At 71.0% G+C, this 56,191-nt stretch carries 57 protein-coding genes and 1 riboswitch (2 of these 58 running past the window's edge); of the genes, 11 read left to right on the forward strand and 46 right to left on the reverse strand.

Annotated features, from left to right (window positions below):
• The 8 genes from AMIS_RS30440 to AMIS_RS30475 form a co-directional block, all read right to left on the reverse strand.
• Positions 1 to 203: the start of a phenylalanine--tRNA ligase subunit alpha gene (locus AMIS_RS30440; RefSeq protein ID WP_014446289.1), read on the reverse strand. 859 nt of this gene lie to the left of the window's left edge; only the first 203 of its 1,062 coding nucleotides appear in the window; the start codon lies at positions 201 to 203; its stop codon lies off the left edge, out of view.
• 159 nt (positions 204 to 362) lie between these two features.
• The gene (locus AMIS_RS30445; RefSeq protein ID WP_014446290.1) at positions 363 to 1,136 is read right to left on the reverse strand and encodes a TrmH family RNA methyltransferase; all 774 of its coding nucleotides are present in this window, start codon (positions 1,134 to 1,136) and stop codon (positions 363 to 365) included.
• Between the two features lie 68 nt (positions 1,137 to 1,204).
• The gene (gene rplT, locus AMIS_RS30450) at positions 1,205 to 1,597 is read right to left on the reverse strand and encodes a 50S ribosomal protein L20 (RefSeq protein ID WP_014446291.1); all 393 of its coding nucleotides are present in this window, start codon (positions 1,595 to 1,597) and stop codon (positions 1,205 to 1,207) included.
• Between the two features lie 36 nt (positions 1,598 to 1,633).
• On the reverse strand, positions 1,634 to 1,828 hold the full coding sequence (gene rpmI / locus AMIS_RS30455) for a 50S ribosomal protein L35 (protein ID WP_014446292.1): 195 nt from the start codon (positions 1,826 to 1,828) through the stop codon (positions 1,634 to 1,636).
• A gap of 55 nt (positions 1,829 to 1,883) precedes the next feature.
• Positions 1,884 to 2,495: a translation initiation factor IF-3 gene (gene infC, locus AMIS_RS30460; RefSeq protein ID WP_014446293.1), complete on the reverse strand. Its 612-nt coding sequence runs from the start codon at positions 2,493 to 2,495 to the stop codon at positions 1,884 to 1,886.
• A 360-nt stretch (positions 2,496 to 2,855) separates the two neighbouring features.
• Positions 2,856 to 3,302 carry a PH domain-containing protein gene (locus AMIS_RS30465; protein ID WP_014446294.1) on the reverse strand — a complete coding sequence of 149 codons (447 nt, stop codon included), beginning with the start codon at positions 3,300 to 3,302 and terminating at the stop codon, positions 2,856 to 2,858.
• The gene (gene hisG, locus AMIS_RS30470) at positions 3,302 to 4,165 is read right to left on the reverse strand and encodes an ATP phosphoribosyltransferase (RefSeq protein WP_014446295.1); all 864 of its coding nucleotides are present in this window, start codon (positions 4,163 to 4,165) and stop codon (positions 3,302 to 3,304) included. The genes AMIS_RS30465 and hisG overlap by 1 nt, the downstream gene beginning before the upstream one ends.
• 44 nt (positions 4,166 to 4,209) lie before the next feature.
• The gene (locus tag AMIS_RS30475; protein ID WP_014446296.1) at positions 4,210 to 4,473 is read right to left on the reverse strand and encodes a phosphoribosyl-ATP diphosphatase; all 264 of its coding nucleotides are present in this window, start codon (positions 4,471 to 4,473) and stop codon (positions 4,210 to 4,212) included.
• Positions 4,474 to 4,551: 78 nt separating this feature from the next.
• On the opposite strand from AMIS_RS30475, the gene AMIS_RS30480 reads away from it, so the two are divergent.
• The 3 genes from AMIS_RS30480 to AMIS_RS30490 are packed head-to-tail and all read left to right on the forward strand — an operon-like array spanning position 4,552 to position 7,002.
• Positions 4,552 to 5,424, forward strand: a complete 873-nt coding sequence (locus tag AMIS_RS30480; protein WP_014446297.1) for an ABC transporter substrate-binding protein — start codon at positions 4,552 to 4,554, stop codon at positions 5,422 to 5,424.
• Entirely contained in the window at positions 5,421 to 6,260 is an 840-nt protein-coding gene (locus tag AMIS_RS30485; protein WP_014446298.1) for an amino acid ABC transporter permease, read from the forward strand. Before AMIS_RS30480 ends, AMIS_RS30485 begins: the two co-directional genes overlap by 4 nt.
• A 1-nt stretch (position 6,261) precedes the next feature.
• Positions 6,262 to 7,002, forward strand: coding sequence for an amino acid ABC transporter ATP-binding protein (locus AMIS_RS30490; protein ID WP_014446299.1), 741 nt, complete (start codon positions 6,262 to 6,264; stop codon positions 7,000 to 7,002).
• On the opposite strand, the gene ribH is transcribed toward AMIS_RS30490, so the two are convergent.
• The 4 genes from ribH to ribD are packed head-to-tail and all read right to left on the reverse strand — an operon-like array spanning position 6,999 to position 10,389.
• Positions 6,999 to 7,475: a 6,7-dimethyl-8-ribityllumazine synthase gene (gene ribH / locus AMIS_RS30495; RefSeq protein WP_014446300.1), complete on the reverse strand. Its 477-nt coding sequence runs from the start codon at positions 7,473 to 7,475 to the stop codon at positions 6,999 to 7,001. The genes AMIS_RS30490 and ribH overlap by 4 nt on opposite strands.
• A gap of 51 nt (positions 7,476 to 7,526) precedes the next feature.
• Positions 7,527 to 8,735 (reverse strand): bifunctional 3,4-dihydroxy-2-butanone-4-phosphate synthase/GTP cyclohydrolase II, encoded by a 1,209-nt coding sequence (locus AMIS_RS30500; RefSeq protein ID WP_014446301.1) that lies wholly within the window; start codon positions 8,733 to 8,735, stop codon positions 7,527 to 7,529.
• Positions 8,728 to 9,327: a riboflavin synthase gene (locus AMIS_RS30505; RefSeq protein WP_014446302.1), complete on the reverse strand. Its 600-nt coding sequence runs from the start codon at positions 9,325 to 9,327 to the stop codon at positions 8,728 to 8,730. Before AMIS_RS30505 ends, AMIS_RS30500 begins: the two co-directional genes overlap by 8 nt.
• On the reverse strand, positions 9,328 to 10,389 hold the full coding sequence (gene ribD, locus AMIS_RS30510; protein WP_014446303.1) for a bifunctional diaminohydroxyphosphoribosylaminopyrimidine deaminase/5-amino-6-(5-phosphoribosylamino)uracil reductase RibD: 1,062 nt from the start codon (positions 10,387 to 10,389) through the stop codon (positions 9,328 to 9,330).
• Between the two features lie 129 nt (positions 10,390 to 10,518).
• Positions 10,519 to 10,691: riboswitch (FMN riboswitch) on the reverse strand.
• Between the two features lie 115 nt (positions 10,692 to 10,806).
• On the opposite strand from ribD, the gene AMIS_RS30515 reads away from it, so the two are divergent.
• The gene (locus AMIS_RS30515) at positions 10,807 to 11,385 is read left to right on the forward strand and encodes a TetR/AcrR family transcriptional regulator (protein ID WP_014446304.1); all 579 of its coding nucleotides are present in this window, start codon (positions 10,807 to 10,809) and stop codon (positions 11,383 to 11,385) included.
• Positions 11,382 to 12,044, forward strand: a complete 663-nt coding sequence (locus tag AMIS_RS30520) for a lysophospholipid acyltransferase family protein (RefSeq protein WP_014446305.1) — start codon at positions 11,382 to 11,384, stop codon at positions 12,042 to 12,044. Before AMIS_RS30515 ends, AMIS_RS30520 begins: the two co-directional genes overlap by 4 nt.
• A gap of 59 nt (positions 12,045 to 12,103) precedes the next feature.
• Here AMIS_RS30520 and AMIS_RS30525 read toward each other — a convergent pair whose 3' ends face one another.
• Both AMIS_RS30525 and rpe read right to left on the reverse strand, forming a co-directional pair.
• A complete protein-coding gene (locus AMIS_RS30525) occupies positions 12,104 to 13,105 on the reverse strand; it encodes a GGDEF domain-containing response regulator (RefSeq protein WP_014446306.1) in 1,002 nt (333 codons plus the stop codon).
• Positions 13,106 to 13,166: 61 nt separating this feature from the next.
• A complete protein-coding gene (gene rpe, locus AMIS_RS30530; RefSeq protein ID WP_014446307.1) occupies positions 13,167 to 13,844 on the reverse strand; it encodes a ribulose-phosphate 3-epimerase in 678 nt (225 codons plus the stop codon).
• A gap of 105 nt (positions 13,845 to 13,949) precedes the next feature.
• Between rpe and AMIS_RS30535 the strand changes: the two genes are divergently transcribed.
• Positions 13,950 to 15,263, forward strand: coding sequence for an acyltransferase family protein (locus AMIS_RS30535; RefSeq protein WP_014446308.1), 1,314 nt, complete (start codon positions 13,950 to 13,952; stop codon positions 15,261 to 15,263).
• 37 nt (positions 15,264 to 15,300) lie between these two features.
• Here AMIS_RS30535 and AMIS_RS30540 read toward each other — a convergent pair whose 3' ends face one another.
• The 17 genes from AMIS_RS30540 to pyrR all read right to left on the reverse strand — a co-directional run bounded on the left by AMIS_RS30540 (position 15,301) and on the right by pyrR (position 35,253).
• The gene (locus AMIS_RS30540) at positions 15,301 to 16,770 is read right to left on the reverse strand and encodes an RsmB/NOP family class I SAM-dependent RNA methyltransferase (protein WP_014446309.1); all 1,470 of its coding nucleotides are present in this window, start codon (positions 16,768 to 16,770) and stop codon (positions 15,301 to 15,303) included.
• Positions 16,771 to 16,816: 46 nt separating this feature from the next.
• On the reverse strand, positions 16,817 to 17,743 hold the full coding sequence (gene fmt, locus AMIS_RS30545) for a methionyl-tRNA formyltransferase (protein ID WP_014446310.1): 927 nt from the start codon (positions 17,741 to 17,743) through the stop codon (positions 16,817 to 16,819).
• Positions 17,744 to 17,748: 5 nt separating this feature from the next.
• Positions 17,749 to 18,306 (reverse strand): peptide deformylase, encoded by a 558-nt coding sequence (gene def, locus AMIS_RS30550; protein ID WP_014446311.1) that lies wholly within the window; start codon positions 18,304 to 18,306, stop codon positions 17,749 to 17,751.
• Between the two features lie 69 nt (positions 18,307 to 18,375).
• Positions 18,376 to 20,661 (reverse strand): primosomal protein N', encoded by a 2,286-nt coding sequence (locus AMIS_RS30555; RefSeq protein ID WP_014446312.1) that lies wholly within the window; start codon positions 20,659 to 20,661, stop codon positions 18,376 to 18,378.
• A 263-nt stretch (positions 20,662 to 20,924) separates the two neighbouring features.
• Entirely contained in the window at positions 20,925 to 22,115 is a 1,191-nt protein-coding gene (gene metK, locus AMIS_RS30560; RefSeq protein WP_014446313.1) for a methionine adenosyltransferase, read from the reverse strand.
• Between the two features lie 45 nt (positions 22,116 to 22,160).
• Positions 22,161 to 23,378, reverse strand: a complete 1,218-nt coding sequence (coaBC, locus tag AMIS_RS30565) for a bifunctional phosphopantothenoylcysteine decarboxylase/phosphopantothenate--cysteine ligase CoaBC (protein ID WP_014446314.1) — start codon at positions 23,376 to 23,378, stop codon at positions 22,161 to 22,163.
• 73 nt (positions 23,379 to 23,451) lie between these two features.
• Positions 23,452 to 23,715 carry a DNA-directed RNA polymerase subunit omega gene (gene rpoZ / locus AMIS_RS30570; RefSeq protein ID WP_014446315.1) on the reverse strand — a complete coding sequence of 88 codons (264 nt, stop codon included), beginning with the start codon at positions 23,713 to 23,715 and terminating at the stop codon, positions 23,452 to 23,454.
• 43 nt (positions 23,716 to 23,758) lie between these two features.
• A complete protein-coding gene (gene gmk / locus AMIS_RS30575) occupies positions 23,759 to 24,358 on the reverse strand; it encodes a guanylate kinase (protein ID WP_014446316.1) in 600 nt (199 codons plus the stop codon).
• 32 nt (positions 24,359 to 24,390) lie between these two features.
• On the reverse strand, positions 24,391 to 24,708 hold the full coding sequence (gene mihF, locus AMIS_RS30580) for an integration host factor, actinobacterial type (RefSeq protein ID WP_014446317.1): 318 nt from the start codon (positions 24,706 to 24,708) through the stop codon (positions 24,391 to 24,393).
• 184 nt (positions 24,709 to 24,892) lie between these two features.
• Positions 24,893 to 25,723: an orotidine-5'-phosphate decarboxylase gene (pyrF, locus tag AMIS_RS30585; RefSeq protein ID WP_014446318.1), complete on the reverse strand. Its 831-nt coding sequence runs from the start codon at positions 25,721 to 25,723 to the stop codon at positions 24,893 to 24,895.
• 20 nt (positions 25,724 to 25,743) lie between these two features.
• Entirely contained in the window at positions 25,744 to 27,021 is a 1,278-nt protein-coding gene (locus tag AMIS_RS30590; RefSeq protein WP_014446319.1) for an adenosylmethionine--8-amino-7-oxononanoate transaminase, read from the reverse strand.
• The gene (locus AMIS_RS30595; RefSeq protein ID WP_014446320.1) at positions 27,018 to 28,046 is read right to left on the reverse strand and encodes a quinone-dependent dihydroorotate dehydrogenase; all 1,029 of its coding nucleotides are present in this window, start codon (positions 28,044 to 28,046) and stop codon (positions 27,018 to 27,020) included. Before AMIS_RS30595 ends, AMIS_RS30590 begins: the two co-directional genes overlap by 4 nt.
• Positions 28,043 to 31,360, reverse strand: a complete 3,318-nt coding sequence (gene carB, locus AMIS_RS30600; protein WP_014446321.1) for a carbamoyl-phosphate synthase large subunit — start codon at positions 31,358 to 31,360, stop codon at positions 28,043 to 28,045. Before carB ends, AMIS_RS30595 begins: the two co-directional genes overlap by 4 nt.
• A gap of 5 nt (positions 31,361 to 31,365) precedes the next feature.
• Entirely contained in the window at positions 31,366 to 32,517 is a 1,152-nt protein-coding gene (gene carA, locus AMIS_RS30605; protein WP_014446322.1) for a glutamine-hydrolyzing carbamoyl-phosphate synthase small subunit, read from the reverse strand.
• Complete coding sequence (locus AMIS_RS30610; protein ID WP_041830158.1) at positions 32,514 to 33,779, reverse strand: dihydroorotase; 1,266 nt, start codon at positions 33,777 to 33,779, stop codon at positions 32,514 to 32,516. The genes carA and AMIS_RS30610 overlap by 4 nt, the downstream gene beginning before the upstream one ends.
• Positions 33,776 to 34,696, reverse strand: coding sequence for an aspartate carbamoyltransferase catalytic subunit (locus AMIS_RS30615; RefSeq protein ID WP_014446324.1), 921 nt, complete (start codon positions 34,694 to 34,696; stop codon positions 33,776 to 33,778). Before AMIS_RS30615 ends, AMIS_RS30610 begins: the two co-directional genes overlap by 4 nt.
• Positions 34,693 to 35,253, reverse strand: a complete 561-nt coding sequence (gene pyrR, locus AMIS_RS30620; RefSeq protein ID WP_041830159.1) for a bifunctional pyr operon transcriptional regulator/uracil phosphoribosyltransferase PyrR — start codon at positions 35,251 to 35,253, stop codon at positions 34,693 to 34,695. Before pyrR ends, AMIS_RS30615 begins: the two co-directional genes overlap by 4 nt.
• A gap of 312 nt (positions 35,254 to 35,565) precedes the next feature.
• Here pyrR and bldD point away from each other — a divergent pair, with 312 nt between their 5' ends.
• Positions 35,566 to 36,054, forward strand: a complete 489-nt coding sequence (bldD, locus tag AMIS_RS30625) for a transcriptional regulator BldD (RefSeq protein ID WP_014446326.1) — start codon at positions 35,566 to 35,568, stop codon at positions 36,052 to 36,054.
• Between the two features lie 161 nt (positions 36,055 to 36,215).
• On the opposite strand, the gene nusB is transcribed toward bldD, so the two are convergent.
• The 4 genes from nusB to aroB all read right to left on the reverse strand — a co-directional run bounded on the left by nusB (position 36,216) and on the right by aroB (position 38,772).
• The gene (gene nusB, locus AMIS_RS30630) at positions 36,216 to 36,650 is read right to left on the reverse strand and encodes a transcription antitermination factor NusB (protein ID WP_014446327.1); all 435 of its coding nucleotides are present in this window, start codon (positions 36,648 to 36,650) and stop codon (positions 36,216 to 36,218) included.
• Positions 36,650 to 37,207, reverse strand: coding sequence for an elongation factor P (efp, locus tag AMIS_RS30635; protein ID WP_014446328.1), 558 nt, complete (start codon positions 37,205 to 37,207; stop codon positions 36,650 to 36,652). Before efp ends, nusB begins: the two co-directional genes overlap by 1 nt.
• A 75-nt stretch (positions 37,208 to 37,282) precedes the next feature.
• The gene (gene aroQ / locus AMIS_RS30640; protein WP_014446329.1) at positions 37,283 to 37,702 is read right to left on the reverse strand and encodes a type II 3-dehydroquinate dehydratase; all 420 of its coding nucleotides are present in this window, start codon (positions 37,700 to 37,702) and stop codon (positions 37,283 to 37,285) included.
• Positions 37,699 to 38,772 carry a 3-dehydroquinate synthase gene (gene aroB, locus AMIS_RS30645; RefSeq protein WP_014446330.1) on the reverse strand — a complete coding sequence of 358 codons (1,074 nt, stop codon included), beginning with the start codon at positions 38,770 to 38,772 and terminating at the stop codon, positions 37,699 to 37,701. The genes aroQ and aroB overlap by 4 nt, the downstream gene beginning before the upstream one ends.
• A 100-nt stretch (positions 38,773 to 38,872) precedes the next feature.
• Between aroB and AMIS_RS30650 the strand changes: the two genes are divergently transcribed.
• Positions 38,873 to 39,595 (forward strand): Clp protease N-terminal domain-containing protein, encoded by a 723-nt coding sequence (locus tag AMIS_RS30650; RefSeq protein WP_014446331.1) that lies wholly within the window; start codon positions 38,873 to 38,875, stop codon positions 39,593 to 39,595.
• Positions 39,596 to 39,742: 147 nt separating this feature from the next.
• The gene (locus tag AMIS_RS30655) at positions 39,743 to 40,525 is read left to right on the forward strand and encodes a polysaccharide deacetylase family protein (RefSeq protein ID WP_231859123.1); all 783 of its coding nucleotides are present in this window, start codon (positions 39,743 to 39,745) and stop codon (positions 40,523 to 40,525) included.
• Between the two features lie 40 nt (positions 40,526 to 40,565).
• On the opposite strand, the gene AMIS_RS30660 is transcribed toward AMIS_RS30655, so the two are convergent.
• Together AMIS_RS30660 and aroC are read right to left on the reverse strand one after the other, a co-directional pair.
• The gene (locus AMIS_RS30660) at positions 40,566 to 41,063 is read right to left on the reverse strand and encodes a shikimate kinase (RefSeq protein WP_014446333.1); all 498 of its coding nucleotides are present in this window, start codon (positions 41,061 to 41,063) and stop codon (positions 40,566 to 40,568) included.
• Entirely contained in the window at positions 41,063 to 42,241 is a 1,179-nt protein-coding gene (gene aroC, locus AMIS_RS30665; RefSeq protein ID WP_014446334.1) for a chorismate synthase, read from the reverse strand. The genes AMIS_RS30660 and aroC overlap by 1 nt, the downstream gene beginning before the upstream one ends.
• A gap of 120 nt (positions 42,242 to 42,361) precedes the next feature.
• Here aroC and AMIS_RS30670 point away from each other — a divergent pair, with 120 nt between their 5' ends.
• Positions 42,362 to 43,561 (forward strand): multidrug effflux MFS transporter, encoded by a 1,200-nt coding sequence (locus AMIS_RS30670; RefSeq protein ID WP_172666636.1) that lies wholly within the window; start codon positions 42,362 to 42,364, stop codon positions 43,559 to 43,561.
• Positions 43,562 to 43,601: 40 nt separating this feature from the next.
• Here AMIS_RS30670 and AMIS_RS30675 read toward each other — a convergent pair whose 3' ends face one another.
• From AMIS_RS30675 to AMIS_RS44325, 8 genes are all read right to left on the reverse strand, one after another.
• Positions 43,602 to 44,474, reverse strand: coding sequence for a shikimate dehydrogenase (locus tag AMIS_RS30675; protein ID WP_014446336.1), 873 nt, complete (start codon positions 44,472 to 44,474; stop codon positions 43,602 to 43,604).
• Positions 44,475 to 44,502: 28 nt separating this feature from the next.
• Entirely contained in the window at positions 44,503 to 45,681 is a 1,179-nt protein-coding gene (mltG, locus tag AMIS_RS30680; protein WP_014446337.1) for an endolytic transglycosylase MltG, read from the reverse strand.
• Positions 45,682 to 45,956: 275 nt separating this feature from the next.
• Positions 45,957 to 47,138: an endolytic transglycosylase MltG gene (gene mltG, locus AMIS_RS30685; protein WP_014446338.1), complete on the reverse strand. Its 1,182-nt coding sequence runs from the start codon at positions 47,136 to 47,138 to the stop codon at positions 45,957 to 45,959.
• Complete coding sequence (ruvX, locus tag AMIS_RS30690) at positions 47,139 to 47,600, reverse strand: Holliday junction resolvase RuvX (RefSeq protein ID WP_014446339.1); 462 nt, start codon at positions 47,598 to 47,600, stop codon at positions 47,139 to 47,141. It abuts the gene before it with no gap.
• 89 nt (positions 47,601 to 47,689) lie between these two features.
• A complete protein-coding gene (alaS, locus tag AMIS_RS30695; protein ID WP_014446340.1) occupies positions 47,690 to 50,371 on the reverse strand; it encodes an alanine--tRNA ligase in 2,682 nt (893 codons plus the stop codon).
• A complete protein-coding gene (locus tag AMIS_RS30700; RefSeq protein WP_014446341.1) occupies positions 50,368 to 50,658 on the reverse strand; it encodes a hypothetical protein in 291 nt (96 codons plus the stop codon). Before AMIS_RS30700 ends, alaS begins: the two co-directional genes overlap by 4 nt.
• Positions 50,658 to 51,107, reverse strand: a complete 450-nt coding sequence (locus tag AMIS_RS30705) for a DUF948 domain-containing protein (protein WP_014446342.1) — start codon at positions 51,105 to 51,107, stop codon at positions 50,658 to 50,660. Before AMIS_RS30705 ends, AMIS_RS30700 begins: the two co-directional genes overlap by 1 nt.
• Positions 51,108 to 51,186: 79 nt before the next feature.
• Positions 51,187 to 52,137 (reverse strand): hypothetical protein, encoded by a 951-nt coding sequence (locus AMIS_RS44325; protein WP_051042209.1) that lies wholly within the window; start codon positions 52,135 to 52,137, stop codon positions 51,187 to 51,189.
• A gap of 432 nt (positions 52,138 to 52,569) precedes the next feature.
• Between AMIS_RS44325 and AMIS_RS44725 the strand changes: the two genes are divergently transcribed.
• The gene (locus AMIS_RS44725; protein ID WP_041830161.1) at positions 52,570 to 54,888 is read left to right on the forward strand and encodes a hypothetical protein; all 2,319 of its coding nucleotides are present in this window, start codon (positions 52,570 to 52,572) and stop codon (positions 54,886 to 54,888) included.
• On the opposite strand, the gene AMIS_RS30720 is transcribed toward AMIS_RS44725, so the two are convergent.
• Positions 54,789 to 56,191, reverse strand: partial view of a replication-associated recombination protein A gene (locus AMIS_RS30720; RefSeq protein ID WP_014446344.1) — the 3' portion only. The gene runs 202 nt beyond the window's last position; only the last 1,403 of its 1,605 coding nucleotides appear in the window; the start codon falls outside the window, past its right edge — the gene reads right to left on this strand; its stop codon occupies positions 54,789 to 54,791. The genes AMIS_RS44725 and AMIS_RS30720 overlap by 100 nt on opposite strands.

Genomic DNA, 56,191 nt, shown 5'->3' on the forward strand with positions numbered 1-56,191 from the left:
GCCGGGGGCAGCGAGCCGATCTCCCGGCGGGCGAGCGAGATCGGCGAGCGGTCACCGAGGTGCGCGGGCTTGAGCGCGGCGAGCGCGTCGAGGTCGGCGGCGGCGGCGAAGGCCTTCTCCGCCTCGGCGACCGCGCCCTCGAGCGACTCAGGCGCCAGCAGGACGGCCTGCTTCGGATCGTAAGGATCGTTGCGGTAGGACATGGTCTCCCTCACACGGATTTGCCACGGGGCAGTCTACGGAGGCGCGGCGCGGCCGCAGCCCGCCGGTCAGAGGGAGCGCAGAGAAGTCAGATCCGGCGCCCGCGACCAGCGGGCCGGATAAAGGAGATCCACAGACCTGACATGCGCACCACTTTACCCTCAGCGCTGCGCGCGGGCCGAGGCATATAAACAGACGGCGGCGGCCGCGGCGAGGTTGAGGCTCTCCGCTCCGCCGTAGATCGGCACCCGGACCCGCCGATCGGCGGCGTCCAGCACGGACGAGGGCAGCCCGTGCGCCTCCGAGCCGAACAGCCACGCGGTCGGCGCGGCCAGCTGACCGCCGTCCAGCAGCGAGTCCACGTCGTCCTCGCCGGTTCCGCTGGTGGCGAGCACCTGCAGGCCGCTGTCCTGCAGCAGGTCGAGCACGGTCAGCGGGGTCCGGACCACGTCCACGTGGAACAGTGAGCCGGCCGAGGCCCGGACACACTTGCCGTTGTAGGGGTCGACGGCGTCGCCCGCGAAGATCACCGCGCTCGCGCCGGCGGCGTCGGCGGTGCGCAGCACGGTGCCGGCGTTGCCCGGGTCGCGGATCTCGGCGACCACCGCGACCAGCCGCGGCTGTTTCGCCAGCGCCGCGGCGATCGGCACGTCGTTCTGCTCGCAGACCGCGACCAGGCCCTGCGGGTGCACGGTCTCGGTGAGCGCGGCCAGGGCCTCGTCGGTGACCGGGGAGACCTCGAGCGCCATCGCGGCCAGGTCGGCGTACCGGGTCAGCCCGGCCGCGGTGCCGAAGAGCTCCAGCACGGCGCCGGCGGCGAGGGCCTCGCGAACGGCCTGCGGCCCTTCGGCGAGGAATCGGCCGCTCTGGTCGCGGTCCTTGCGCCGCTGCAGGCGCCGGGCCGCGACGATTCTGGGGGTACGAGGTGTGAACATGGGCTCCGACTCACCAAATGGAGAAGGCGCCCCCCGAGGGAGGCGCCTCCTAACGTGCTTCGCGTAAATCAGGCAGCCTGGGCGGCGGCGCCGCCGGTGCCCTCGGCCGCGACGGCCGCGCGGGCGATCTCGACGATGCCGGCGAACGCGGCGGCGTCGTTGACCGCGAGGTCGGCCAGGATCTTGCGGTCGACCTCGATCTCGGCCAGCTTCAGGCCCTGGATCAGGCGGTTGTACGTCATGCCGTTGGCACGAGCGGCCGCGTTGATCCGGGTGATCCACAGCTGGCGGAAGTCGCCCTTGCGGTCACGGCGGTCGCGGTACGAGTACTGCATCGAGTGCAGCACCTGCTCCTTGGCCTTGCGGTACAGACGCGAGCGCTGGCCGCGGTAGCCACTCGCGGTTTCGAGCAGGGTGCGGCGCTTCTTCTGGGCGTTTACCGCCCGCTTGACGCGTGCCATTTCTCGTTACTCCTTAAAGAACCGGTCAGGCTCGCGTCAGCGACCCAGAAGCTTGTTCACTCGCTTGGTGTCGGCCTTGGCCACGGTGACCGTGCCGGTCATCCGGCGGGTGACCCGGGAGGACTTGTGCTCCAGCAGGTGGCGCTTACCGGCCTGCTCGGTGACGAGCTTGCCCTTGCCGGTCACCTTCACCCGCTTGCCCATACCGGTGTGGCTCTTCATCTTCGGCACTGAACGCCTCTTTCTGATCTTTCCCCGCAACCAGGGGGACACGGGGAAAAGCTGATTACTCTACCGAGGTGTCGGCGACCGTGGCCGGTGCGGCCTCAGCCTCGGCCTCACCCTCGCGCGGCTCCCGCGGCGGGCGCGCGCTGGCGGCGGCCGTGGCGGCCGCTGCGACCTTGGTGGCCCGATGCGGGGCCAACACCATGATCATGTTTCGGCCGTCCTGCTTCGGGCTGGCCTCGACGAAGCCGAGCTCCGAGATCTCCTCGCTGAGCCGGCGGAGAAGCCGGAAGCCCAGCTCGGGGCGGCTCTGCTCACGGCCGCGGAACATGATCGTCACCTTGACTTTGTCGCCCGCCTTGAGGAACCGCACCACGTGACCCTTTTTGGTCTCGTAGTCGTGCGGGTCGATCTTCGGCCGCAGCTTCATTTCCTTGATGACAGTCTGCTGCTGGTTGCGCCGCGCTTCGCGAGCCTTGAGTGCGCTCTCGTACTTGAACTTGCCGAAGTCCATGAGCTTGCACACCGGCGGCCGCGCCATCGGAGCAACCTCGACCAGGTCCAGGTCGACATCCGCAGCCAGTTGGAGAGCGCGCTCGAGCGGCACGATGCCGACCTGCTCACCCTCCGGACCGACCAGGCGGACCTCACGAGCCCGGATCTGTTCGTTCACGCGTGGTTCGACGCTGATGGGGCCTCCTCAGAACGTTGTTCTCTCATTCGTAACGCCTGATGCGCTGCGAATGATGCCAATGGCGGTCGGCCCCGAGTGTCCCGCTGGTGGCAGGACGCCGGGAAAGCAGAAGACCCCGTCAGTGCCGTGACAGCACATGGCGGGGCCCGCTCGACCGGTCATCGGCGCCCAGGAGGACGCTCCCCCACGCCGAGGGCAAGCCCTGGCGGGGTGACCGGACCCAGCCACCGGAGTGACTCGGGTGGGAACCTAGCGGGCTCCTCTTTCGCGCCCGGTTTACACAGGGCGTGGTCGACTGCCCGGAAGTCTACCAGGCGCGAAAGGGAAGCCCCAGCCTGGTCAGGCCTGCGTCGCTTCGGCGTGCAGGGACCGCAGGGTACGCACGCCCTCCACCGCGTAGTCCCGGTCGACCGCCTGCAACGCGTGCACGGCCACCTGCTCGTCGTCGTGCAGCTCCAGGTGCGCCCACGCCGAGTTCCGGTCGAAGCGGACCGCGCGCACCACGTTCCAGGGCAGGTCGTACCCGCCGACCACGTTGCGCACGTGCACGCCCTCGGCGTCGGCGGTGACCCGCGGCCGGCAGAACGCCAGGATGCCGAGGCCGAGCAGCACCCCGAGGCCGATCATCGCGGCCTGGTCGCCGCGCTGGAACGTGGCCTTCGAGTTCTCGAACCCGGCGTTGCCGGTCAACCCGAAGCTGAGCACCGTGAAGAGGACCGCCACGGCGATCGCCGCCGGGACGGCCACCAGCCGGATCTTCTTGGGGCGGTAGATCACTGCTGTCATCAGAGCCTGCAATTCGCGATGGCGGTGACCAGGATGGCCCGGGCGCCGAGGTCGTAGAGCTCGTCCATGATCCGGTGGGCGTCGCCGCGCTGGACCATCGCCTGCACGGCGACCCAGCCCTCCCGGTGCAGCGGCGACACGGTCGGCGACTCGATGCCGGGGGTCAGTCCGGTCGCCTGCTCCAGCAGATCCGCCCGGACGTCGTAGGCCAGCATCACGAAGTTGCGGGCGACGAGCACGCCCTGCAGCCGCCGCAGCAGCTGCGCGGCGCCGGCCGGGGTCTCCTCCTCGCGGCCGCTGGGGCCAGCTTCCCTACTGATCAGGATCGCCGACGACTGCATGATCGGGTCGCCGATCGTGACCAGCCCGGCCTGGCGCAGCGTGGCGCCGGTCTCGACGACGTCCGCGATCAGGTCGGCCACACCGAGCCGGACCGCGTTCTCGACCGCGCCGTCCAGGCGTACGACGTCCGCCTTGATCTCGTTGTCGGTGAGGTACCGGCCGACCACGCCGGGGTAGGCCGTGGCGATCCGCCGGCCGTTGATCTCGTCGGCGCTCTGCAGCGTGCCGGCCGGCGCCGCCCAGCGGAACGTGGCCCGCCCGAAGTTCAGGTCGAGCAGCTCGCTCGCCGGAACGCCGGAGTCGACGAGCAGGTCCCGGCCGGTGATGCCGAGATCCAGGTCACCGGAGCCCACGTACGTCGCGATGTCCTTCGGCCGGAGGTAGAAGAACTCGACGTTGTTGGCTTCGTCACGGCAGAGCAGGTCTTTGGGGTCGGTGCGCTGGCGGTAACCGGCGTCGCGCAACATCTGTGACGCGGGTGCGGAGAGGGTTCCCTTGTTCGGAATGGCGATGCGCAGCATCGGACGTGCTCCTTCGATCTCGATCAACGGGTCGGGGACACGCGTCAGAGATGTCGGTAAACGTCCTTGAGCTCCAGCCCGGTGGCGATCATCAGCACCTGTGCCTGGTAGAGCAGCTGGGAGATCTCCTCAGCGGCCCGTTCCTTGCCCTCGTGCTCGGCGGCCATCCAGGACTCGGCCGCCTCCTCGACGACCTTCTTGCCGATGAAGTGGACTCCGCGTTCGAGCGCCTCGACGGTGCCCGAACCGGGTGTCTGTTCCGCCGCCTTGCGTTGCAACTCGGCGAACAGTTCTTCGAACGTCTTCACGGGAAGTGATTGTGGCAGCTCATCACGTCTTGACGACGAACGCCCCCAGCGGTTGGGACGTCTTTTAAGCTGCCCGGCATGGTCAGCCGATACACCCCTGTCGCGGTCGGCGGCGTGGCGCTCCTGTTCGCCGCCGTCACCGCCTGTTCCCCGGTGGAGGACGAGTCCCCCACCGCGACCGCGTCCTCCGCCGCTGCGGACGCCTGCGCTCCCGGCAGTCTCGCCACACTGACGCCGGGCAAGCTGACGATCGGCACCGACAACCCCGCCTACGAGCCATGGTTCAGCGACAACAAGCCGGCCAACGGCAAGGGGTACGAGTCCGCCGTCGCCTACGCGGTCGCCGACCGCCTCGGATACCCGGCGGCGAACGTGGAGTGGACGTCGGTGACGTTCAACAACGCGATCGCGCCGGGCCCGAAGAAGTTCGACATCGACATCAACCAGTTCTCGATCACCGACGAGCGCAAGCAGGCCGTCGACTTCACCTCGCCGTACTACCTGGTGCGGCAGACCGTGATCACCACCAAGGGCTCCAAGATCGCCGGCGCCAAGTCGCTCGCCGACCTGAAGGGCGCCAAGCTGGGCGCCCAGGTCGGCACCACCAGCTACCAGGCTGTCACCGACGTGATCAAGCCGGACGCCCAGCCGTCGGTCTTCAACAACAACGACGACGCGAAGGCGGCGCTGGTCAACGGCACCGTCGACGGCATCGTGGTGGACCTGCCGACCGCCTTCTACATGACCGGTGCCGAGCTGGACAACGGCGTCATCGTCGGCCAGCTGCCCCAGGTCGGCGTGCCCGAGCAGTTCGGCATCGTGCTGGACAAGGGCTCCGCGCTGACCGGCTGCGTGAGCAGTGCGGTCGATCAGCTGCGCCAGGACGGAACACTCGCTGTACTGGAGAAGACCTGGCTGGCCGAGACCGGCGGAGCACCAGAACTCTCGTGACATACGCACCCAGCACCAGGCAATTGGAGCGGATCGCCTACCGCCGCCGGCGGGCGGTCCGCTCTGTGCTGCTCGCGGCCCTTTCCACGGCCGTGGTCGGCACGCTGCTCGCCGTCGCGATCACCGGCGCCCCCGGATGGGACCGGGTCAAGACCTCGTTCTTCGATCCCGAAGCCGCCGCCGAGTACCTTCCGGAGATCCTGACCGGCCTCTGGCTCAACATCCGGCTGCTCGTGGTCTGCGCGGCGCTCGCGCTCACCCTAGGCCTGATCGTGGCGATCCTGCGCACCCTGCGCGGCCCGGTCTTCTTCCCGGTCCGCGCGCTGGCCACCGGCTACACGTACTCGTTCCGCGGCCTGCCGCTGATCATCGTGATCTACCTGTACGCGTTCGGCATCCCCGGCCTGCGCCTGCAGGGCACTCCGGACGTGCTCGTCCTGGGCGCGGCCGCGATCATCGTGACCTACGGCGCGTACCTGGCCGAGGTGTTCCGGGCCGGCATCGAGTCGGTGCATCCGAGCCAGATCGCGGCGGCCCGTTCGCTCGGGCTCAGCTACCGGCAGGCGATGCGTCACGTGGTGCTGCCGCAGGCGGTGCGACGGGTCGCCCCGCCGCTGCTCAACGACACCGTGGCCCTGCAGAAGGACGTCGGGCTGATCTCACTGGCCGGTCCGATCGACGCCATCCGGGCCGCTCAGATCGGGGTCGCCCAGGACGCCAACTTCACCCCGTACATCGTCGCCGGGGTTCTTTTCGTTCTTCTCGCCCTGCCGTTGATCGGCGTCACCGACTGGGTGACGCTGCGGGCGGCCCGACGCCAGAACGCGGGGACCTGACATGGTGCTGTCCTGCACGGACGTCCGTAAGGCGTTCGGCGATCACGTGATCCTCGACGGCCTCAGCCTGGACGTGGCCGAACACGAGGTGGTGGCGCTGATCGGCGCCTCGGGCTCGGGCAAGTCGACGCTGCTGCGCTGCGTGAACCTGCTCGCCGAGATCGACGACGGCGCGATCTTCCTGGACGGTGAGGAGATCACCGATCCGCGGGCCGACCCCGATCGGGTACGGCAGCGGATCGGCCTGGTCTTCCAGTCCTACAACCTGTTCCCGCACATGACCGTGCTGGACAACATCACGCTCGCCCCGACCCGGGTGCACAAGCGTGACAAGGCCGAGGCGAAGGACCAGGCGATGACCTGGCTGGAGCGGGTCGGGCTGGCGGAGAAGGCGGGATCCTACCCGGACCGGCTCTCCGGCGGTCAGCAGCAGCGGGTCGCGATCGTCCGCGCGCTCGTCAACAACCCCCGCCTGCTGCTGCTCGACGAGGTGACCTCGGCCCTCGACCCGGAGCTGGTCGGCGAGGTGCTGACGATGATCCGAGACCTCAAGGGCGAGGGCATGACGATGGTCCTCGCGACCCACGAGATGGGCTTCGCCCGTCAGGTCGCCGACCGGGTGGCGTTCCTGGACGGCGGGAAGGTCCTCGAGGAGGGGCCGCCCGCGCAGGTGCTGGGCGACCCCGTCGAGTCACGCACGCGTCAGTTCCTGGCGCGCATCATCGAGGCAGGCCGGCTTTAACCCTTCTCCACCTCGCGGAGGGTCAGGGCTGCGTCGAGCACGGCCACCGTGCTCTGCCAGCCCTTGTCCTCGATCGAGTCCTCCAGGCCGGCGCGGTCGCGGGCCTGGCCGAGGCTCTGCACGGTGAGCACGCCGTGGGCGACCGGGGTGCCCTCGTCGAGGGCCACCCGGGTCAGCCCGGTGGTGACGGCGTCACAGACGTACTCGAAGTGCTGGGTCTCGCCCTTGATCACCACGCCGAGCGCGACCACGGCGTCGCACTTGCGGGCCAGGGCCTGCGCGATCACCGGCAGCTCCACCGATCCGGCGACCCGGACGGTGATCACGTCGGTGACGCCGCAGGCCTCGGCCGCGGCCTGCGCCCGGTTGATCATGTGGTCGACCAGGTCGTTGTGCCAGCGGGAGCCGACGATGCCGAGCCGCAGCCCGGCGGCGTCGACGGGTTGCGTGTGCGGATCACCGAAGCCGGCCATGTGTTCATCCCCCTCGTTTGCCCAACATTGTCATCCCTGCGGATGAAGAGATCAGCCCAACGCCTCGAAGAGGTGTCCCATCCGGTCCCGCTTGGTCCGCAGGTAGTGCACGTTCTCCGGGTGAAGGCGGACGGGCAGCGACTCCCGCCCGGTGACGCGCAGCCCGTACCCCTCGAGCCCGGCTCGTTTCGCCGGGTTGTTGGTGAGCAGCCGCATCGATCGGATGCCCAGCTCGGCGAGGATCTGCGCGCCGGTCCCGTAGTCCCGGGCGTCGGCCGGCAGCCCCAGCTCCAGGTTCGCGTCGACGGTGTCCAGCCCTCGGTCCTGCAGCTGGTACGCCTGGAGCTTGTGCAGCAGCCCGATGCCCCGGCCCTCGTGACCGCGCATGTAGAGCACCACACCCCGCCCGGCCGCCGCGACCCGTTCCAGAGCCGCGTCCAGCTGAGGGCCGCAGTCGCACCGCTTGGAGCCGAAGACGTCCCCGGTGAGGCACTCGGAGTGCACCCGGACCAGCACGTCCTCGCCGTCGCCGATCTCGCCAAAGACCAGCGCCACGTGCTCGCCGTTGTCCGCCTCGGTGCGGTAGCCGATCGCGGTGAAGTCGCCGTGCTCGGTCGGCAGCCGGGTCTCCACCACCCGCTCGACCTGGCGGCCCTGGCGCAGGCTCAGGTACGCCACCAGCTCGGCGATCGAGATCAGCGTGAGCCCGTGCTCGGCCGCGAACTTCTCCAGGTCGGGCCGGCGCTGCATGGTGCCGTCGTCGTTCACCATCTCGCAGAGCACACCCGCCGGGCGGCACCCGGCCAGCACGGCCAGGTCGATCGAGGCCTCGGTGTGGCCGGGGCGGCGCAGCACGCCACCGGACTTGGCCCGCAGCGGCACGATGTGGCCGGGCCGGGAGAGATCGGCCGGCTGGGTCTCCGCCGAGGCGAGCAGCCGGATCGTGTGGGCGCGGTCGGCGGCGGAGATGCCGGTGGTGACGCCGTGCCGGGCGTCGACGGTCACCGCGTACGCGGTGCCGCGGGCGTCCTGGTTGGTGTGGAACATCGGCGGCAGGTCCAGGCGGTCCGCCTCGTCCTCGGGCAGCGGCACGCAGATGTATCCGGACGTGTAACGGACCATGAACGCCACCAGCTCGGGCGTGGCGTGCTCGGCCGCGAAGATCAGGTCGCCCTCGTTCTCCCGGTCCTCGTCGTCCACGACGATCACCGGCTTGCCGGCGGCGATGTCCTCGATCGCTTGCTCGATACGCTCAAACATTGCGGCTCCCCAGCATCTTCTCGACGTACTTCGCGATCACGTCGACCTCGAGGTTGACCGGATCGCCGATGGCCTTGCTGCCGAGCACGGTCAGTTTCGAGGTGGCCGGGATCATCCCGACCGCGAAGCTGTCCGCGGTGACGTCCATGACGGTGAGCGAGACGCCGTCAACGGTGATCGAACCCTTCTCCACCACGTATTTCGCCAGCTCGGCGGGGAGCGAGAAACGCACCACCTCCCACTGGTCGGCCGGCTCGCGGGCGATGATCCGCGCGACGCCGTCCACGTGTCCCTGCACCAGGTGGCCGCCGAGGCGGCTGTTCAGCGCGGCGGCCCGCTCCAGGTTGACCTGGCTGCCGACCGCCAGCGCGCCGAGCGAGCTGCGGCGCAGCGTCTCGCCCATCACGTCCGCCGTGAAGACGCCGCCCTCGTTGTCGATGACCGTCAGACAGACCCCGTTCACCGCGATCGAGTCGCCGTGCCCCGCGTCCGACGTGACGAGCGGGCCGCGCACGGCGATGACCGCCGAGTCGCCCGCACCCTCGGTGAGGCGGACGATCTCGCCCAGCTCCTCGACGATTCCGGTGAACATTCAGCTCTCCTCTGACTTGGTTCGCAGCAAAGCCGTGAAACGCAGGTCGCCACCGATCTGCGTGATGTCGGTGAAGTCCAGCTCGACGGCGTCGGCGATGGTGCCGACACCGGCGCCGACCAGGGCGGCCCGGCCGTCGCCGAGCAGTTTCGGCGCGATGTACCCGATCACCCGATCGACAAGTCCGGCCGCCAGGAAAGCTCCGGCGAGAGTCGGACCGCCTTCGAGCAGCACGTTGCGCACGCCCCGCGCGTAGAGCTCGGTCAGCATCCCGGTCAGATCCACGCGGCCCTGCGGGTCCGTGCCGGCCGCGGCCGCCGTGACGATCCAGGTGGGTGCCGCGGCGTCCCGCACCCGGGCATTTCCGGGGGTACGGCCGGAGGAGTCCACCACCACACGCAGCGGCTGCTTGATCGCGAGGGTGCCGTCGCGCAGATCCCGGACGGTGAGTTGCGGGTCGTCGGCCAGGACCGTCCCGACGCCGGCCACGATCGCGTCGACGGTGCCGCGCAGCACGTGCACGTCGGACCGCGACGCGGACGACGAGATCCACTGGCTGGTGCCGTCGGCGGCGGCCGAGCGCCCGTCCAGCGTCGCGGCGAACTTCCAGGTCACGTACGGCCGGCCCCGGCGCACCGCGGTCAGCCAGGCGACGTTGCCCGCCTCGGCCTCCTCCCGGCGCACCCCGGTCTCCACCTCGATGCCGGCGGCCCGCAGCGTCGCCGCCCCGCCGGACGCGACCGGGTTGGGGTCGTCCACCCCGATCACCACGCGCCGCACCCCGGCCGCGATCAGGGCCTCCGAGCAGGGACCGGTCCGCCCGGTGTGGTTGCACGGCTCCAGCGACACGACACAGGTGCCGCCCCGGGCACGCTCGCCGGCCTGGGCGAGGGCCACGATCTCGGCGTGCGGGCCACCCGCGTACGCATGGAAGCCCTCGCCGACCACCTCGCCGCCGGGACCGAGAAGCAGGCATCCGACGACCGGGTTGGGACTGGTCGTGCCAAGGCCACGGGCGGCCAGCGCGATCGCGCGGCGCATCGCCTCGTCCTCGGTGACCATCGGGCTGACGTCCTCTCACGCGGCATGGTCACGCGCGACGAGGAGGGAGAACGCCAGGAACCGGACATGAGGGTACGCTTCGCGCACCCTCGCCGAGCCGGTGCCGAGAGGGCACGACTCGCCGATTCCGCGCGCTGTCTCCCATCCGGACTGTCTGACCGGGCTTTCGCCTGATCAACCGTCGGCCCTGGAGTCTCACCAGGTCCACCGTCCGTCATGGTCGACGTCCGGGTCGCGGGCTACCGATGCGTGCGCATCGGATCACCGCCGGTTCGGAATTTCACCGAGTCCCGCCAGCGCGTGGTGGGTCACCCCCGAGTCTTGCACGCAGCAACGATTTTGCCACCTGGGCAGCGAGCTACTTCACATCCGCGTCACCCGTAGACAGTGTCTACGTTGCGGTGGTAGACACTGTCTATGGATCCTGAGCTTGGGCTTCGCGATCGGCTGGTGCGCGTGGGCGTGGAACTGGTTCGCACCGACGGGAGCACCGCCCTCTCGTTGCGCGAGATCGCCCGCCGAGCCGGCGTGTCGCACGGCGCGCCGCGGCGGCATTTCCCCACCCATCGTGAGCTGCTCTCCGCGATCGCGCGGGAGGGATTCCGCGATCTCACCGCGCGGGTGACCGCCACGCTCGCCGGCGCGCCACCCGGCCCCCGGGCCCGGGTGGCGCTGCTGGCCCGCGACTACGCCCGGTTCGCCGCCGAGGAACGCGGCATGTTCGAGCTGATGTTCCGGCACGACCTGCTGGAGAGCGGCAGTCTCGGGCTGCGCGACACCAGCCTGCCACTGTTCCGGCTGCTGGTGGCCCTGGTCGCGGAGGCCCAGCCGGACGGCGCGGGGTCGGCCCAGGTGCGGGCCGGGGCGCTCTGGGCCGGTCTGCACGGGGTGGTGCAGCTGTGGAGCTGGGGCAGCCTGGCGCTCGCCACCGGACTGGAGGACCCGGCGCCGCTGCTGGACGCCACCGTCGCGGCACACCTGGGGAGCGGGCGATGACCCGTACCCCCGCGCTGTATGCCGTGGCCGACGCCACCGCCGGCCGTGCCCTGCGACACATCTGGCGGCCGCGGGTCGCCGGGCTGGAACACCTCCCGGCCGATCGCGGGGCCATCGTCTGCGCCAACCACCTGTCCGTCGGCGATCAGCTCTTCCTCGGCGTCACGGTGCCGCGGCACATCGCGTTCTGGGCGAAGGCTGAGTATTTCCGGGCCACCGGCCTGCGCGGCGCACTGACCCGGCGGGTGGTGACCGGCATGGGCGCCATCGCCGTCGAGCGCGCCGGCGGCCGGGCCGTCCTCGGCGCCTTCGACGCCGCCGTGCCGATCCTGCGCGCCGGCGGTCTCGTCGCGATCTTCCCGGAGGGCACCCGCTCCCCCGACGGCCGCCTCTACCGGGGACGCACCGGAGCCGTGCGGCTGGCCGAGCGGGCCGGTGTCCCGATCGTCCCGGCCGGCATCACCGGCACACGCGGGGCCCGTCCCGCCGACCTGTTCCGCCCGTGGCGGCGTCCCGTCTCGATCACCTTCGGGCCGCCGCTGGAGGTGGCCGGGCGCGCCGGGACGGCAGCCGCGATCCGTGCGCTCACCGACGAGCTGATCGCCGCGATCGGGGAGCTGAGCGGACAGGAATACGTCCCGCACTACGCGCCGCGATAGCGGGCCATCCGCCGGTTACGCTGCGGCGCGGCGCTCCTCCGGCTGCGCTGCCGCGCGGGCTATCCCTCGGCTTCGCTGCGACGCCTGTCGATCGCCACGTAGGAGCCCGGCTGCGACTTGGCGACCTTCTTCATCTCCGAGGCGACCGCGATGACCACCCTCGGATCGGTGAACCGGCGGCCCTCCAGCGTCGCCTGGGCCACCCCGATCGAGAGCGTCACCAGCGCCGCCTTCTGCTTGTTTCCCCGGCGGTCCGGCACCTCGATGAAGCCTCGCTGGGCGTCCGTCGGCTCGTAGAGGCGGTCGGCCACGTTCTCGAAGTCGGTGACCGTGCGTTTGGTCAGCGGCAGGACCTGATCAGGCGTACAGATGAAGACGAAGTCGTCGCCGCCGATGTGGCCCAGGAAGATCGACGGCGGGCCGGTCTGCGCGCTGGCCCGCTGCAGGCTGCGTGCCAGCGCGATGATGAAGTCGTCGCCGCGGTCGAACCCGTAGACGTCGTTGACGCTCTTGAACCGGTCGATGTCGATGTACCCCACGGAGTACTCGCCGCCGTTGCGCATCCGCTCGCCGATCTCCCGGCGGACCCGCGCGTTGCCCGGCAGGCCGGTCAGCGGCGACACCTCACGGGCGTCCTTGTTGCGCCGCAGCGTGGTGGAGACCCGGGCGATCAGCTCGGCCGTGTCGAACGGCTTGACCAGGTAGTCGTCGGCGCCCGCGGTGAGGCCGACCACCTTGTCCACGGTCATGCTCTTCGCGGTCAGCATGATCACCGGAAGCGCCGAGGTGAGCGGCTCGGCGCGCAGCCGGCGGACCAGCTCGACGCCGTCCATCCGGGGCATCATCCAGTCGACCACGGCGAGACCCGGCCGGTGCGTCTCCATCATCTCGAGCGCTTCCTGGCCGTCCCGGGCACGGATCACCTCGAACCCGTTGACCTGCAGGTTGAACTCGACGAAGCTCGCGATGTCCTGATCGTCGTCGACCACCAGGATCAGGTCGGGACCCTCCTCGGGGTCCAGCTCCGGATCGATCTCGGGCCGGGACTCAGCGCCGTCCATCGCACCTTCCTGGGCTAGCACCGGGTGACAGTGGTACCGATGATGGTCCCTGAACGGGCCGTCACGCCACCCCCATCGCCCCGGCGGCGAGACCCCGCAGCTTGCGGATCGCCTCGGCCGGGTCGGCGGCGCCGTAGACGGCGGTGCCCGCCACGAACGCGTCGGCGCCCGCCTCGGCCGCCTGCTCGATGGTGTCCGCCGCGATCCCGCCGTCCACCTCGACCCGGATCTCCAGGTTGTTCACGGTGGCTCGGCGGCGGACGTCACGGACCTTGCCGAGCATCTCCGGCATGAACGCCTGGCCGCCGAAACCCGCCTTGATCGTCATGATCAGGATGGTGTCCAGGTACGGCAGGAGCTCCAGGTACGGCTCGACGGGGGTGTCCCGATCGATCGCCAGCCCGGCCTTGGCGCCGGCCGCCCGCAGCGTCTTGGCGAGCGCGACCGGGTCGTCGCAGGCCTCCGCGTGGAAGGTCACGTTGTAGGCGCCGGCCTCCGCGTAAGCCGGGGCCCAGCGCTGCGGGTCGGTGATCATCAGGTGCACGTCGAACGGGATGCTCGTCGCCTTGCGCAGACTCTGCACCACCGGGAGGCCGATCGTCAGGTTCGGCACGAAGTGGTTGTCCATGACGTCCACGTGCACCCAGTCGGCGGCGCCCTCGATGGCCCGCACCTCCTCCCCGAGCCGGGAGAAGTCGGAGGCGAGAATGCTCGGCGCGATGATCGGCGACTGTTCCACGGCTGAAAGTGTATGACCTCCCGGGTCACGGACGGGCGCGACCGCCCTGTGACCTGGCTGGGTTGGCTCTGTGTACCACCTTTGTTCTATGTATCGTTACGCGCCATGACCGAAGCCGTCGGCCTCCGGCCGTCGAAGACCGATACCCCCGCTGTCCCGGAGCGGGCCGCGACGCGTACCGGTGGCCGCCTGTCCGCCATCGACGGTCTGCGCCTGTTGGCGGCCCTGATGGTGGCGATGTACCACTTCACCGGATACACCCCCGGCGTCCGCCATGCGTGGGGGATCGAGTCCCGCGACGCGTTTCCCTGGCTGCACCAGATCAGTCAGTACGGGTGGCTGGGTGTCGAACTGTTCTTCATGATCAGCGGCTTCGTCGTCTGCATGAGCTGCTGGGGGCGTACCCCCGGTGCGTTCTTCCGCTCCCGGATCGTCCGGCTCTTCCCGGCCTACTGGGCGGCCATCGTGATCACGACGATCGTCGTCACGCTGTGGCCGGTCGTGCGCGAGCGCAAGCCGTGGAACGAAATCCTGATCAACTTCTCGATGCTCCAGGAGGGCCTCGGCGCCCCGAACGTCGACGGCGTGTACTGGACGCTCTGGAACGAAGGGCTCTTCTACCTGCTCTTCGCGTTCCTGGTCTGGCGCGGCCTCACCCTGAAACGGACGATCATCTTCGGGTACGGGTGGCTGATCGCCTCGGCGTTCGCCGCAAGGTCCGGCGTTCCGCTGATCGAGACGTTCCTGCAACCCGGGTACGCGCCGTTCTTCGTGGCCGGCATCGCGCTCTACCTGATCTACCGATTCAAGTCGGACATCGTGCTCTGGGGCATGTTCGGCCTCGCGTTCATCATGGCCCAGTACCGCACGTCCGAGATGCTGCGGTTCTACAACAAGAAGTACAGCCTGGAGATGCTGCAGCCGGCCGGCGCGCTGCTGGTGGGCGGGTTCTTCCTGGTGCTGACGCTTGTCGCGCTCGGCTACACGTCCCGGATCCAGTGGCGCTGGCTGACCACCGCGGGCGCGCTCACCTACCCGTTCTACCTGCTGCACGAGAACATCGGCTGGACGATCATCTACGGTCTCCGGGACACCGGGCCGCGCCTGGTCATCCTGGTGCTGGTCACCGCAATCATGCTGATGGCGGCCTTCCTGCTGCACCGCCTGGTGGAGAAGCCGGTCTCCCGGATCCTGCGGGACCGGCTCGCCGAGGCCAGCGCGATGATCAACCGGCCGGACCGGTTCGGCACTCCGCCGCCGGCGCCTTCATCCTCTGCGCCTTCATCTTCTTCGCCGGCGGCCTCGTCGCCGGTGCCCTCTTCGCCCGTGCCCTCTTCGCCCGCGCCTTCCTTGCCGGCGCAGCGGAACTCCGGGGAGCCGGACACCCTGGTCCTGCAGGTTTACCGATCCGAACAGTGATGAGGGAGGAGCCCTTCCGGCCCCTCCCTCATCCTGCTCAGCTCGTGCGGCGCAGGACGGCGAGGAACATCGCGTCCGTGCCGTGCCGGTGCGGCCACAGCTGCACCGTCGGACCCGCCCCCAGTCCCGGCATGCCCGGCGGCAGCAGCGGCCGGGCGTCCACGAAGTCCACCTCGACACCGCTGCGGCGGGCGCCCTCGCTGACCGTCACCTGCGTCTCCACCATGTGCGGCGAACACGTCACATAGGCCACCACGCCGCCCGGCCGCACCGCGCGCAACGCCGCGACGAGCAGCTCCCGCTGCAGTTTCGTCAGCGGCGGCAGGTCGGCCGGCTGACGGCGCCAGCGCGACTCCGGACGCCGCCGCAACGAGCCGAGACCCGTGCACGGCGCGTCCACCAGCACCCGGTCGAACGACTCCTCCGGCAGGTCCGGGTCACGGCCCACCGACCGGCCGTCCATCGGCAGCACCGTCACCGGCATGCCCTCGGTGGCCTGGTCGACCAGCCGGGCCCGGTGCTCGGCCACCTCGACCGCTGTCACCTCCGCGCCCCGGCCCGCGGCGATCGCCCCGATCAGGCCGGTCTTGCCGCCCGGACCGGCACACAGGTCCAGCCAGCGCGTGTCCCGGCCCTCGATCGGCGCGGCCAGCAGCGCCGCCGCGACCAGCTGCGAACCCTCGTCCTGCACGTGCGCGCGACCCGAACGGATCGCGGCGAGGTCACGCGGCGCGCCACCGTTCAGATAGACCGCGTACGGCGAGAACGCCCCCGGCACCCCGTTGACCTCGTCGGCGAGCTCGATCGCGTCCGCCCGGCCCGGACGCGCGCACAGATGCACGGCCGGCGGCTGGTTGTCCTCGATCAGCAGGCGGGCGGTGTCCTCCAGGTCGCCGCCGAGCGCCTCGGCGAACGCCCGGATGACCCACTGCGGGTGGTGGTGGATCACCGACAGGTTGGCGATCGGGTCGGCCTCGTAGTCCGGGGCGACCTTCGCCAGCCACGCGTCGAGCGGAGTCTCGGAGACCGTCCGCATCACCGCGTTCGCGAATCCGGCCGCGCCCGGCGCCACCGAACGGACCAGGTCGACCGTCTGGTTCACCGCGGCGTGCGACGGCACCCGCGTGTAGAGCAGCTGGTAGACGCCGAGGCGCAGCGCGTCCCGGGCGGGCGGGTCGATCCGGGCGACGTCCCGCCCGGCCGCGTCCGCGATGATCAGGTCGAGGGTGCCGAGCGCCCGCAGCGTCCCGTAGGTCAGCTCCGTCGCGAACGCCGCGTCCCGGCCGCTCAGACCCATCCCGCCGAGGATGTCGGAGAGGACCAGGTTCGCGTACGCGTCGTCGCGGTGCACCGCGGCGATCGCCTCGTACGCCGCCTGCCGTGCCGGGTCGGACGGCGGCCGCCCGCCCCGCGGCGCCCGGCCACTGCGCTCGTCCCGGCCGTACCCCGGCCCGGCCGGCCGGCTCGGCCGTCCACCGTGCGGGCGTGATGCCCGATGTTCCGTCACAGCTGTGCTCCCTTGCCGGCGAGGCCGTAGTCGAATGTGCAGCCGGTCACGCCAGCTTCTCCCCCGCTTGGATCCGCATGCCGCGCGCCCAGTCGGTCGCGGACATCGGTTTCTTGCCGGCGGCCCGGACCTCGCCGAGCATCACCGGAGTCGTCGCGGTGCCGGCCAGCACCTGTGTGCGCTCCACCAGCAGCTCACCCGCCGGCAGCGACGGCCCGTTCGCCACCGGGCGCACCGGGCCCAGCTTCAGCCGGTCGCCGCGCAGCGTCGTCCACGCGCCGGGCGCCGGCGTACACGCCCGGATCCGCCGGTCCACCGCGAACGCCGGGTCGTCCCAGCGGATCCGGGCGTCGTCGGCGGTCAGTTTCGGCGCGAACGAGACACCGTCGGCCGGCTGCGGGTGCGCCCGGGCGGTGCCCGCCTCGATCGCGTCGAGCACCGCGACGAGCAGACCGGCGCCCTCCACCGCGAGCCTCTCCAGCAGGTCGCCGGAGGTGTCGTTGAACCGGATCTGGTCGGTGAGCGTGCCGTAGACCGGGCCGGTGTCCAGCCCCGCCTCCAGCTCGAAGACACTCGCGCCGGTCACCGCGTCACCGTGCAGGACGGCGTGCTGCACCGGCGCCGCGCCACGCCAGGCCGGCAGCAGCGAGAAGTGCAGGTTCAGCCAGCCGCGCTTCGGGATCTCCAGCGCGCTCGGCGGGACCAGCGCGCCGTACGCCACCACCGGCACACAGTCCGGCGCGATCTGACGCAGCCGCTCCTGGAACTCGGGGTCACGCGGTTTCTCCGGGGTGAGCACCTCGATGCCACGCTCGTCGGCCCACGCGCCGACGGGCGAGCGCACCAGGCGGCGGCCCCGGCCGGCCGGCGCATCCGGGCGGGTCAGCACGGCGGCCAGCTCGTGGCCGGAGGCGGCGATCGCCTCCAGGCTCGGCAAGGCCACCTCGGGAGTGCCCGCGAAGACCAGGCGCATGCCCGTCACCTGCCCAGCCCGAAGATGCCCCGGCCGTGCGGGCTCTCCTTGATCGTGGGCGGCTTGCCGGCGTCGTACCACTCGGCGGAACGGATCTGCTTCATCGCGTCCTTGCGGGCCGCCGCGTCCAGCCGGTCCAGGAAGAGGACGCCGTCCAGATGGTCGGTCTCGTGCTGCACGCAGCGGGCCATCAGGCCGGTGCCGACCAGCTGGATCGGGTCGCCGTGCTCGTTGAAACCGTTCGCCACGACGTTCTGCCGGCGTTTCGTGTCGACGTAGACGCCGGGGATGGAGAGGCAGCCCTCCGGGCCGTCCTGCTCCTCGGAGTCGGGGAACGAGAGCACCGGGTTCACGATGTGGCCGACCACGTCGTCGATGTCGAAGGTGAAGACGCGCAGACCGACGCCGAGCTGCGGTGCGGCCAGGCCGGCGCCGCCCTCGTCCTGCATCGTCTCGATCAGATCCTTGACCAGAGTGCGCAGTTCCTTGTCGAAGTCGACGACGGGATCAGCCGGCGTGCGCAGGACCGGATCGCCGAAAAGACGGATTTGCTGGACGGTCACGCGGCGAAACTCCTGACTGTGGTGGCTTGCACCCGACCAGTCTACGGAGTCTCCCGGGCGGGGGTCGGATCAGAACAGGTCGGACGGATCAACCTGGATGCGCACCGGCTGGGCGGCCTTGCGGGCACTGCGCATCGCGGCCGCCTCGTGCAGCGCCCGCGCCAGCTCGCCGGCCCGCGACCGGGACACCCGCAGCAGCATCCGCTCCTGCTCGCCGTCGGCCGGAACCGGGCCGAGCACCTCGGCGCCGTCCGGCAGCTTCGCGTGCGCCAGCAGGTCCGCCACGGCGGGCGCGGTGCCCGTGACACTCGCCATCCGGGCGGCCGGCGGGAAACCCAGCTCGCGGCGTTCGGCCAGCTCACGGGCCGCGAACCAGCCCGGATCCCAGCGCAGCAGCGCCTGCACCGGAGCCAGCGATCCGTCCGCCACCACGACCACCTTGCCACCGGCCGGGGCGGGCCGGGCCAGCGCCGCCGCGTTCAGCCAGCGGCGCATCGTCTCCTCCGCGGCGCGCAGATCGGAACGGCTCAGCAGCGCCCACGTGTCGAGCAGCAGGACCGCGCCGTACCCACCGCCCTCGGCGACCGGCTCGGCCCCCGGCGTCGACACCACCAGCGACGCCTCCGCCGGAACGGTGACCAGCACCTCATCGCGCCCCGATGTGCGCACCGGCACACCCGGAAAAGCACGGCCCAACTCCTCAGCGGTACGCCGGGCGCCGGTCACCGAGGCACGCAGGCGGCGCTCACCGCAGGCCGGGCACTCGTACGCCGCGGACGCCCGCCCGCACCAGTGACAGACCGGCACGTCCCGCGCGCCGGTCAGCCCGAGCGGCCCGGAGCAGTGCGGGCACCGCGCCGGGGTACGGCACTCGGCGCACGCCACCGCCGGGAGGTAACCCCGGCGCGGCACCTGAACCAGCACCGGGGCGTCGTCCTTCAACGCCTGCCGCGCCGTCTGCCAGGCCAGGCTCGGCAGCCGCGCGCTCACCGCTCCGGGGTCCCGGGCCAGCTGCGGGTCGTCCCCGGTCGGCGCGATCGCCGGCGACCGCCGCCGCAACACCACCCGGTCCGCCACGATCTCCTTGGCCCAGCCGGTCTCCAGCAACAACTGCGCTTCCCCGGTACGGGCGAAGCCGCCCACCAGCACCGCACATCCCGCCAGTTGCGCGCGGGTGAGCAGCACCTCCCGCGCGTGCGGATAGGGTGCCCGCGGCTCGGCGAGCACGTCGTCCCCGTCGTCCCAGATCACCACCAGCCCGAGGTCGTGCACCGGCGCCCACATCGCGGCCCGGGTCCCGGCGACCACCGGCACCCGATGCCGGCTGGCCGCGAGGAACCGCCGATAGCGCTCGGCCGGCCCGAGAGCCGCGTTCAGCGCGACGTGCCGCCCGGCGCCGAGAACCGCACCCAATGCGGCGTCGACCCGCTCCAGATCCCGCGCGTCGGCGACCACGATGACCACACCCTTGCCGCCACGCACCGCGGCCCCGGCCGCCTCGGCGATCCGGGCGGCCCAGTCCTCCCCGGGAAGCGCCGACCAGACGGCCCGAGCGGCCCGCCCGTCCGCCAGCGCCCGCAGAAACCCGGTCCCCGCCGCATACGAATCCCACCCGCCCGCAGCCGGCGCCCCGATCCCCTCGACCGCAGCCGGACCAGCCGTCCCGTCCCCCGCAACCCGCACCTCGCCACCGGCCAGGACCTCGTCGCCCGCCAGGACTTCGCCACCGGCCAGGACCTCGTCGCCCGCCCGCGCGCCATCGCCGGAATGCACCTCAGCGCCAGCCCGCACGCCATCGCCCGAATGCACCTCAGCGCCAGCCCGCGACTCGCTCTCGGAGCCGACCTCGCCGTCTCCAAGCGGCTCGCCGCCCCCCTGCGCCTCGCTCCCCGGAGGCGGCTCACCGTGGTCCTGCGCCTCGCGACCGGTCTGCGCCCCTTCATCGGTCGGCGACACAGGAGCCGGCTGGGCGGCGGCCTCCACGCGGGCATGCCGGGGCGGGACCGCCAGCCGCAGCACGTCCGCGAGATTGCCGGCGTAGCGCTTGGCCACCGCCTCCGCGAGCCGGGCGATCTCCGGGTCCAGCACGCGCTCCGGCGACACCACCCGCTCCAGGTAGGCCAGCTTGCCACCGTGCTCGGACGACTCCACCCGCTCCAGCAGGAACCCGCTCACCAGCTGCCCGGCGAACCGCACCTTGACCCGCACACCCGGCTGCGCCGCCTCATCAGAGTCGGCGGGCACCAGATAGTCGAACGGCCGGTCCAGGTGCGGCAGCGACACGTCGACGCAGACCCGGGCGACCGGCAGCCGCTCGGCCGGTTCCCGTTCGCTGCGCGCACCCTTGGTCCCCATCGCCGAACATTCTGCCCGGCCCCTCCGACAGGAATCCCGGCCCGCCTCCAGAAGCGGATCACGCCATACCGCATGGATCACGGCGATGAGTCAGCTGGACGCACACGAACGCCCGTTCGTGTGCGCCTGTCTCCCATAGCGCGGCGGCCGACGCACGCGACCAGCCTCCGCGTGCGCCCATCGCTCCTGCGAACCGGCCCGGCCCGGCCGGAAACAGAACGAGGCCCGGCTTAGCAAAGCCGGGCCTCGAACCAAAAATGCGATCAGGAAGCAGCGTTCTTCAGATCCGCGGCCCGGTCGGTGCTCTCCCAGCGGAGCTCCGCGATCTCCCGGCCGAAGTGGCCGTACGCGGCGGTCTGCTGGTAGATCGGGCGCAGCAGGTCCAGGTCCCGGATGATCGCGGCCGGGCGCAGGTCGAAGACCTCCGTGATGGCCTTCTCGATCTTCTCGACTGCGACGGTCTCGGTGCCGAAGGTCTCGACGAACAGCGAGACCGGGTGGGCCTTGCCGATCGCGTAGGCGACCTGGGTCTCGCAACGCTCGGCGAGACCGGCGGCGACCACGTTCTTGGCGACCCAGCGCATCGCGTACGCCGCGGACCGGTCCACCTTCGACGGGTCCTTGCCGGAGAACGCGCCGCCGCCGTGACGGGAGTAGCCGCCGTACGTGTCAACGATGATCTTGCGGCCGGTGAGGCCGGCGTCGCCCATCGGGCCGCCGATCTCGAAGCGGCCGGTCGGGTTGACCAGGAGGCGGTAGCCCTCGGTGTCGATGCCGAGGTTCTCCAGCTCGGGGGCGATCACGTGCTCGCGGATGTCCGGCGTGAGCAGCGACTCCAGCGAGATGTCGGCGGCGTGCTGCGAGGAGACCACGATCGTGTCGAGGCGGACCGGGCGCAGGCCGTCGTACTCGATGGTGACCTGGGTCTTGCCGTCGGGACGAAGGTACGGAATGGTGCCGTCCTTGCGCGCGGCGGAGAGCCGGCGGGCCAGCCGGTGGGCGAGCGCGATCGGCAGCGGCATCAGCTCGGGCGTCTCCGAGCAGGCGAAGCCGAACATCATGCCCTGGTCGCCGGCGCCCTGCTGGTCGAGGATGTGCTCGGAGTCGCCCTCACGCAGCTCGATGGCGCTGTCCACGCCCTGCGCGATGTCCGGCGACTGGGAGCCGATCGAGACGCTGACGCCGCAGGACGCGCCGTCGAAGCCCTTCTTCGACGAGTCGTAACCGATGCCCAGGATCGTGTCGCGCACGATCTTCGGGATGTCGGCGTAGGCCTGCGTGGTGACCTCGCCCGCCACGTGCACCTGGCCGGTCGTGATCAGGGTTTCCACCGCGACACGGCTGCGAGGGTCCTGGGCGAGCAGGGCGTCGAGAATCCCGTCGCTGATCTGGTCAGCGATCTTGTCCGGGTGGCCTTCCGTGACCGACTCGGAGGTGAACAGGCGGCGTGCCACGGTGCTCCTCAGATTTGTCGAATACAACGTAACGCGGAAGTGTAATCAGCCCTGCCGAGCGTGACCGACCTGGGCATCCAACCGTGCCACGACGTGGTCCAAAATCACATCAGCCACATCGTCTTTGGGGAGTTGACCAAAGGTACCGGTGGATCCGTCGGCGCCCAGCAGGGTGACCGTGTTGTGATCCTGCCCGAACACCAGGTCCGGGCCCACCTCGTTAACGACGATCAGGTCGGCGCGTTTCTTCACCAATTTTGCCCGCGCGTGCTCGAGCGCCGCATGAGTCTCGGCAGCGAAGGCGACGAGAATCTGGTCCGGGCGCTTGGACGCGCCCAGTTCGGCGGCGATGTCCGGATTCGTGGTCAGGACGATCGGCGAAGGCGTACCCGAATCGGTCTTTTTGATCTTTTGGGCCGCGACCGTCTCCGGGCGGAAGTCGGCCGGCGCGGCCGCCATGATCGCCACATCCGCCGCGGCGAACGCTTCGACGGTCGCTTTCCGCAGCTCCTCGGTGGTGCCCACCCGCACGACGTCGGCGCCGGCCGGGTCGGGCAGCGCGACGTTCGCCGCCACCAGCGTCACCCGTGCGCCTCGCGCCACGGCGGCCTTGGCCAGCGCGTACCCCTGCTTGCCGGAACTGCGGTTGCCCAGGTAACGCACCGGATCCAGCGGCTCGCGCGTCCCACCGGCGGTCACCACCACGTGCCGCCCGGCAAGATCAAGATCAAGACCCCGCTTGTGTACGCGTACCGCGTACTCGAAGATCGCGGCCGGATCGGGCAGCCGCCCCTTGCCGGTGTCCCTGCCGGTCAGGCGCCCCACGGCCGGCTCGATGACGAACGCGCCGCGCTCGCGCAGGGTCGCCACGTTCGCCCGGGTCGCCGGGTTCTCCCACATCTCGGTGTGCATGGCCGGCGCGTACACGATCGGGCACGTCGCCGTGAGCAGTGTGTTGGTGAGCAGGTCGTCGGCGATCCCGTGGGCCGCCTTGGCCAGGATGTCCGCGGTGGCCGGCGCGACCACGACCAGCTCGGCGGCCCGGCCGATCCGCACGTGCGGCACCTCGTGCGCGTCGTGGAACACCTCGGTGGCGACCGGCCGCCCGGAGAGCGCCGCCCAGGTCGGCTCGCCGACGAACTTGAGCGCGGACGCGGTCGGCACCACCCGCACGCCGTGCCCCGACTCGGTGAAGAGGCGCAACAGCTCACAGGCCTTGTACGCGGCGATGCCGCCGCACACCCCCAGGACCACCTCGGTCACGTGCGCACCTCACATAACAATCGATCCCGCGCCCATGATCTGGGACGCGGGATCATCATGTCGGATCAAACGATCAGGGATTGTCGGTGGGCTCTGCCGTCAGCAGGCCGGCGTTGATCTCCCGCATCGCGATGGAGAGCGGCTTCTCCTGCGGAGTGGTCTCCACGAGAGGACCGACATACTCCAGGAGACCCTCGCCCAACTGGCTGTAGTAGGCGTTGACCTGGCGGGCGCGCTTGGCCGCGAAGATCACCAGCGAGTACTTCGACGAGGTCTTGTCGAGCAGCTCGTCGATCGGCGGGTTGGTGATGCCTTCGGGGTTCGCGATGGTTCCCACAGTCACTGCTTCCTTAATGCTCGTTTGCTTGAGCGCTGTTGTCTCAAAGCTCGGTGGCTTGAGCGGGCGCTAAGTACGATGAACCGAGCAATCCTACCAGCTCGTCCGCGGCTCGCTCGACGAAGTCGTTCACCACGGTCCGGTCGAACTCGGCCTCGGCGGCCAGCTCCTCGTCGGCGTGGGCGAGACGGCGGCGGATCGTCTCCTCGTCGTCGGTGCCCCGGCCGATCAGGCGGCGCTGGAGCTCCTCGACGCTCGGCGGGGCCAGGAAGACCAGCTGGGCCTCCGGCATCGCCGCGCGGACCTGGCGGGCGCCCTGCAGGTCGATCTTCAGCAAAACGGGCCGGCCCTGCTGGAGCCAGCCCTCGACCTGTGCCCGGGGAGTCCCGTAGAGATTTCCCGCGAACTCCGCCCACTCCAGCAGCTGTCCGCCGTCGATCAGGCGCTGGAACTCGGCGCGGCTCACGAAGTGATAGTGCTCCCCGTCGGTCTCGTAGTCCCGTTTCTTGCGGGTCGTCACCGACACCGACAACCTGATCCAAGGCGAGCGCGCCCGGATCAGCTCGATCACACTGTCCTTGCCGACCCCGGAGGGGCCGGAGAGAACGGTGAGGCGGGCTGCCGGGCGCGCGTCGTCATCCATGCTCACGGCTCATGTCTACACGAGCCCATGAGTCAGTTCGCAGCGAACTCCCCCAGGAGGGCCTTGCGCTGCTGGTCGCCAAGACCACGGAGCCGGCGGCTCTCAGCGATCTTGAGCTTCTCCATGATCTGGGTCGCGCGGATCTTGCCGATGCCCGGCAGCGCCTGAAGCACGGCCGAGACCTTCAGCTTGCCGACGACCTCGTCAGCCTCCGCGCGGTCCAGCACGGCGGCGAGGGTGGTCTTGCCGGACTTGAGCTGTTCCTTCAGCTCAGCCCGAGCCTTGCGAACTTCCGCGGCCTTCTCCAGCGCAGCTTGGCGCTGTTCGGGGCTCAGTGACGGGAGCGGCACCAGTTCTCCTCAGGTCCCTCACGCGGCGGTAGTTCATACCGGCGCTTTGCGTGAAACGTGGTGTGCCAGGGAACCGAAGGGGCATATGGTTCCCGGCGCCGGGAAAACTAGCGGTCAACGGCGCTTTCGGCAACGTCGGGGTACCCCGTGAACCGCTTCCCGACGCACTGGTAAGCAGGCCGTTTCACCCGAGCGCGGCTCGGCAGTCGTCAAGAACACGCTCCGCCGCGACGCGCAGATCGCTACCCTGCGGCCCCGCCGAGAGAACCTCGCGTGAGTACGAGGGCAACACGTTCCGCAGGCTTTCGCCGAAGACCGCGCGCAGGTCGGAGGGCGTCGCGCCCTGCGCTCCGAGGCCCGGAGCGAGCAGCGGCCCGTTCACCGCGGACAGGTCGTGCCCGGTCTCACCGATCGTCGCGCCGACCACCAGCCCGAGACTGCCGAGCGGCTGCGCACCCGCGTTGACCTGCGCAATCTCGTCGATGACGGTTTGCGCGACGGTTTTCCCGGTCGCCGTGACGGCGTGCTGGACGGCCGGCCCCTCCGGGTTCGAGGTGAGCGCGAGGACGAAGACTCCGCCACCGTGAGCGGCCGCCAGGTCGAACGCCGGCTGCAACGAGCCGACCCCGAGATAGGGACTCACAGTAATCGCGTCAGCACACAGAGAACTCGCCGGATCCAGATAGGCGGACGCGTAAGCCGCCATCGTGGACCCGATGTCGCCGCGTTTCACGTCCAGCAGGACGAGCGCGCCGGCCTCTCGGGACTGTCGGATAGTTGACTCAAGAATCGCGACGCCACGTGACCCAAATCTCTCAAAAAACGCGGACTGTGGTTTCAGAACAGCCACCCGATCGGCCAGTGCGTCGACCACCGTACGGGCGAAGCGTTCCAGGCCGGCGATGTCGTCGGAGAGGCCCCAGCGGGCGAGCAGAGAGGCGTGCGGGTCGATGCCGACGCAGAGCGGACCACGCTCCGCTACGGCGGCATGGAGGCGTTCGCCGAACGTTTCCATCGAAAGTTCCTTCTTCCGTGTCAGGTAGCTGCCACCGCGGCGGTGATCCCCGCGGTAATGCGGTCCACGTCCGCGTCGTCCGCCGCATAGGGCGGCATCGTGTAGATCAGGTCCCGGAACGGCCGCAGCCAGACTCCCTCGGCCACCGCCGCCGCGGTCGCGCGCGCCATGTCCACCGGATGATCCAGCTGCACCACGCCGATCGCACCGAGAACGCGGACATCGGCGACGCCGGGCGCTGCGCGGAGCGGCTCCAGGCCGTCCTTCAGACGGCTTTCGATCGCGGGTACGCGTACCGCCCAGTCCCCGCCCCGCAGGAGCCCGAGCGACGCGTTCGCCACGGCACACGCCAGCGGGTTGCCCATGAACGTCGGCCCGTGCGCCAGCCCGCCGCCCTGACCCGCCGAGATCGCCGAGGCCACCTCGGGCGTGCACAGGGTCGCGGCCAGCGTCAAATACCCGCCGGTGAGCGCCTTGCCGAGGCAGAGGATGTCCGGGCTGACCCCGGCGTGCTCGGCGGCGAAGAGCCGGCCGGTCCGCCCGAAGCCGGTGGCGATCTCGTCGAAGATCAGGAAGATGCCGTGCGCCGCGGTCGCCTCCCGCAGCACCCGCAGGTACTCCGGATGGTGGAACCGCATGCCACCGGCGCCCTGCACGACCGGCTCCACGATCACCGCGGCGATCTCGTCCGCGTGCCGCTCGACGGTCTCGCGCAGCGCGTCGGCGTAATCCGGGCGGAGATCGGCCGGCGGCGCCTCCGCGAAGACCTGCGCCGGCAGCACCCCGGTCCAGAGCGAGTGCATCCCGCCGTCGGGGTCGCAGACGCTCATCGGGTGGAACGTGTCGCCGTGATAGCCGCCCCGCCAGGTCGCCAGGCGCCGCCGCCGCGGCCGGCCCAGCGCCCGCTGAGCCTGCAGCGCCATCTTGATCGCCACCTCGACGCCGACCGAGCCGGAGTCGCAGAGGAAGACGTGCTCCAGGCCGGCCGGCGTCATCTCGACGAGCGTGGCGGCCAGCCGGATCGCCGGCTCGTGGGTGAGGCCACCGAACATCACGTGGCTCATCCGGCCGGCCTGCTCGGCGAGCGCGGCGTCCAGCACCGGGTGCCGGTACCCGTGGATCGCCGCCCACCAGGACGACATGCCGTCGACCAGCTCACGCCCGCCGGCCAGCCGCAGCCGCACGCCCGCCGCGCTCTCCACGAGGTACGGGTCGGTGCGGCCGGGCATCGGGCCGTACGGATGCCAGACGTGCGCCCGGTCGAGCGCGAGCAGGTCGTCGCGCTCGATGCCGGTCATCGCGCGCGGTGGGAACGGATCGGCCGGGCGCCCCGGGCGACCGCCCGGACCAGGTCCGGTCCCCGATAGATGAACCCGCTGTAGAGCTGCACCAGCGACGCGCCGGCGTCCAGCAGGCGGGCCGCGTCGTCGACCGACATGACGCCGCCGACGCCGATGATCGGCAGCCGGCCGCCGGTCTCGTCGTGCACGAACTTCACCACCTGGCGGGACCGCTCGGTCAGCGGCCGGCCGGAGAGACCGCCGGCCTCATCCGCGAGGTGCTGGTCGGCCTCGTCGATCCCGTCGCGGGACAGCGTGGTGTTCGTCGCGATCAGCCCGGCCGCGCCGTGCTCCAGGCAGACCTCGAGGAGCTCGGCGATGGCCGGCTCGGTGAGGTCCGGCGCGATCTTCACGAGCACCGGCACCGGGCCGCTGAGTGCCTTGAGCAGGGCCGCGATCGAGTCCCGGTCCTGCAGCGAGCGCAGGCCCGGGGTGTTCGGCGAGGAGACGTTGACCGCGATGTAGTCGGCGTACGGGTGCAGCAGCCGGTACGAGGTGAGGTAGTCCTCGACGGCGTCTTCCAGCGGCGTCACCTTGGACTTGCCGAGCGAGATGCCGAGCGGCACGTCCAGTTTGCCGAGGGCCGCCAGCCGGTCCGCGAGAGCGGCCGCGCCGGCGTTGTTGAACCCCATCCGGTTGATGATCGCCTCGGACTGCTTGAGCCGGAACAGCCGCGGCCTGTCGTTGCCCGGCTGCTCCTTCGCGGTGACCGTGCCCACCTCGACGAACCCGAAACCCAGGGCCGGCCAGGCCGGCAGCGCCACGCCGTTCTTGTCCATCCCGGCGGCCAGGCCGACCCGGTTCGGGAACCGGACGCCGAACACGTCCACCGGGGCGGCGAACGCGTACCTGCGGCGCATCGCGGCCAGGGCCGGGGCAGGCAGCGTGGCGAGCCGGTTCAGCGTCCACTCGTGGGCGTGCTCGGCGTCGCCGCCGCCCAGCCGGAACAGGACCGGCCGGGCGACGTTCGCGAACAGATTCACTTGCTCAGCTCCGGCCGGAGCAGCGCGTGCAGCTCCTGCAGCGGGCGGACGGTCATGTCCCCGCGCATCAGCGCCTCGATGCCCATCACCGCGGCGGCCGCGCCCGGCACCGTGGTCACGCTCGGCACGTCCGCTGTCACGGCGGCGCTGCGGATCTCGTACCCGTCGAGGCGGGCGCTGGCGCCCGAGCCCTGCGGGGTGTTGATGATCAGCGAGATCTCGCCGGCCAGGATCAGCTCGACCGCGTTCGTGCCGGGGCTCTCGTAGTGCTTCGGCACGACCTCGCACTCGATGCCGTAACGGCGCAGCACCTCGCCGGTGCCGGCCGTCGTGACGATCGTGAAGCCCAGGTCGGCGAGCCGCTTCACCGGGAAGACCATCGAGCGCTTGTCCCGGTTAGCCACCGAGACGAAGACCTTGCCGCTGGTCGGGAGCGAGCCGTACGCGGCGGCCTGCGACTTGGCGAACGCCTGGCCGAAGCCGGCGTCGATGCCCATCACCTCGCCGGTCGACTTCATCTCCGGGCTGAGCAGGTTGTCCACGCTCTTGCCGGCCGGGGTGCGGAACCGCTTGAACGGCAGCACCGCCTCCTTCACCGCGATCGGCGCGTTCGGCGGCACGGTGCCGCCGTCGCCCTCGGCCAGCAGCAGGCCCTCCGCGCGCAGGTCGGCGATGGTGGCGCCGAGCGCGATCCGGGCCGCCGCCTTGGCGAGCGGGACAGCCGTCGCCTTGGAGACGAACGGCACGGTCCGGGAGGCGCGCGGGTTGGCCTCCAGCACGTAGAGCGTCTCGTCCTTCAGCGCGTACTGGACGTTGAGCAGGCCGCGCACCCCGACGCCGCGGGCGATCGCCTCGGTGTAACGGCGCACCTCCGCGATGTGCGAGGCGGCCAGGTTGACCGGCGGCAGCGAGCAGGCCGAGTCGCCGGAGTGGATGCCGGCCTCCTCGATGTGCTCCATCACGCCGCCGAGGTAGACCTCGCCCGTCGCGTCGCAGAGCGCGTCCACGTCGATCTCGATGGCGTCGTCCAGGAACCGGTCGACGAGCACCGGGTGGTCCGGCGAGATCTCGGTGGCCCGCTCGATGTAGCCCTGCAGGGTCGGCTCGTCGTAGACGATCTCCATGCCCCGGCCGCCGAGCACGTACGACGGGCGGACCAGCACCGGGTACCCGATCGTGTCGGCGATCGCCTTGGCCTCGGGGAAGGTGGTGGCGGTGCCGTGGTCCGGCGAGCGCAGACCGGCCTCGGCCAGCACCGCGCCGAACAGGCCACGGTCCTCGGCCAGGTCGATCGCCTCGGGCGAGGTGCCGACGATCGGCACGCCGGCCGCCTTGAGCCGGTTCGCCAGGCCGAGCGGGGTCTGCCCGCCGAGCTGCACGATCACGCCGACCACGCCGGGGCCGCCGGCCGCCTTGCCGGAGCTGTCCTCGGCGTGCACGACCTCGAGGACGTCCTCGAAGGTGAGCGGCTCGAAGTAGAGCCGGTCGGCGGTGTCGTAGTCGGTGGAGACCGTCTCCGGGTTGCAGTTGACCATCACGGTCTCGAAATCGACACCCCGGAGCGCCTGTACGGCGTGCACACAGGAGTAGTCGAACTCGATGCCCTGGCCGATCCGGTTCGGCCCCGAACCCAGGATGATCACCTTGGGCCGGTCGCTCGGCGCCACCTCGGTCTCCTCGTCATAGGACGAGTAGTGGTACGGGGTGTTCGCCTGGAACTCGGCGGCGCAGGTGTCCACGGTCTTGTAGACCGGGCGGATGCCGAGCCGGTGCCGCAGCGCGCGGACGCCGTCCTCACCGGCCAGCTCCGGGCGCAGCGTCGCGAGCTGGCGGTCGGAGAGCCCGCTGCGCTTGGCCCGGCGCAGCAGCTCGTCGTCGAGCACCGGCGCGGCCAGGATCTCGGCACGCAGGTCGACCAGGGCCTGGATCTCGTCGAGGAACCACGGGTCGATCCGGCCGCTCGCCGCGTGCACCTGCTCGACCGTGGCGCCGAGCCGCAGCGCGGCCTCGACCGTGTAGAGCCGGCCGTCGTGCGGGACCTTCAGGGCTTCGAGCGCCTCGTCGACGTTCTCGAAGGTCGGCGCGGTCCAGAAGCCGGCCGCCTTGGTCTCCATCGAGCGCATCGCCTTGTTCAGCGCCTCGGCGAAGTTGCGGCCCAGGCTCATCGCCTCGCCGACCGACTTCATCGTGGTGGTGAGCTCCTTGTCGGCGCCCGGGAACTTCTCGAAGGCGAACCGCGGGATCTTCACGACCACGTAGTCGAGGGCCGGCTCGAACGCGGCCGGGGTCTTCAGCGTGATGTCGTTCGGGATCTCGTCCAGGGTGTAGCCGATCGCGAGCTTCGCGGCGATCTTGGCGATCGGGAAGCCGGTGGCCTTCGAGGCGAGCGCGGACGAGCGGGAGACCCGGGGGTTCATCTCGATCACGATCATCCGGCCGTCGTCCGGGTTGATCGCGAACTGGATGTTGCAGCCGCCGGTGTCCACGCCGACCTCGCGCAGCACGGCGATGCCCAGGTCCCGCATCTTCTGGTACTCGCGGTCGGTGAGCGTCATGGCCGGCGCCACGGTGACGCTGTCACCGGTGTGCACGCCCATCGGGTCGATGTTCTCGATCGAACAGACGACCACGACGTTGTCGTGCTTGTCGCGCATCAGCTCGAGCTCGTACTCCTTCCAGCCGAGCACGCTCTCCTCGATCAGCACCTCGGTCACCGGGGAGGCGGCCAGGCCGGCGCCGGCGATCCGCTCCAGGTCCTCGGGCGTGTGCGCCATACCGGAGCCGAGGCCGCCCATCGTGAACGAGGGCCGGATGACGACCGGGAGGCCGATCTCGGCGACCGTCTCGCGGACCTCGTCCATCGAGTGGCAGACCCGCGAGCGCGGCGTCTCGCCGCCGGCGATCGCCACGATGTCCTTGAAGAGCTGGCGGTCCTCGCCCTTGCGGATCGCGTCGACGTTCGCGCCGATCAGCTCGACGCCGTACTTCTCCAGCACGCCGCTCTCGTGCAGGGCGATCGCGGTGTTCAGCGCGGTCTGGCCGCCCAGCGTCGGCAGGATCGCGTCCGGGCGTTCCTTGGCGATGACCAGCTCGACGAACTCCGGGGTGATCGGCTCGACGTAGGTGGCGTCGGCGAACTCCGGGTCGGTCATGATCGTCGCCGGGTTCGAGTTGACCAGCGAGACCCGGATGCCCTCGGCCCGCAGGACCCGGCAGGCCTGGGTGCCGGAGTAGTCGAACTCGCAGGCCTGGCCGATGACGATCGGACCGGAGCCGATCACCATGATGTGCTTGAGATCTTCACGTTTCGGCATGGTGGTCAGCCCTTCTTCTCGACCAGCTCGACGAACCTGTCGAAGAGGTAGTCGGCGTCGTGCGGGCCGGCGGCGGCCTCGGGGTGGTACTGGACGGTGAAGGCGGGCACCTCGATGCCGCGCAGGCCCTCGACCACGTTGTCGTTGAGGCAGACGTGCGAGACCTCGACGCCCCCGAAGTCGGTGTCGATCACGGTGTTCAGCGGGGCGTCCACGGCGAACCCGTGGTTGTGGCTGGTCACCTCCACCTTGCCGGTGGTCTTGTCGAGCACCGGCTGGTTGATGCCGCGGTGGCCGTACCCCAGCTTGTAGGTCCCGAAGCCGAGCGCGCGGCCGAGGATCTGGCTGCCGAAGCAGATGCCGAAGAGCGGCACCTCGCGGCGCATCACCTCACGCGCCAGGCTGACCGGGCCGTCGGCGGTCGCCGGGTCGCCCGGGCCGGGCGAGAAGAAGACCGCGTCCGGGCTGACCGCGAGCAGCTCCTCGATCGACGACGTCGCCGGGAAGATGTGCGTGGTGACGCCGCGGGCGGCGAGCCGGCGGGCCACGTTGCGCTTGATGCCCAGGTCCAGCGCGGCGACCGTGTACCGGTGCTCGCCCTCGGCCTTGACCGTGTACTGCGAAGCGGTGGTGACCTGTGCGGAGAGGTCCGCGCCGATCATCTCCGGCTCGCCCTTGACCCGCTCCAGCAGCGCGGCCGGGTCCAGATCGACCGAGGAGATGCCGACCCGCATCGCGCCGCGCTCGCGCAGGTGGCGGGTGAGCGCGCGGGTGTCGACGCCGCTGATCCCGACGACGCCCTCGGCGGCGAGACGCTCGCCGAGGTCGCCCTGCGAGCGCCAGTTCGACGGGCGGCGGGCCGGGTCGCGGACCACGTAGCCGGCCACCCAGATCCGGTCCGACTCGTCGTCGTCGGCGTTGACGCCGGTGTTGCCGATCTGCGGCGCGGTCTGCACCACGACCTGCCTGTGGTACGACGGGTCGGTCAGCGTCTCCTGGTATCCGGTCATGCCGGTGGTGAACACCGCCTCGCCGAACGTCTCCCCGATCGCGCCGTAAGCCGTGCCGGAGAACGTCCGTCCGTCCTCCAGGACCAGAATCGCTGAGCTACCAGGACGGCTTCGCCGAAGACCCGAAAAATCGTTGGTGAGAGTCACTTGACAGCCTTTCCGTCCAGAACCGTCGCTTCGCCCCGCAGGAAGGTCGCCACGATGCGACCGGGCAGGGTCATACCCGCGTACGGCGTGTTCCTGCTGCGGCTCGCCAGTTCCGACGGGTCGACCACCCCGCGGTACGACGGATCCACCAGCGTGAGGTTGGCCGGCGTGCCGGCCGTCAGGTCGCCGCCGTGACCGGTCAGCCCGGCGATGCGCGCCGGGGCGACCGACATCCGGTCGGCGATCAGGTCCCAGTTCTCCCCGAAGACGCTCAGCACGATCGGCAGCGCGGTCTGCAGACCGAGCATGCCGGGACGTGCGTAGGCCCACTCGCACTCCTTGTCCTGCACGGCGTGCGGCGCGTGATCGGTGGCGACCACGTCGATCACACCGTCCAGCAGCGCCTGGCGCAGGGCTTCGACGTCCTTACGCGTACGTAAGGGGGGGTTGACCTTGAAGACCGGGTCGTAGCCGGCCGCGAGCTCGTCGGTGAGCAGGAGGTGATGGGGGGTGACCTCGGCGGTCACGCGCACGCCGCGCGCCTTGGCCTGCCGCAGCACCTCGACCGAACCGGCGGTGGAGACGTGGCAGACGTGCAGGCGGCTGCCGACGTGCTCGGCCAGCAGCACGTCCCGGGCGATGATCGCCTCCTCGGCGACCGCGGGCCAGCCGGTCAGGCCCAGGCGGGTGCTGACCTCGCCCTCGTGCATCTGCGCGCCCTCGGTGAGCCGCGGCTCCTCGGCGTGCTGGGCGATCACGCCGTCGAAGGCCTTCACGTACTCCAGCGCCCGGCGCATCAGGCGCGGGTCGGCGACGCAGAAGCCGTCATCCGAGAAGATCCGCACGTTCGCCGCCGAGCTCGCCATCGCGCCCAGCTCGGCGAGCTGCTTGCCGGCCAGCCCGATGGTGACCGCGCCGATCGGCTGCACGTCGACCAGACCGGCCTCCCGGCCGAGCCGCCAGACCTGCTCGACCACGCCGGCCGTGTCCGCGACCGGGTCGGTGTTCGCCATCGCGCAGACCGCCGTGTACCCGCCGAGAGCGGCGGCGCGCGAGCCGGTGTCCACCGTCTCGGCGTCCTCCCGGCCAGGTTCGCGCAGGTGGGTGTGGACGTCGACGAGGCCGGGCAGCGCGACCAGGCCGGTCGCGTCGATGACCTGAGCGGTGTTGTCCGGTTCCGCGGCGATCACGCCGTCCTTGATGACCAGGTCGGTCGGCGCGGCGCCGAGGACCGAGACGCCCTTGAGCAGGTACGCCATCACTTGCCTCCCAAAAGCAGGTAGAGGACGGCCATCCGGACGCTGACGCCGTTGGCGACCTGTTCGACGATGGTGGACCGCGGCGAGTCGGCGACCTCCGGCGCGATCTCCATGCCCCGGTTCATCGGACCCGGGTGCATCACGATCGCGTGCTCCGGCAGTTTGCTCATCCGCCGCATGTCGAGCCCGTACCGGCGGCTGTACTCGCGCGCCGACGGGAAGTAGGAGTCCTGCATCCGCTCGGTCTGCACCCGCAGCATCATCACCACGTCGGAGTCCGGCAGAACGCTGTCCAGGTCGTAGCTGACCTGGGTCTTCTCGGCGAGCGCGGCCGCAGTGTCCAGAGGGATCAGAGTGGGGGGGCCGACCACCGTCACCTGCGCGCCGAGCGTGGTCAGCAGCAGCACGTTGGAGCGGGCCACCCGGCTGTGCAGCACGTCGCCGACGATCGCCACCTTCAGGCCGTCGAGACGACCGAGACGCGAGCGCATCGTGTACGCGTCGAGCAGCGCCTGCGTGGGGTGCTCGTGGGTGCCGTCGCCGGCGTTGACCACCGAACCGTCCACCCAGCCGGCCAGCCGGTGCGGCGCGCCGCTGGCCGAGTGCCGGATCACCACGGCGTCGGCGCCCATCGCCTGCAGGGTGAGCGCGGTGTCCTTCAGGCTTTCGCCCTTGGAGACGCTCGACCCTTTCGCCGAGAAGTTGATGACGTCCGCGGAGAGCCGCTTCGCGGCGGCTTCGAACGAGATCCGGGTACGGGTGGAGTCCTCGTAGAAGAGGTTCACCACGGTGCGGCCGCGCAGGGCGGGAAGCTTCTTGACCTCGCGGCCGGAGAGCGCCGCCATCTCCGCGGCGGTGTCCAGGATGAGGGTCGCGGTGGCGGCGTCCAGGTCCGCGGCCGAGCGCAAGTGCTTGATCACTTGAGGCCTCCGATCAGCCGTACCTCGTCGGAGCCGTCGGTCTCGGTGAGCGCGACCTTCACGCTCTCGCTGAGCGCCGTCGGGATGTTCTTGCCGACGTAGTCGGCGCGGATCGGCAGCTGCCGGTGGCCCCGGTCGACCAGGACCGCGAGCTGCACCGAGCTCGGCCGGCCCAGGTCCTGCAGCGCGTCGAGCGCGGCGCGGACCGAGCGACCGGAGAAGAGCACGTCGTCGACGAGGATCACCCGCAGGCCGTCGATGCCGCCGCTGGGCAGCTCGGTCCTGCCGAGCGCGCGGGTGGCCTTGAGGCGCAGGTCGTCGCGGTAGAGCGTGATGTCGAGCGAGCCGACCGGGACCTCGACGCCCTCGAAGGCGTGGATCCGGGCGGCCAGACGGTGCGCGAGCGGCACGCCGCGCGTCGGGATGCCGAGCAGCACGGTGCCGGTGGCGCCGGAGGTCTTCTCGAGAATCTGATGCGCGATGCGGTCCACGACCCGATGCAGGTCGGCACCTTCCAGAATGATCTTGCTAGGCGCGTCTGCGCGTGGCTGCGCCACGGCGGACCTCCTTCCCCGCCTCACGGGACGGGTCGTTAAAGGATGTCGGTTTCGGAACGACCCCGTTACGGGCCGGCCCGAGGGCTGACGCTACGTTACCAGTGGACGCAGCGTTGACCATGGTGACGTGCCTGACTGGAGCAGACCGGACAAATCCTGCAACTGGGGATACAGCCGGTAACTTTGGGGCGGCCCGCGCGACTCATCGGTAACCAACACTTGACCGGCGGTCGCAAACTCCGTACCGTCACGCAGCGTAGCGATCCGCGAGGAAAGAACCCTCCGGGCCAGCACAGTACCGGGAGTGTCCGTATGCCGTCTGAGTACGCCAAGTCGCTGGGCGCTCGCCTGCGCTCCATCCGCCAGCAGCAGGGCCTGTCCCTGCAGGGCGTCGAAGAGAAGTCCAACGGCCGCTGGAAGGCTGTCGTCGTGGGCTCGTACGAGCGTGGCGACCGCGCGGTGACCGTCTCGCGTCTGGCCGAACTGGCCGACTTCTACCGAGTGCCCGTCTCGGAACTGCTGCCCGACGGCAGCGGCATCCGTCTCGAGGCCACCAACAAGATCGTGCTGGACCTGGAGAAGCTCTACGACACCACGGGCGAAGACCTCGCCTACGTGGCGCGTTACGCCCGGGCCATCCAGCAGCAGCGCGGCGACTACAACGGCCGCGTCCTGTCGATCCGCGCCGACGACCTGCGCGCGCTCGCCATCGTCTACGACATCTCGCCGTCGGGCCTCATCGAGCGCCTCACCGAGCAGGGTGTCCTGGTCGCCGACCCGCGCGCGTTCTTCGCCAGCTGACACAGAGCGCCACCAGCACCACCGAAGCCCGCGCCGCTCATTCGGCGCGGGCTTTTCCGTGCGATGTGACGTTCCGCTCCGCAGGGGGAGGGCTCTCCGCCCGTACCCCGGGAAAGCGAAACGGCCCGGACCTGAGGTCCGGGCCGTCACCACGATCGCTCTCAGCGGGTGGCGAACGCCGCGATCCGGTCGAGCAGACCGTTGAGGAAGCGCGGGCTGTCGTCCGTCGACATCTCCTTCGCCAGCTCGACGGCCTCGGTGATGGCCACCGGGTCGTCGACGTCCGGCACGTAGAGGAGCTCGTAGACCGCGATCCGCGCCAGGTTGCGGTCCACCGTCGGCATCCGGTCGATCGTCCAGCCCTCGGCGTAACTGGCGATCAGCTCGTCGATGCGGTCCAGGTTCTTGGCGACACCCTCGATCAGCTCGGTGGCGTAGCCCATGTGTTCCGGGTGGGGCTTGGCGATCCGGTCCAGGTACGTGATGAGCACCTGACCAGGCGGGAGGTCGCGCAGGTCCGCCTCGAACAGGACGTCGAGGGCTCGCTTGCGCGCCTTGCGACGCGCGAGCCGTTCCTTCTTGGGACCTTCGGCCATCAGCTGCGGCCGAGGTAGCGGCCGTCGCGGGTGTCGACCTTGATCTTCTCACCGGTGGTGATGAAGAGCGGAACGTTGACAGTGGCGCCGGTCTCGACGGTGGCCGGCTTGGTGCCGCCGGTGGAGCGGTCGCCCTGCAGGCCGGGCTCGGTGTAGGTGACCTCGAGGAACACGCTGGTCGGCAGCTCGATGTAGAGCGGCACACCCTCGTGCAGGGCCACCGTGGCCTCGGCCTCGGGGAGCAGGTAGTTCGCGTTGTCACCGACCGTGCTGCCGGAGACGTGGATCTGGTCGTAGGTGTCCAGGTCCATGAAGACGAAGTCCTCGCCGTCCTGGTACAGGTACTGCATCGTGCGCTTGTCCACGGTCGCGGTGTCGACCTTGGTGCCCGCGTTGAAGGTCTTGTCGACGACCTTGCCGGACAGCACGTGCTTCAGGGTGGTCCGCACGAACGCCGGCCCCTTGCCCGGCTTGACGTGCTGGAACTCGACGACAGTCCACAACTCCTTGTCGAGGTTGAGCACCAGGCCGTTCTTCAGGTCGTTGGTGGAAGCCATGTCCTGCCTTGATTTCGAAGCGTATCGGTGACCGAACGAGTCTACCGGCGGCGACCCGGTCGCAGCGAATCGGGCTTACCGCGCGATGTGTTCCAGTGCGAGGCGATATCCGTCGAATCCGAGACCGGCGATCACACCGGTCGCCACGGCGGAAATCACCGAATGGTGACGGAACTCCTCGCGGGTGTGGACGTTGGAGATGTGCACCTCGACGAGCTTGCCGCGAAGCATCGCGCAGGCGTCGCGTACCGCGTAGTTGTAGTGCGTCCAGGCGCCCGGGTTGAGCACCACGTCGGCGCCCTCGTCGGCCGCCCGGTAGAGCCATTCGAGCATCTCATGCTCGGCGTTCGTCTGCTTCACGTCGACGGTCAGACCCAGATCGTCGGCCACCGTCTGGCACATCTCGACCAGGTCGGCGTAGGTCGAGGAGCCGTAGATCCCGGGCTCGCGCAGTCCCAGCCGTCCCAGGTTCGGGCCGTTCAGCACATAGATCATCGGGCCACCGCCGCGTAGGCGCGCTCCAGCAGCTCCTCGTCCGGCCCGGCCAGGATGCCGGGTTGCGCCAGGCCGTCCAGGACCACGAACCGCAGGGTCGCCGCCCGCGCCTTCTTGTCGACGCGCATCGCGGGCAGGAGCTCGGTCCAGGCCCCTTGCGGGTACGTCGTGGGCAGCCCCAGCGATTCCAGCACCGCCCGGTGCCGCGCCGCTGTGGCGTCGTCCAGCCGGCCGGTGAGCCGGCCCAGCTCGGCCGCGAACACCAGGCCCACCGCGATCGCGTCCCCGTGCTTCCAGGTGTACTTCTCCCGGCGCTCGATCGCGTGCCCCAGCGTGTGCCCGTAGTTGAGGATCTCCCGCAGCCCGGACTCCTTGAGGTCGACGCTCACCACCTGCGCCTTCACCCGGATCTTGCGCTCGACCAGCTCCCGCAGCACGGCACTGCGCGGGTCGAGCGCCGCCGCCGGGTCCGCCTCGATCAGCTCGAGGATCCGCGGATCGGCGATGAAGCCGCCCTTGACCACCTCGGCCATCCCGGCGGCGATGTCCTCGGCGGGCAGCGTGTCGAGCGCGTCCAGGTCGCAGAGCACGCCGGCGGGCGGGTGGAACGCGCCGACCAGGTTCTTGCCGGCCGCGATGTTCACCGCGGTCTTGCCACCGACGGCGGCGTCGACCATCCCGGCCACCGAGGTGGCGACCGGCACCCAGCGGACCCCGCGCAGCCAGGCCGCCGCGACGTACCCGGCCAGGTCCGTCGTGGCTCCGCCGCCCACACCCACCACCACATCGGTACGGGTGAAGCCGGCCGCCCCGAGTTCGTCCCAGCAGCGGGCCGCCACCTCGATCGACTTCCCGCGCTCGGCGTCCGGCACCTCGATCGGCACCACCGTGGCCGCGCCGGCCGCCTTGGCGACCGCCTCGGCCCGGTCCCGCAGCGTCGGCGGGTGCAGCACCGCGACCCGCGTCGCACCCTCGATCAGCCCGGGCAGCTCACCTTCGAGCCCACGCCCGACGATCACGTCATACGGACGGTCACCCGTCACCGGAATCCGCGTCACCACGGCCGTCACCCTATCCGCGCCGGACCCCCGCGCTGTGCCCCCATCGCGGTCATTCCACTCCTCGGATGGGGTTATATACAGATAACCCTAGAGGGGTTACAACTGAGTCATGCCGAAAATCAACGTCTATCTCCCCGACGAACTCGCCGACGCCGTCCGCGAGACCGGCCTGCCCGTCTCGCCGATCTGCCAGCGCGCTCTGGAGCAGGCGGTCCGCCGGATCACCACGATCCGTCAGGCCGTGCTCACCGACCTCGACCCGGATCGGCTCTCCGAGCGCCTGCCCAGCTTCACCGGCCGCCTCGTGATCGTCCTCACGCTCGCCGCGCGCCGCGCTCAGGAGGCCGGCGCCACGTCCGTGACCAGCGGCGACCTGCTGCACGGCATGCTCGCCGAGAACCACAACCTGGGCCTGCACGTGCTCACCGCGATGGACGTCGCCCCGGACTCACTGACCGCCCCCGCGACCCCGGAGCCGGCCACCAGCGGCGGCGGCCTGCGGTTCAGCGGCCCCGCCGCCGTCGCGCTGGAGCTGGCCGTCGGTGAGGCGATCGGTTTCGGGCACAACTACGTCGGCTGCGAGCACCTGCTCGTCGGGCTGGCGGCCGAGCCGGACGGCGCCGCCGGTGAGCTGCTGCGCTCCCGCGCCGTCGACGGCAAGGCGGCCCGGCGCGCGGTCGCGGCGGCCGTCGCCGGGTACGCGCACCTGCGCTCCACCACGACGGCCGAGCCGTCCGCCGCACCGGCCACCTCCGCGTTGCTCACCGCGGTCCGCGCCGAGCTGGCCCCGCTCGTCGAGCGCATCGAGCGCCTGGAGGAGCGCCTGAACTGACCCCGGCAACCGAGAAACACCAGGTCCTCCCCCGTTCGCTGACCAGATCGCCCGGCGTCGTGCCGAACCTCCGCTTGCCACGCTCCGCTAGCCTCGCGGGCCGAATACGGGGGGATCTTGAAAGTGGGAATGTCACGACGTGCCGCGATGCGCGCGGCTCTGTTCGCCGCGGGAGGCGTGGCCTGCGGCGCAGCGGGTGTGAGCGAGGCGACGCGACTGTTCGGCTGGGACCGGCCGCCGCTCGGCGGGGGGTACGCCGCCGCGGCGGACTCGCCGGAGCGGCTGCGCCACGCCGACGTCCGGGTCCGGTACTACGTGGAGACCGACGAGCCGGTGGTGGCCTTCACCTTCGACGACGGGCCCGGCCCGAACTGGACGCCGATGGTGCTCGACGCCCTGGACGCCGCGGCGGCGCCGGCCACGTTCTTCATGGTGGGCCAGCAGCTGGAGAAGCACGCCGCCCTGGTCCGGGACCGGATGTCCCGGCACGAGATCGGCAACCACTCCTGGTCGCACGACGACCTCGCCACCCTGGACCGTCCACGGGTGGAGGACGAGCTGGGCCGTACCCATGAGATGGTCCGGAAGGTCTTCGGCCGGGAACCCACGGTGATGCGGCCGCCCTACGGGCACCTCGGCGGGTCGACCCTGCTGGCCGCCAACCAGTTCGGGTACGACGTGGTGCTCTGGTCGCACCTGATGCGGGAGCGGCAGTTCGAGGACGACCCGGACGGGCAGGTCCGCGACATCGTGAACAGCGTCCGGCCCGGATCGATCATCCTGGCCCACGACGTCGGCAAGGAGCGCCGCCTGGTCGCGCTGCGCGGACTCGGCGCGATGATCGCCGGGCTGCGGGCGCGCGGGCTCCGGCTCGGCACGGTCTCCGAACTGGCCGCCCTCGGCCGCACCCCGGCCCAGGCCGGGATCTGATCAGCTGAGCCGTGCTCTGATCAGCCGAACCCGGAACTGATCAGAGCAGGGCGGCGATCTCGGCGGCGAGGTCGGCCGGCTCACGGCCGTCGGTGGCGATCACGTGGGTCGCCACCTCCAGGTAGAGCGGCCGGCGCTGCTCCATGAGGTGACGCAGGGTCGCCCGCGGGTTGATCGCGAGCAGCGGGCGGCCCGCGCCGAGCCCGACCCGCTTGATGGCGTCGCCCAGCTCGACGGTCAGGAAGACCACGGTCTGCTCGGTGAGACGCTGACGCGTACCGTCGTCGAGGATGGCGCCGCCACCCAGCGCGAGCACGCCCGGAAAGGTCTCCACGCACTCGGCCACGACCGCGCGCTCCTGCTCGCGGAAGGCCGCCTCGCCGTCGTCGACGAAGATCTCCGGGATGGGCTTCCCGGCCCGCTCCTCGATGATCGTGTCGGTGTCCGCGAACGGCACGCCCAGCCGCTCGGCGAGCGCGGCGCCGACCGTGGTCTTGCCGGCACCCATCACGCCGACCAGGACCACCGCCGGAGCCATCAGCGGATCACCAGGTTCTCGAGGTACGACGCGAGGTTGCGCCGGATCTCGGCCACCGAGTCGCCGCCGAACTTCTCGGTCGCGGCCTCGGCCAGGACCAGCGCGACCATCGCCTCGGCGACCACCGCGCCGGCCGGCACCGCACAGACGTCGGACCGCTGGTTGATCGCGGTGGCCGGCTCGCCGGTGGTGATGTCGATGGTCTGCAGCGCCCGGTTCAGCGAGGAGATCGGCTTGAGCGCGGCGCGGACCCGCAGCGGCTCCCCGTTCGTGATGCCGCCCTCCAGGCCGCCGGCCCGGTCGGTCACCCGCCGCACGCCGCCCTCGGTCGGGATGATCTCGTCGTGCGCCACCGAGCCGCGCGAGCGCGCCTGGGTGAAGCCGTCGCCGATCTCCACGCCCTTGACCGACTGGATCGACATGAGCGCGGTGGCGAGGCGGGCGTCCAGCTTGCGGTCCCACTGCACGTGCGAGCCGAGACCCGGCGGGACGTTGTAGGCCAGCACCTCGACGATGCCGCCGAGCGTGTCGGCGTCCTTCTTCGCGGCGTCGACCTCGGCCACCATCCGCGCGCTCGCCTCCGGGTCGAGGCAGCGCAGCGGGTCCTCGTCGATCCGGTCGAAGTCGTCCGGCGTCGGGACCAGGCCGGGTTTCGCGGCGACCGAGCCCAGCTCGATCACGTGCGACACGATGTCGATGCCGAGCGTCTGCTTGATCAGTTTCTTGGCGACCACGCCGACGGCGACGCGGGCCGCGGTCTCCCGGGCGCTGGCGCGCTCCAGGATCGGGCGGGCGTCGGTGTGCCCGTACTTCTGCATGCCGGCCAGGTCGGCGTGACCGGGACGCGGTCGGGTCAGCGGCTCGTTGCGCGCCTGGGAGGCCAGCAGCTCCGGGTTGACCGGGTCGGCGGCCATCACCGTCTCCCACTTGGGCCACTCGCTGTTGCCCACCCGCAGCGCCACCGGGCTGCCCAGCGTGATCCCGTGCCGGACCCCGCCGATGATCTCCAGCTCGTCCTGCTCGAACTTCATCCGGGCGCCGCGCCCATAACCCAGGCGGCGGCGCACGAGGTCGCGCATGATGTCCGCGCTCGTCACCTCCACCCCGGCGGGAACACCCTCCAGCAGCGCGACGAGCGCCGGTCCGTGCGATTCACCTGCGGTAAGCCAGCGCAACACGGAACTGAGTCTGGCACAGCGTCCCGGCATCCCATCAAGCGGCCGCACCCGTCCCGCTCTCCGGGAGGTTTCGATCACAACGGCCGGGCGCGCGCCGGCCGGCGAAGTATGTTCGCCGCCGTGACAGCCGAGACCACCCGGGCCCCGAACCGCGTCCTGCTCGTCGTGATCCTCGGACTGATCACCGCGATCGGGCCGCTGTCGCTGGACATGTACCTGCCCGCGCTGCCGGACATCGCCCGGGACCTGGACGTCTCGGCGTCGCAGGTCCAGCTGTCGCTGACCTCGTGCCTGATCGGCATGGCGCTGGGCCAGCTGGTGTTCGGCCCGTTGAGCGACAGGTGGGGGCGGCGTCGTCCGGTGGTGATCGGGTTGGCCGCGTACGCGATGCTCTCGTTCCTGATCGCCCTCGCGCCCACCGCGCCGGTCCTGACCGGCCTGCGTCTCCTGCAGGGTCTCGCGGGAGGCGTCGGCGTGGTGGTCGCCCGTGCGGTGGTCCGCGACGTGGCCGCCGGCCGGGACGCCGCGAAGCTCTTCTCCAGCCTCACCCTGATCTTCGGCATCGCGCCGATCGCCGCACCGAGCCTGGGCAGCGCGGTGCTGAGCTTCTCGTCGTGGCACGGGGTGTTCGTGGCGCTCGGCGTCGTCGCGGTGCTGCTCACCGTGCTGGCCGCGGCCGCGCTGCCGGAGACTCTGCCGCCGTCCCGGCGCGCGACCGGCGGCCTCGGCGAGGTGGCGCGGACCGCGCGCTCGCTCTTCACCGACCGGATCTTCCTGGGGTACGCCCTGGCACAGTCCTTCACGTTCGCGGCGCTGTTCGCCTACATCAGCGGATCGAGTTTCGTCCTGCAGGACGGGTACGGCCTCTCGCCCACCGTTTACAGCCTGCTCTTCGGCGCGAACGCGGTCGGTCTGATCCTCGCCAGCCAGGCCAACAACTGGCTGCTCAACCGCCGCTCGCTGACCCAGCTGATGGTCGCCGGGCTGGGCCTGCAGGTGGTGGCCGGCGTGCTGGCGCTGCTCGGCGCCGGCAGTGGCCTGCTGCCGGTTCTCGCGGCCGGCCTGTTCCTGCTGGTCACGGCGATCGGGGTGATCCAGCCGAATTCGACCGCGCTGGCGCTGGACCGGTACCCGGCGCACGCCGGCGCGGCGGCGGCGCTGCTCGGCGGGGTGCAGTCGGTGGTGGCGTCGGTGGCCGCGCCCCTGGCCGGGTTGGGGGATCCCGGCCGGGGCGTGCCGATGAGCGTGGTGATCTTCGGGTTCGCGGTGGCGGCGCTGCTGTCGGCGGCGGTGCTCACCCGGACGCCGAAATCACTCTGACGCCGGAATCACCCTGCCGCGGGTTTCCACGATCGGCGGCTCACCCGCGGGTCGCGGCCGCCTTCTCCAGTGCCGCCCGCATCGCGTCCTCCGGGGCCGGAGTGACCCCGGTGAACTGCTCGAACTGGCTCAGCGCCTGCGCCAGCAGCAGGTCCAGCCCGGAGTGCACGCTCACTCCCGCCGCGGCCGCCGACGCCGCCAGCGGCGTGGGCCACGGGTCGTAGAGCGCGTCGAAGTACACCCCACCGGCGCGCCAGGCCACCCGCCCGGCGAGTTCGTCGGCAGCGCCTTTCGGCACCGTGGCGATCACCGCGTCGGCGTCGAACGCGCCGGGCGCGTCCGCCCAGGAGACCGCCTCGATCCGCAGGCCGAGCGCGACCGCGACCGGGTTCAGCTCCTCGCGGGCCTCCGGACGACGGGTCACCACGGTGATCTCCTCGGCGCCCAGCTCGGAGGCGGCGGCGAGGGCCGCCCGCGCGGTGCCGCCACCACCCAGAACGGTGATCCGCGGCGGCGCCTCCTTACGCGCGTGCCGGCCCCGGCTCACGCCCAGACCGGCCTCGCGCAGCACCCGGACCATGCCGGCGACGTCGGTGTTGTCGCCGTGCCACGAGCCGTCCGGCTGACGGACCAGCGTGTTCGCCACGCCCGCCGCGATCGCGACCGGGGTGGCGACGTCGGCGATCCGCAGCGCGGCCTCCTTGAGCGGCATGGTCAGCGACAGACCGGCCCATTCCGGGCCGAGACCGGCCACCAGGTCGGGCAGCTCCGACTCGGCGCACTCGATCGCCTCGTAGGTCCACCCGGTCAGCCCGGCCGCGGCGAACCCGGCATTGTGGATCACCGGGGAGAGCGAGTGGGCGATCGGCTTGCCGCACACGGCAGCCTTGCGCGTCTCTTCTTGGCTCTGCACCCGGGTCACTTTACGCAAGCGGCGCCTCTCACTTACCGCAGAGGTTGATCCCTGCCGCGCACGCCTTCTGCACGTTCTTGTCGTGTTCGGCGCTGGTCACCGCGAACGCCGATTTACCGCTCTTGTCGACCGCCACGAAGAACAGCCACGGTCCGTCGGCCGGCTTCATCGCGCCGGTCAGAGCAGCCTTGCCCGGGCTGTTGATCGGACCGAGCGGGAGGCCCTTGACGGTCTCCGTGTTGTACGGGTTCTTCGGGTCCTCCATCTCCTTCGCCAGGAGCTCGCCGGAGTGCTTGGGGTCCTTGCCCTGCAGTTCCAGCCAGTAGTTCGTGGTGACGTCGAACTGCAGCGTCATGTCTTCCTTGTAGGCCCGGTTGTAGGCGACCCGGGAGACCTTGGGCAGGTCGTCGGCGATGCCCGCCTCGGCCTGCGACAGCGACGCCACGATGAGCGCCTCGTACGGCGAGACCTTGAGGCTCTTCTGCACGTCGTCGGCGAACCCGAGCTCACCGGTGACGGTCAGGAAGTGGTCGACCATGGTGCTCAGCACCTGACCGGCGTCGGCTTTCGGGTCGAACTCGTAGGTGTCCGGGAAGAGGAAGCCCTCCGCGCCCTTGGCGACCTGCTTGCCGTCGTTGCGCTTGAACCACCAGTCCGGCACGCCCAGCGCCTCGGGGTCCTTCGCGGCCGCCTCGAAGTCCTTCACCGGCAGCCCGGTCGCCTTGGCGAGCAGCTCGAACGTCTGTTTCGCGGTCTTGCCCTCGGGGATGGTGACACCCTTGCTGACCCGGGCGGCCGGGTCCAGCAGCAGCGCGACCGCGTCCTTGGCCGACATCTGCTTGCGCAGGTTGTACGTCCCGGACTGGATGTTCTTGCTGCGCGGCTCGGCCTCGGCCGCGTTGGTGAACGCCTTGGTGCTCTTCACCACGTCCGCCTTGACCAGCTCGTTGCCGATCTCGGTGAGCGACGCGTTCTTCTGGACCTGCACCTCGACCGGCGCCGACCCGGCGCCGCTGTAGTCGGCGGCCACGAAGAGGCCGCGCACCTTGGTGTAGCCGAAGTACACCCCGCCGCCGAGACCGGCCAGGAGCACGAACGTCACCAGCAGAGCGACCGCCGACCGGCCGCCGCCCTTGCGGGCACGATGCCGCCGCGGCTTGCTCCGATCGGCGTCCTCTTCGAACGCCACATCAAGTTCGTCGATCACGTCGTTCGCCTCCGCTGCCCGTCCCAGCCGGCTCGGCCGGGCCCCGCGAACCGGTCACCGGCCACGGCCAGTGACCGCCGTCGAGACCAGGCACTGAGGCGCACCATACCCACATCGATGGCCCATCGCCCACCCCGGCGACTGTCCGCCGATCCGGTGATTGCTGTGCGCGATGATTTCGGAACCGAACACGACTGCCTAACGCGGCCGGCGCGCTCACGAAACGCCGCGACCACCGGGCGGCACGCTCCGGTGGTCGCGGTGAGTGCTCATGATCAGCAGATCGGGATGCCGTTCTTGCAGGCTTCCTGAATGTTCTTCTCGTGATCGGCGAAGGTCTTGCCGTACGCCATGGCACCCTTCTCGTTCACCGTCACGAAGAAGTAGTAATCACTCTTCTTCGGGTTCATCGCGCCCCGCAGCGCCACGTCGCCCGGGTTGCTGATCGGACCGACAGCCATGCCCTTGACGTCGTAGTTGTACGGGTTCTTCGGGTCGTGCAGCTCCGAGGCGAGCAGCTTCTCCGAGGACTTCGCCTCCTTGCCGGTCAGCCGCAGCCAGTAGTTGACCGTGCTGTCCAGCTGCAGGCACTCACAGGGGAAGTTCCCGGTGTACGCCCGGTTGTAGAGCACCCGCGCGACCGGCCCCATGTCCTCGTCCAGCAGCGCCTCGACCTGGGCGATCGACGCGGCGACGAGGGCCTCGTACGGCGAGATGTTGAGCTTCGCGGTAACCGTGTCCGGGAAGTTCAGCTCGGTCATCTCGGCGTTGAAGTTCCCGACGATCTTCTTGAGCACGTCGGTCGCCGTGGCGTCCTTCGCGATCTCGTAGGTCGCCGGGTACAGGAAGCCCTCGATGTTCTTCTTGTCGACCTTCTTGCCGTCGGTCCGCTTGAACCACAGCGACGGCACACCGAGCGCCTCCGGGTCCTTGCCGGCCTTCTTGAAGTCGTCGACCGAGATGCCCGTCGCCTTCGCGAGCCGGTCGTAGACCTGCAGGTAGGTGAGGCCCTCCGGGAGCGTCACCCGGTGCACGTTGAGGTTTTTCAGGTCGAGCAACCAGGTCAGCGCGTCGCTGGCCTTCATCTCCTTCTTCAGGAGATACGATCCGACCTGAATGTTCTTGCTGTCGGGATTGTCCTTCGCGGCGTTGACGAACGCCGCGGCGCTCTTCACCACGCCCTCCTTGTAGAGGGCATCGGCGATCGCCGAGGCGGAGTCACCGGACTTGACCTCGACGACGGCCTCACCGGCGCCGGGCCCCTCGAAATCGGCCGCGGTGAAGTAACCCTTCACCTTGTCGTATCCGAACCACGCGCCACCGCCGAGAGCACCGAAAAGCAGCAACACCAGGACGAAGGCGACCACGTTACGGCCGCCACCCTCCTTGCGCCGATGCCGCCATCGCCCCCGGTCGGCGGTTCCTTCGAACGCGAGATCCAACTGCTCTTCGATCAATTAGCTCTGCCTCCGCCGCGCGTCCAGCCAGCTCTGCAGGATCTCGACAGCGGCCGCCTGGTCCACGACCGCCCGCTGACGCCGGCCTTTCACGCCTCGCTCCGACAGCCTACGACTGGCGACGACGGTTGACATGCGCTCGTCGGTAAGCACGATCGGCACCGGCGCGATGATCGCGCCGAGCCGCTCCGCGTACGCGCGGATGTGGCCGGCCGCCACACCCTCACGCCCGTTCAGAGCGACCGGGAGCCCGACGACGACCTCGATCGCCTCGAACTCCTCGATCAGACCCTTGAGCTCCGTCATGTCCGCCGGAATCCCGTCCGCGCCAGTCACCTGGTCCCGCGGAACGGTCTTCACCGGACTGGCCAGGATGCCGTCGGGGTCGCACCTCGCGACCCCGACGCGCACCTGGCCCACGTCCACGCCCAGGCGTACGCCTCGAGCGAAGCGCTGCGTCACGCCATCACCCTGCACAGCAGCAACACGCGCCTCCAAGTTCGATCAAGCTACGACGCGAAGAGTAGCCATCGATCGCTCGGAGCCCGCAGTCAGCTCGCTTCGATGATCGCCTTCTCGATCGCGCCCAAGAGCTTAGCGGCTTCGCTCGCGGGCACGCCGCCACCCTGAGCAAGGTCGGCGTTGCCCCCGCCACGACCCGACAGAGCGGCCTTGACCAGGTCCGATGCGGAAAGCCCGCGACCCTTCGCGGCACTGTTGATGGCTACGATCAGTGACGCCTTGCCCCCGGAGCGCGCTGTCACCGCGACCACCGCCGGACGCGCCGGGTCGATCTTGCCGCGGATCTCCTGCGCGAGGGTCCGCACGTCGTTGCCGGCCGCGCCCTCCGGCGCCTCGGTGCCGACGTACGCCACGCCGTCCAGGTTCTTGGCCGCCTCGGCGAGACCGCCGGCGCCCGCGAGCACCATCTGGGCCCGCATCTTCTCCAGCTCCTTCTCCGCGTCGCGCAGCGCCGCCACGGTGTGCTCGACCCGGTCGGCGACCTGGTCGTTCGGCACCCGGAACAGCTCGGCGAGACGGGAGACCAGCAGGTGCTCCTTGGCGAGGAAGCCGAACGCGTCGATACCGACGAGCGCCTCCACCCGGCGCACGCCGGAGCCGATCGACGACTCGTTGAGGATCTTCACGAGGCCCAGCTGGCCGGAGCGCGCCACGTGCGTGCCACCGCACAGCTCACGGGCGTAGTCACCGACCTCGACCACGCGCACCTCGTCGCCGTACTTCTCGCCGAAGAGCGCCATCGCGCCGAGCCGGCGCGCCTCCTCCTGGGAGGTGATGAACGCGTGCACCTCGAGGTCGCTCAGCAGCACCTCGTTGATCTGCTGCTCCACGTCGTTCAGCACGGCCGGGGAAACCGCGCCCGGGGTGTTGAAGTCGAACCGCAGACGGCCCGGCGCGTTCAGCGAACCCGCCTGGGTCGCCGACTCGCCGAGGAAGTTCCGCATCGTCTGGTGCACCAGGTGCGTCGCGGTGTGCGAGCGGGAGATGGCCCGGCGGCGGTCGATGTCGATCTCCGCGAAACCGGTCTCGCCGGCCCGCACCTCACCGCTGAGCACCCGCGCCTTGTGCACGATCAGGCCCGGGACGGGCTGCTGCACGTCGACGACCTCCAGCCGGCCGCCACCGACGTTGATCACGCCGGTGTCCGCCTGCTGGCCGCCGCCCTCGGCGTAGAACGGGGTGGTGTCGAGCACCAGCTCGACGAAGTCGCCCTCGCCGGCCACCTCGACCCGGCCCGAGCCGCCGATCAGCGCACGCACCCGCGACTCACGGCTGATCTCCTGGTAGCCGGTGAACTCGACCGCGCCGCCCTCGTCCAGCGCCGACCGGTACGCCGACAGGTCCGCGTGACCCGTCTTGCGCGCCGCCGCGTCCGCCTTCGCCCGGGCCCGCTGGTCGCTCATCAGCCGGCGGAAACCCTCCTCGTCGACCGAGAGGCCCTGCTCGCTGGCGATCTCCAGGGTCAGGTCGATCGGGAATCCGTACGTGTCGTGCAGCTGGAACGCCTTGTCGCCGGCGAGCAGCTTCCCACCGGACTTCTTGGTGTCCGTGATCGCGGTGTCCAGGATCGTGGTGCCCGCCTTCAGCGTGGAGAGGAACGCGTCCTCCTCCGCGTAGGCGTACGTCGAGATCCGGCCGAAGTCCGTCGCCAGCTCCGGGTACGACGGGGACATGCAGTCCCGCGCGATCGGCAGCAGGATCGGCAGCGCCTCCTCCTGCCAGCCGAGCAGGCGGATCGCCCGGATCGCCCGGCGCATGATCCGGCGCAGCACGTAGCCACGGCCCTCGTTGCTCGGGGTCACGCCGTCGCCGATCAGCATCAGCGCGGTCCGGACGTGGTCCGCGATCACCCGCAGGCGCACGTCGTCGGGGTGGCTCTGGTTCGCCGCGTGGCCGGAGTGCGCGCCGTACTTCTTGCCGGTCATCTCGGCGGCCTTGGCCAGGATCGGCCGCACCTCGTCGATCTCGTACAGGTTGTCGACGCCCTGCAGGATCGAGGCGATGCGCTCCAGGCCCATGCCGGTGTCGATGTTCTGCTTCGGCAGGTCACCGACGATCCGGAAGTCCTCCTTCGACTTCACGTCGGTGATCTCGTGCTGCATGAAGACCAGGTTCCAGAACTCCAGGTACCGGTCCTCGTCGACCTCCGGGCCGCCCTCCTGGCCGTACTCCGAACCGCGGTCGTAGTACAGCTCCGAGCACGGGCCCGCCGGACCCGGGATGCCCATCGACCAGAAGTTGTCCTTCCGGCCGCGGCGGACGATCCGCTCCGCCGGCATGCCGGTCTTCTTCCAGATCTCGATGGCCTCGTCGTCGTCCAGGTAGACGGTCGCCCAGATCCGCTCCGGGTCGAGGCCGAAACCGCCCTGCTCGACCGGTTTCGTGGACAGCTCCCAGGCCAGCGGGATCGCCCCGGCCTTGAAGTAGTCGCCGAACGAGAAGTTGCCGTTCATCTGGAAGAACGTGCCGTGCCGGCTGGTCTTGCCGACCTCGTCGATGTCCGGCGTGCGGATGCACTTCTGCACGCTCGCCGCGCGCGAGAACGCCGGCGTCTGCTGCCCCAGGAAGTACGGCACGAACTGCACCATGCCGGCGTTGATGAACAGCAGGTTCGGGTCGTCGATAGCGGGCAGCGGGGCACTCGGGACCACCGTGTGCCCGTTGGCCTCGAAATGCGCCAGAAAGCGCCGCTTGACTTCCGCCGTCTTCATCGATTCCCCTCCTGCGTGCCGTACCCCGCGTCGTCGCGCAGGTCGGCGAATTTATCCTCGTACAGCTCCCCCGCGGCGAACGCCTGGTGAATCTGATCCTCGCGCTCGGCCATGCCGTCGCGGACGTCATCAACGAAGCTACGCAGCGACTCGACGAGCCCGCCAGCGGATTCCGACAGTGACGTCGCGATGCCGGTCGGGGTGAACTCGTTCGCCTTCTGATTGAGCTTGCGGACCACGATGGCGCCGACCGCGAGACCGACACCGAGCCAGAGCAGGCGCCTCATCAGCGGCCTGCCTTACGGCGCTGCTTGATCGCGGCGCGGACCTCGCGGTCCTCCTCGGCGTGCCGTCGCGCGGCGGCTGCCTTGCGCACCCCGTACCCGAAGGAAGCGACCTTGACCAGCGGGTTCGCCGCCGCCGCGGAAACGACGGTGACCAGGTTCGCGACGTTCGCGGTGACGTTCTGGGCGTGCTCGGTCATCGTGTCGACCTTGGCGAGCTGAACGTTGACGCCGTCCAAAGAGACCTGAACCTGGCCGAGGGCGGTGTTCACGTTCTCCACGGTGGTGTTCACGTTCGTCAGCAGCGGACCGGTGCGGTCCACCACGTCGTTGATGGCACGGGTGGCGGCGTCCACCGTGCGGCCCAGCTTCAGGATCGGCACGGTCAGCACGAGCACGAGCATCAGGAAGGCGCCCGCCGCGATCAGACCTGCGATTTCTCCGGCGTCCATGTAGCGCGTCTCCTCTTCGGGTGGTCACGGTTCGGCGGGACAACGCAGGTGACCCTACCGTCCGTGACCACCGCCCGCGTCACGACGCCTCGGGTGTCGGCTCCAAGAGGGGATCATCGGTCGGCAGCACCGGGTCCGGCGTCTCGCCCACCAGTCCCGGGTTGGTCTCCGTCTTGCCCCGCTGATCAGTGATCGTGTTCTGCACCTTGATGCTGACCGTCGATCCGTCGCACTCCCCCGGCGCCGCGTCCTCTTCGGTCGTCCCGGGCGTCACCTGCTCCACCGCACAACCCGGCAGGCTGACGTAGAGGTCCAGAGTCAACTCGTCGCGGCGCCAGCAACTGTAGGAGCCCTCTTCGGTGTTGATCGCCGTCTCTGGGCAGTCGGCCACCTTCCACTGCTTCCAGCCCGCCGCGGTCAGCGCGCTGGTGTACGCCTCGGTGGTCTCCGGGAACGACTTCTCCGACTCGGCGATCCGCTCCCGGAACCGGCAGTCCAGGAAGCACCAGCGACTGCCGTACCCCTGATCCTGGGCCTTCTGGGTCGCCCAGGAGGGCACGTTCAGCGCATCGAGTGACGCGAACACCGGGTCGCTTGTCATCGCCCGGACACCGAACACCGCCGGCAGCACCAGCAGCACGAGCGCCGCCAGCGTCGACAGCACACCCACCCGCAGACGCCGCTGCGTGCGGATCTTGTGCCGCAGACCTTCAATTCCGGGTACGGGGGTGGCCTCGCCCCGGCCGTCGAGGCGCCCTTCCCCGGTGTTGCGGTCCTGACCTGCGGCCGGGTCCTGCCCGGCGCTCGGCGTCGTAGCCGGGACGGCGGCGCCGGCGCGGATCGGTCCGGTGCCCTCCGGGCCGGGCAGGGCACGGGCGGGGACGGCGGCGCCGGCGCGGATCGGTCCCGTGCCGTCGGGGTTCGCGCCGGGTTCCGTGGTGGCCGGGTTGACCGCGGCGCGGCCGGGGACGGCGGCGCCGGCCCGGATCGGGCCCGTGCCGTCGGGGCCTGCGCCGGCGGGTCCGGGCACGGCAGCGCCCCCTCGGACTGCGCCTGTCGTGTCGCGTGCCACAGCGGCCCGGCCGCCCGGAACCGCGGCGCCACCACGCGCGGGACCAGCGTCGGGCCCCGCCTGGACATGCCCGGGAACCGCAGCACCGCCACGAGCCGGACCCGCGTCGGGTCCCGCCGGGGCACGCCCCGGAACCGCGGCGCCACCACGAGCCGGACCAGCGTCGGGCCCCGCCTGGACATGCCCGGGAACCGCAGCGCCACCACGAGCCGGACCCGCGTCGGGCCCCGCCTGGCCGTGTCCGGGCACCGCAGCGCGGCCGGGGCCGCTGACCGGGCGTGCCGAGCCCGCTGAGCCCCTACCGGTAGCCGGGCCCGCCGTCGCGCCCATCGCGCCGCCTGCCAGACCTGCTGCCGCAGCGCCCATCGCGCCGGCTGCACCCGGCTGTCCTTGCGGTGCGACCCCGCTCGCTCCCGGCACGGCGGCGCCGCCCCGGGCCCGGCCGGGACGCTGTCCCCTGCGGCCCGCGTCATCCCGCTGCTGGTCGGGGTCGTCGCCCGCCCAGATCTCGCCGGACATCTCACCGTCCGGCTCGCCGCGGCGCACCGGTCCGGTGTGGCCGGGGACTGCTGCTCCGGCCGTACCCCGGTCTGCTCCGTCCTGCGGCGGCACGCCCGCGGCGCCGCGCCGAGCCCGGCCCGCGCCCGGCCGCTGGATCACGCCGGAGGTGCTGTCGGCCATGGCGCCGGCCCGACCCGGTACAGCCGGGGTGCGAGCACCCTCCGGCCCCGGAACGACCGGCGGAACCACCGCCGCCGCACCTGTCGCACGCACCGGCCGCCCGTCGCCGGGGCCGGTCCGGCGCGGTCCCGGCACAGCGCCGGTACCGCCGGCGCCCGGCCCCTGACCCGCCGCGCCGTCCTCCGGATCAGCGGCCCGATGACCGGGCCGGACGAATCCGTGCGTCCCGGTGTCCGGCTCCGCGCCCGCGGTGTGATGGCCGCCGCGCGCGAACCCCTGCGTCCCGGTGTCCGGCTCCGCGCCCGCCGCGTGATGCCCCGGCCGCGCGAACCCCTGTGTTCCGGTGTCCGGCTCGGCCTCGGTGCCGCGCCGCCGCACGAATCGCTGCGCGCCGGTCTCCGTGCCGACCTGGCTGGCCGCACGCCGGGCACCCCGGCTGCGCGGCTCCCCGCCGGGCCCGACGATGCCGTAGGCGCCGCTGTCGGTGCCGGGATTGACGTACCCGTGAGCGCCGGTGTCCGTGCCCGTCTCGACGTATCCGGGAGCGCCCGCGCTCGGCGGGACTACCCGGCCATGGCGACCGGTCGGCTCCTCGGTGTACTGGTCCTGCTCGGCCCGCGCACGCCGTCCCCGCGTCCGGCCGCCCCGCTCATCACCGGGCTGACCCGGCTGTCCAGGCTGAACCGTTTGTCCAGGATGACCCGACTGGCCCGGCTGGCCCGGCTGGCCCGGCTGGCCCGGCTGGCCCGGCTGTCCAGGATGACCCGGCTGCCCCGGTGCCCGCCGGCCTCCGGCCGACTCGGGCCCGGCGTCGAACCCGCGCGGCATGGCCCCGGACTGATGCACCGCCGGATCCACCGGCCCCACACCACCACGCGGCATCGCCCCGGACTGGTGCACCGCAGGATCCACCGGCGCCACACCGGCACGCCCGGCACCACCACGAGGAATCGGCCCCGACTGATGCACCGCCGGATCCACCGGTCCCGCACCGTGCCCGGCCTCTCCCGGCTCATGCGGCCGGAAACGATCACGAGCGGGCCCGGCCGGCGACATCGGCCGCACTCCGGGCGCAGTACCCCGCATACCCGGCGAAACGGGCCGCGCCGCACCGGCCTGGGCGCCACGCCCGGCCGGCACCTCGGGCGCGTTCCCCGACGCCGGAATCCCACCCGCGACACCACCGGGAGCCGGCGACACAGCACCAGCCGGCATACCCCCTGGCGGCACAGCCCGGGGCGGAACAGCACCCGGCGGCATGGCCCCCGGCGGAACAGCACCCGGCGGGACAGCACCCGGCTGAACAGCACGCTGCCCGGGCATCACCGGCCCGGCGGGACCCCGCGCACCGGGCGGAACCTGCCCGCCAGCACCGGGCCGCTGACCCGCGACACCCGGAGCACCCGGCCGCTGCGCCGGCCCCCCGGGCGCACCCGGACCGGGACGCTGCCCGCCACCGACCGGCCCCGGCGGCATCGATCCGGGCGGCATCGATCCGGGCGGCACCGATCCGGGCGGCATCGCGCCGACACCGGCGGCACCGGGTGCGGCAGGGCCGGGCGGGACCGCTCCGGGGCGTACCCCCGCTTGTTGTTGCGCCGCAGGCGGACCGCCGCCGCCCTGCCAACCGCCGGTGTTCTCGCCCGGGGACTCCTCGTCGTGGCCGGGCAGGAAGATGTCCTCGGCGGGCGCGTCGTCGGGGCCGGGAGCGACCCGGCCGGACTTGCTGGAACGCCCTTCGCCGGGACGCGTGCCGGGGCCGATCGCCCCGCGCTCCTGCTTGGCGGTACGCAGGTCGTCGAGCCAGCCGGTCTCCTCGCGCGGCACCTCGACGGGCACCTCGGGCGCCTCGGCGGGGTTGCGGCCGCGCCCGAATCGCCGGCCCTTCTTGCCGCCGGTCTCGTCGGGCCGATCGGCACCCCGCGCTGTCACGGCTGTTCCTCCCCGGCGGCGTCGCCGCTGTCGTCTACCCGCACATCATCGTTCCCGGAGCCGTCCGCATCCGGTTCGGCGCCGCTCGGACCCTGATCGGAACCCGCCGACGACTGTGACGCATCCTCGGCCCGTTCACCACCCGCCGCACGGTCCGAACCGGTTGTCGGCCTGCTCGCCCCGCTGGTCACGGGTTCACCGGCAGCCGGCCGCGGACCGGGACCGAGACCGAGACCGCGCACGATCCGGCGCAGACGCGGCACCCGCTCCCCCACGGCACGCTCGGCGCCGTGGTCGGTCGGCCGATAGTAGTCGGTGCCCACGAGATCGTCCGGCGCGTACTGCTGGCGCACCACCCCGCGCTGGTCGTCGTGCGGATAGCGGTAGCCACGCCCGTGCCCGAGCCCTTTCGAACCGGGGTAGTGCGCGTCGCGCAGATGCGCCGGAACCGCACCGCCCCGGCCGGCCCGCACGTCCGCCATCGCCTCACCGAGCGCCACCGTCACACTGTTCGACTTCGGCGCGGTCGCGCAGTGCACCACCGCCTGCGCCAGGTTCAACCCCGCCTCCGGCAGACCCACATTCTGTACGGCCTGAGCCGCCGCCGACGCCACCAGGAGCGCCTGCGGATCGGCCATCCCCACGTCCTCGCTTGCGAAGATCACGAGCCGTCGCGCGATGAACCGCGGGTCCTCGCCGGCCACGAGCATCCGGGCCAGCCAGTGCATCGCCGCGTCCGGGTCGCTGCCCCGCATGCTCTTGATGAAGGCGCTGATCACGTCGTAGTGCGCGTCGCCGTCCCGGTCGTAGCGCACCGCCGCCACGTCGACCGCCCGCTCCGCCGTGGCGAGATCGATCTCCTTGACGTCCTGCGCGATCGCCGAGCCGGCCGCGGCCTCGAGGGCGGTGAGTGCTTTGCGGACGTCACCGGACGCCAGCCGTACCAGATGGTCCTCGGCCTCGGCGGAGAGCGTGACCGCGCCGCCCAGCCCGCGCTCGTCGGTGATCGCGCGCCGGATCAGGCCGCGGACGTCGTCGTCACCGAGCGCCTGCAGCGTCAGCAGCACACAGCGGGAGAGCAAGGGCGAGATAACGGAGAAGTACGGGTTTTCGGTCGTCGCCGCGAGCAGCGTGACGGTCCGATCCTCGACCGCGGCGAGCAGCGAGTCCTGCTGGGTCTTGCTGAAGCGGTGCACCTCGTCGATGAAGAGAACCGTGGGGGGCCCGCCGTAGCGACGCTCCCGCCGCGCGGTGTCGATCACCGCCCGCACGTCTTTCACCCCGGCCGTCAGCGCGGACATCGCCACGAACTTACGGTCCGTCGCGTGCGCCACCAGATGGGCGATCGTGGTCTTGCCGGTGCCCGGCGGCCCCCACAGGATCACCGACATCGGACTGG

It is taken from the genome of Actinoplanes missouriensis 431 (assembly GCF_000284295.1).
Taxonomy (GTDB): Bacteria; Actinomycetota; Actinomycetes; order Mycobacteriales; family Micromonosporaceae; genus Actinoplanes; species Actinoplanes missouriensis.

Bases quoted from the DNA above. Each gene is read 5' to 3' on its own strand.
- AMIS_RS30525 (WP_014446306.1), bottom strand. From the start codon at position 13,105: ATGGACGGCGCTGAGTCCCGGCCCGAGATCGATCCGGAGCTGGACCCC.
- rplT (WP_014446291.1), bottom strand. From the start codon at position 1,597: ATGGCACGCGTCAAGCGGGCGGTAAACGCCCAGAAGAAGCGCCGCACC.
- AMIS_RS30500 (WP_014446301.1), bottom strand. From the start codon at position 8,735: ATGTTTGAGCGTATCGAGCAAGCGATCGAGGACATCGCCGCCGGCAAG.
- AMIS_RS30505 (WP_014446302.1), bottom strand. From the start codon at position 9,327: ATGTTCACCGGAATCGTCGAGGAGCTGGGCGAGATCGTCCGCCTCACC.
- ribD (WP_014446303.1), bottom strand. From the start codon at position 10,389: ATGGTCACCGAGGACGAGGCGATGCGCCGCGCGATCGCGCTGGCCGCC.
- aroQ (WP_014446329.1), bottom strand. From the start codon at position 37,702: ATGATCTATGTGCTGAACGGCCCGAACCTGGGACGGCTGGGACTGCGC.
- hisG (WP_014446295.1), bottom strand. From the start codon at position 4,165: ATGCTGCGCATCGCCATTCCGAACAAGGGAACCCTCTCCGCACCCGCG.
- AMIS_RS30445 (WP_014446290.1), bottom strand. From the start codon at position 1,136: ATGTTCACACCTCGTACCCCCAGAATCGTCGCGGCCCGGCGCCTGCAG.
- bldD (WP_014446326.1), top strand. From the start codon at position 35,566: ATGCCGTCTGAGTACGCCAAGTCGCTGGGCGCTCGCCTGCGCTCCATC.
- carB (WP_014446321.1), bottom strand. From the start codon at position 31,360: ATGCCGAAACGTGAAGATCTCAAGCACATCATGGTGATCGGCTCCGGT.
- AMIS_RS30480 (WP_014446297.1), top strand. From the start codon at position 4,552: ATGGTCAGCCGATACACCCCTGTCGCGGTCGGCGGCGTGGCGCTCCTG.
- AMIS_RS30590 (WP_014446319.1), bottom strand. From the start codon at position 27,021: ATGACCGGCATCGAGCGCGACGACCTGCTCGCGCTCGACCGGGCGCAC.
- AMIS_RS30700 (WP_014446341.1), bottom strand. From the start codon at position 50,658: ATGAGGCGCCTGCTCTGGCTCGGTGTCGGTCTCGCGGTCGGCGCCATC.
- AMIS_RS30515 (WP_014446304.1), top strand. From the start codon at position 10,807: ATGGATCCTGAGCTTGGGCTTCGCGATCGGCTGGTGCGCGTGGGCGTG.
- pyrF (WP_014446318.1), bottom strand. From the start codon at position 25,723: ATGGAAACGTTCGGCGAACGCCTCCATGCCGCCGTAGCGGAGCGTGGT.
- AMIS_RS30465 (WP_014446294.1), bottom strand. From the start codon at position 3,302: ATGACAGCAGTGATCTACCGCCCCAAGAAGATCCGGCTGGTGGCCGTC.
- alaS (WP_014446340.1), bottom strand. From the start codon at position 50,371: ATGAAGACGGCGGAAGTCAAGCGGCGCTTTCTGGCGCATTTCGAGGCC.
- gmk (WP_014446316.1), bottom strand. From the start codon at position 24,358: ATGGATGACGACGCGCGCCCGGCAGCCCGCCTCACCGTTCTCTCCGGC.
- fmt (WP_014446310.1), bottom strand. From the start codon at position 17,743: ATGCGCCTGGTCTTCGCGGGCACTCCCGAGGTGGCCTTGCCGAGCCTG.
- nusB (WP_014446327.1), bottom strand. From the start codon at position 36,650: ATGGCCGAAGGTCCCAAGAAGGAACGGCTCGCGCGTCGCAAGGCGCGC.
- AMIS_RS30705 (WP_014446342.1), bottom strand. From the start codon at position 51,107: ATGGACGCCGGAGAAATCGCAGGTCTGATCGCGGCGGGCGCCTTCCTG.
- ribH (WP_014446300.1), bottom strand. From the start codon at position 7,475: ATGGCCGGCTTCGGTGATCCGCACACGCAACCCGTCGACGCCGCCGGG.
- AMIS_RS30555 (WP_014446312.1), bottom strand. From the start codon at position 20,661: ATGGGGACCAAGGGTGCGCGCAGCGAACGGGAACCGGCCGAGCGGCTG.
- AMIS_RS30660 (WP_014446333.1), bottom strand. From the start codon at position 41,063: ATGGCTCCGGCGGTGGTCCTGGTCGGCGTGATGGGTGCCGGCAAGACC.
- AMIS_RS30490 (WP_014446299.1), top strand. From the start codon at position 6,262: ATGGTGCTGTCCTGCACGGACGTCCGTAAGGCGTTCGGCGATCACGTG.
- AMIS_RS30650 (WP_014446331.1), top strand. From the start codon at position 38,873: ATGCCGAAAATCAACGTCTATCTCCCCGACGAACTCGCCGACGCCGTC.
- AMIS_RS30655 (WP_231859123.1), top strand. From the start codon at position 39,743: ATGCGCGCGGCTCTGTTCGCCGCGGGAGGCGTGGCCTGCGGCGCAGCG.
- efp (WP_014446328.1), bottom strand. From the start codon at position 37,207: ATGGCTTCCACCAACGACCTGAAGAACGGCCTGGTGCTCAACCTCGAC.
- AMIS_RS30535 (WP_014446308.1), top strand. From the start codon at position 13,950: ATGACCGAAGCCGTCGGCCTCCGGCCGTCGAAGACCGATACCCCCGCT.
- AMIS_RS30520 (WP_014446305.1), top strand. From the start codon at position 11,382: ATGACCCGTACCCCCGCGCTGTATGCCGTGGCCGACGCCACCGCCGGC.